The 57,226-nt window shown below is 67.3% G+C and carries 56 protein-coding genes and 2 pseudogenes (2 of these 58 cut by a window edge); 28 read left to right on the top strand and 30 right to left on the bottom strand.

Annotated features, from left to right (window positions below):
• Together B1790_RS13195 and B1790_RS13190 are read left to right on the top strand one after the other, a co-directional pair.
• On the top strand, nt 1–423 hold the 3' portion of the coding sequence (locus tag B1790_RS13195; protein ID WP_233165090.1) for an NAD-dependent succinate-semialdehyde dehydrogenase. It extends 1,065 nt beyond the left edge of the window; 423 of the gene's 1,488 nt are visible here — the last part of the coding sequence; the start codon falls outside the window, past its left edge; the stop codon is at nt 421–423.
• 60 nt (nt 424–483) lie between these two features.
• A complete protein-coding gene (locus B1790_RS13190) occupies nt 484–2,400 on the top strand; it encodes a primary-amine oxidase (RefSeq protein WP_079923639.1) in 1,917 nt (638 codons plus the stop codon).
• Nucleotides 2,401–2,459: 59 nt separating this feature from the next.
• Here the strand turns inward: B1790_RS13190 and B1790_RS13185 are convergent, their stop codons facing one another.
• Nucleotides 2,460–3,269: a MoaF C-terminal domain-containing protein gene (locus tag B1790_RS13185; RefSeq protein ID WP_079923638.1), complete on the bottom strand. Its 810-nt coding sequence runs from the start codon at nt 3,267–3,269 to the stop codon at nt 2,460–2,462.
• On the opposite strand from B1790_RS13185, the pseudogene B1790_RS13180 reads away from it, so the two are divergent.
• Nucleotides 3,268–4,202, top strand: a pseudogene (locus B1790_RS13180) (LLM class flavin-dependent oxidoreductase); the annotation flags it as partial. The gene B1790_RS13185 and the pseudogene B1790_RS13180 overlap by 2 nt on opposite strands.
• Nucleotides 4,179–4,298: pseudogene (locus B1790_RS35865) on the top strand (hypothetical protein); the annotation flags it as partial. The pseudogenes B1790_RS13180 and B1790_RS35865, both read left to right, overlap by 24 nt.
• A gap of 74 nt (nt 4,299–4,372) precedes the next feature.
• Here B1790_RS35865 and B1790_RS13170 read toward each other — a convergent pair.
• The 5 genes from B1790_RS13170 to B1790_RS13150 all read right to left on the bottom strand — a co-directional run bounded on the left by B1790_RS13170 (nt 4,373) and on the right by B1790_RS13150 (nt 9,880).
• Complete coding sequence (locus tag B1790_RS13170; protein WP_233165089.1) at nt 4,373–5,362, bottom strand: D-glycerate dehydrogenase; 990 nt, start codon at nt 5,360–5,362, stop codon at nt 4,373–4,375.
• Nucleotides 5,359–6,912: an FGGY-family carbohydrate kinase gene (locus B1790_RS13165; RefSeq protein ID WP_079923636.1), complete on the bottom strand. Its 1,554-nt coding sequence runs from the start codon at nt 6,910–6,912 to the stop codon at nt 5,359–5,361. Before B1790_RS13165 ends, B1790_RS13170 begins: the two co-directional genes overlap by 4 nt.
• A 64-nt stretch (nt 6,913–6,976) precedes the next feature.
• Nucleotides 6,977–7,819: a class I fructose-bisphosphate aldolase gene (locus B1790_RS13160; protein ID WP_079923635.1), complete on the bottom strand. Its 843-nt coding sequence runs from the start codon at nt 7,817–7,819 to the stop codon at nt 6,977–6,979.
• A 52-nt stretch (nt 7,820–7,871) separates the two neighbouring features.
• Nucleotides 7,872–8,966: an alcohol dehydrogenase catalytic domain-containing protein gene (locus B1790_RS13155; protein ID WP_233165088.1), complete on the bottom strand. Its 1,095-nt coding sequence runs from the start codon at nt 8,964–8,966 to the stop codon at nt 7,872–7,874.
• Entirely contained in the window at nt 8,963–9,880 is a 918-nt protein-coding gene (locus B1790_RS13150; RefSeq protein WP_233165087.1) for a DeoR/GlpR family DNA-binding transcription regulator, read from the bottom strand. The genes B1790_RS13155 and B1790_RS13150 overlap by 4 nt, the downstream gene beginning before the upstream one ends.
• Nucleotides 9,881–10,143: 263 nt before the next feature.
• Between B1790_RS13150 and B1790_RS13145 the strand changes: the two genes are divergently transcribed.
• The gene (locus B1790_RS13145) at nt 10,144–11,490 is read left to right on the top strand and encodes an MFS transporter (RefSeq protein WP_079923634.1); all 1,347 of its coding nucleotides are present in this window, start codon (nt 10,144–10,146) and stop codon (nt 11,488–11,490) included.
• A gap of 132 nt (nt 11,491–11,622) precedes the next feature.
• Here B1790_RS13145 and B1790_RS13140 read toward each other — a convergent pair whose 3' ends face one another.
• Complete coding sequence (locus tag B1790_RS13140; protein WP_079923633.1) at nt 11,623–12,267, bottom strand: cysteine hydrolase family protein; 645 nt, start codon at nt 12,265–12,267, stop codon at nt 11,623–11,625.
• Between the two features lie 228 nt (nt 12,268–12,495).
• On the opposite strand from B1790_RS13140, the gene B1790_RS13135 reads away from it, so the two are divergent.
• Entirely contained in the window at nt 12,496–13,167 is a 672-nt protein-coding gene (locus B1790_RS13135; RefSeq protein WP_079923748.1) for a TetR/AcrR family transcriptional regulator, read from the top strand.
• Between the two features lie 23 nt (nt 13,168–13,190).
• Here the strand turns inward: B1790_RS13135 and B1790_RS13130 are convergent, their stop codons facing one another.
• Nucleotides 13,191–14,075 carry a LysR substrate-binding domain-containing protein gene (locus tag B1790_RS13130; protein WP_079923632.1) on the bottom strand — a complete coding sequence of 295 codons (885 nt, stop codon included), beginning with the start codon at nt 14,073–14,075 and terminating at the stop codon, nt 13,191–13,193.
• Nucleotides 14,076–14,168: 93 nt separating this feature from the next.
• Here B1790_RS13130 and B1790_RS13125 point away from each other — a divergent pair, with 93 nt between their 5' ends.
• Both B1790_RS13125 and B1790_RS13120 read left to right on the top strand, forming a co-directional pair.
• Nucleotides 14,169–14,864, top strand: a complete 696-nt coding sequence (locus tag B1790_RS13125) for a 3-oxoacid CoA-transferase subunit A (RefSeq protein ID WP_079923631.1) — start codon at nt 14,169–14,171, stop codon at nt 14,862–14,864.
• On the top strand, nt 14,861–15,541 hold the full coding sequence (locus B1790_RS13120; RefSeq protein ID WP_079923630.1) for a CoA-transferase: 681 nt from the start codon (nt 14,861–14,863) through the stop codon (nt 15,539–15,541). The genes B1790_RS13125 and B1790_RS13120 overlap by 4 nt, the downstream gene beginning before the upstream one ends.
• A 71-nt stretch (nt 15,542–15,612) precedes the next feature.
• Here the strand turns inward: B1790_RS13120 and B1790_RS13115 are convergent, their stop codons facing one another.
• The 4 genes from B1790_RS13115 to B1790_RS13100 form a co-directional block, all read right to left on the bottom strand.
• The gene (locus tag B1790_RS13115) at nt 15,613–16,419 is read right to left on the bottom strand and encodes an SDR family oxidoreductase (protein ID WP_079923629.1); all 807 of its coding nucleotides are present in this window, start codon (nt 16,417–16,419) and stop codon (nt 15,613–15,615) included.
• 6 nt (nt 16,420–16,425) lie between these two features.
• The gene (htpG, locus tag B1790_RS13110; RefSeq protein WP_079923628.1) at nt 16,426–18,357 is read right to left on the bottom strand and encodes a molecular chaperone HtpG; all 1,932 of its coding nucleotides are present in this window, start codon (nt 18,355–18,357) and stop codon (nt 16,426–16,428) included.
• Nucleotides 18,358–18,428: 71 nt separating this feature from the next.
• Nucleotides 18,429–19,976 carry an aldehyde dehydrogenase family protein gene (locus B1790_RS13105; RefSeq protein ID WP_079923627.1) on the bottom strand — a complete coding sequence of 516 codons (1,548 nt, stop codon included), beginning with the start codon at nt 19,974–19,976 and terminating at the stop codon, nt 18,429–18,431.
• The gene (locus B1790_RS13100; protein WP_079923626.1) at nt 19,973–21,202 is read right to left on the bottom strand and encodes a VOC family protein; all 1,230 of its coding nucleotides are present in this window, start codon (nt 21,200–21,202) and stop codon (nt 19,973–19,975) included. The genes B1790_RS13105 and B1790_RS13100 overlap by 4 nt, the downstream gene beginning before the upstream one ends.
• Before the next feature lie 66 nt (nt 21,203–21,268).
• On the opposite strand from B1790_RS13100, the gene B1790_RS13095 reads away from it, so the two are divergent.
• Entirely contained in the window at nt 21,269–21,730 is a 462-nt protein-coding gene (locus tag B1790_RS13095) for an Lrp/AsnC family transcriptional regulator (protein ID WP_079923625.1), read from the top strand.
• A 52-nt stretch (nt 21,731–21,782) separates the two neighbouring features.
• Nucleotides 21,783–23,123, top strand: coding sequence for an L-lysine 6-transaminase (lat, locus tag B1790_RS13090; protein ID WP_079923624.1), 1,341 nt, complete (start codon nt 21,783–21,785; stop codon nt 23,121–23,123).
• Nucleotides 23,124–23,135: 12 nt separating this feature from the next.
• Here lat and B1790_RS13085 read toward each other — a convergent pair whose 3' ends face one another.
• From B1790_RS13085 to B1790_RS13070, 4 genes are all read right to left on the bottom strand, one after another.
• Entirely contained in the window at nt 23,136–23,693 is a 558-nt protein-coding gene (locus B1790_RS13085; RefSeq protein ID WP_142271300.1) for a restriction endonuclease, read from the bottom strand.
• Nucleotides 23,694–23,794: 101 nt separating this feature from the next.
• Nucleotides 23,795–26,398: a molybdopterin cofactor-binding domain-containing protein gene (locus tag B1790_RS13080; protein ID WP_079923747.1), complete on the bottom strand. Its 2,604-nt coding sequence runs from the start codon at nt 26,396–26,398 to the stop codon at nt 23,795–23,797.
• The gene (locus B1790_RS13075; protein ID WP_079923622.1) at nt 26,392–27,219 is read right to left on the bottom strand and encodes an FAD binding domain-containing protein; all 828 of its coding nucleotides are present in this window, start codon (nt 27,217–27,219) and stop codon (nt 26,392–26,394) included. The genes B1790_RS13080 and B1790_RS13075 overlap by 7 nt, the downstream gene beginning before the upstream one ends.
• A 107-nt stretch (nt 27,220–27,326) precedes the next feature.
• Nucleotides 27,327–27,563, bottom strand: a complete 237-nt coding sequence (locus B1790_RS13070) for a CsbD family protein (protein ID WP_079923621.1) — start codon at nt 27,561–27,563, stop codon at nt 27,327–27,329.
• 414 nt (nt 27,564–27,977) lie between these two features.
• Here B1790_RS13070 and B1790_RS13065 point away from each other — a divergent pair, with 414 nt between their 5' ends.
• Both B1790_RS13065 and B1790_RS13060 read left to right on the top strand, forming a co-directional pair.
• Nucleotides 27,978–28,412 carry an ATP-binding protein gene (locus tag B1790_RS13065; RefSeq protein ID WP_056556249.1) on the top strand — a complete coding sequence of 145 codons (435 nt, stop codon included), beginning with the start codon at nt 27,978–27,980 and terminating at the stop codon, nt 28,410–28,412.
• The gene (locus B1790_RS13060) at nt 28,409–29,194 is read left to right on the top strand and encodes an RNA polymerase sigma factor SigF (protein ID WP_079923620.1); all 786 of its coding nucleotides are present in this window, start codon (nt 28,409–28,411) and stop codon (nt 29,192–29,194) included. The genes B1790_RS13065 and B1790_RS13060 overlap by 4 nt, the downstream gene beginning before the upstream one ends.
• Before the next feature lie 4 nt (nt 29,195–29,198).
• Here B1790_RS13060 and pucL read toward each other — a convergent pair whose 3' ends face one another.
• From pucL to B1790_RS13040, 4 genes are all read right to left on the bottom strand, one after another.
• Nucleotides 29,199–30,098: a factor-independent urate hydroxylase gene (gene pucL / locus B1790_RS13055; protein ID WP_079923619.1), complete on the bottom strand. Its 900-nt coding sequence runs from the start codon at nt 30,096–30,098 to the stop codon at nt 29,199–29,201.
• Nucleotides 30,099–30,101: 3 nt separating this feature from the next.
• The gene (gene uraH / locus B1790_RS13050) at nt 30,102–30,422 is read right to left on the bottom strand and encodes a hydroxyisourate hydrolase (protein ID WP_079923746.1); all 321 of its coding nucleotides are present in this window, start codon (nt 30,420–30,422) and stop codon (nt 30,102–30,104) included.
• A gap of 123 nt (nt 30,423–30,545) precedes the next feature.
• Entirely contained in the window at nt 30,546–31,049 is a 504-nt protein-coding gene (uraD, locus tag B1790_RS13045) for a 2-oxo-4-hydroxy-4-carboxy-5-ureidoimidazoline decarboxylase (RefSeq protein WP_255407274.1), read from the bottom strand.
• 15 nt (nt 31,050–31,064) lie between these two features.
• A complete protein-coding gene (locus B1790_RS13040; protein ID WP_142271282.1) occupies nt 31,065–32,957 on the bottom strand; it encodes a solute carrier family 23 protein in 1,893 nt (630 codons plus the stop codon).
• Nucleotides 32,958–33,011: 54 nt separating this feature from the next.
• On the opposite strand from B1790_RS13040, the gene B1790_RS13035 reads away from it, so the two are divergent.
• Nucleotides 33,012–33,557, top strand: coding sequence for an NTP transferase domain-containing protein (locus B1790_RS13035; protein ID WP_079923616.1), 546 nt, complete (start codon nt 33,012–33,014; stop codon nt 33,555–33,557).
• A gap of 70 nt (nt 33,558–33,627) precedes the next feature.
• Nucleotides 33,628–33,975, top strand: coding sequence for an Lsr2 family protein (locus tag B1790_RS13030; protein WP_079923615.1), 348 nt, complete (start codon nt 33,628–33,630; stop codon nt 33,973–33,975).
• On the opposite strand, the gene B1790_RS13025 is transcribed toward B1790_RS13030, so the two are convergent.
• The 9 genes from B1790_RS13025 to B1790_RS12985 all read right to left on the bottom strand — a co-directional run bounded on the left by B1790_RS13025 (nt 33,972) and on the right by B1790_RS12985 (nt 42,245).
• Nucleotides 33,972–34,958 carry a malate dehydrogenase gene (locus tag B1790_RS13025; RefSeq protein ID WP_079923614.1) on the bottom strand — a complete coding sequence of 329 codons (987 nt, stop codon included), beginning with the start codon at nt 34,956–34,958 and terminating at the stop codon, nt 33,972–33,974. The two genes, B1790_RS13030 and B1790_RS13025, sit on opposite strands and share 4 nt — an antisense overlap.
• Nucleotides 34,955–35,287 carry a hypothetical protein gene (locus B1790_RS13020; RefSeq protein WP_079923745.1) on the bottom strand — a complete coding sequence of 111 codons (333 nt, stop codon included), beginning with the start codon at nt 35,285–35,287 and terminating at the stop codon, nt 34,955–34,957. The genes B1790_RS13025 and B1790_RS13020 overlap by 4 nt, the downstream gene beginning before the upstream one ends.
• Before the next feature lie 79 nt (nt 35,288–35,366).
• A complete protein-coding gene (locus tag B1790_RS13015; RefSeq protein ID WP_079923613.1) occupies nt 35,367–37,166 on the bottom strand; it encodes an acetyl/propionyl/methylcrotonyl-CoA carboxylase subunit alpha in 1,800 nt (599 codons plus the stop codon).
• A 130-nt stretch (nt 37,167–37,296) separates the two neighbouring features.
• A complete protein-coding gene (locus B1790_RS13010; protein WP_079923612.1) occupies nt 37,297–38,076 on the bottom strand; it encodes a hypothetical protein in 780 nt (259 codons plus the stop codon).
• Nucleotides 38,077–38,275: 199 nt separating this feature from the next.
• Nucleotides 38,276–38,695 (bottom strand): SufE family protein, encoded by a 420-nt coding sequence (locus tag B1790_RS13005; RefSeq protein ID WP_079923611.1) that lies wholly within the window; start codon nt 38,693–38,695, stop codon nt 38,276–38,278.
• A complete protein-coding gene (locus tag B1790_RS13000) occupies nt 38,692–39,588 on the bottom strand; it encodes a sulfurtransferase (RefSeq protein ID WP_079923610.1) in 897 nt (298 codons plus the stop codon). Before B1790_RS13000 ends, B1790_RS13005 begins: the two co-directional genes overlap by 4 nt.
• A gap of 61 nt (nt 39,589–39,649) precedes the next feature.
• Nucleotides 39,650–40,294 carry a nucleoside triphosphate pyrophosphatase gene (locus tag B1790_RS12995; RefSeq protein ID WP_079923609.1) on the bottom strand — a complete coding sequence of 215 codons (645 nt, stop codon included), beginning with the start codon at nt 40,292–40,294 and terminating at the stop codon, nt 39,650–39,652.
• Entirely contained in the window at nt 40,294–40,575 is a 282-nt protein-coding gene (locus tag B1790_RS12990; RefSeq protein WP_079923608.1) for an acyl-CoA carboxylase subunit epsilon, read from the bottom strand. Before B1790_RS12990 ends, B1790_RS12995 begins: the two co-directional genes overlap by 1 nt.
• Before the next feature lie 32 nt (nt 40,576–40,607).
• Nucleotides 40,608–42,245 (bottom strand): acyl-CoA carboxylase subunit beta, encoded by a 1,638-nt coding sequence (locus B1790_RS12985; protein ID WP_079923607.1) that lies wholly within the window; start codon nt 42,243–42,245, stop codon nt 40,608–40,610.
• 192 nt (nt 42,246–42,437) lie between these two features.
• Here B1790_RS12985 and B1790_RS12980 point away from each other — a divergent pair, with 192 nt between their 5' ends.
• The 14 genes from B1790_RS12980 (at nt 42,438) to B1790_RS12920 (ending at nt 56,745) form a co-directional block, all read left to right on the top strand.
• Nucleotides 42,438–43,463, top strand: coding sequence for a GDP-mannose 4,6-dehydratase (locus B1790_RS12980; protein WP_079923744.1), 1,026 nt, complete (start codon nt 42,438–42,440; stop codon nt 43,461–43,463).
• 25 nt (nt 43,464–43,488) lie between these two features.
• Nucleotides 43,489–44,451 (top strand): GDP-mannose 4,6-dehydratase, encoded by a 963-nt coding sequence (locus B1790_RS12975; protein WP_079923743.1) that lies wholly within the window; start codon nt 43,489–43,491, stop codon nt 44,449–44,451.
• The gene (locus tag B1790_RS12970) at nt 44,448–45,563 is read left to right on the top strand and encodes a glycosyltransferase (RefSeq protein WP_079923606.1); all 1,116 of its coding nucleotides are present in this window, start codon (nt 44,448–44,450) and stop codon (nt 45,561–45,563) included. The genes B1790_RS12975 and B1790_RS12970 overlap by 4 nt, the downstream gene beginning before the upstream one ends.
• A gap of 63 nt (nt 45,564–45,626) precedes the next feature.
• Nucleotides 45,627–46,313, top strand: coding sequence for an acyltransferase (locus tag B1790_RS12965; protein WP_079923605.1), 687 nt, complete (start codon nt 45,627–45,629; stop codon nt 46,311–46,313).
• Nucleotides 46,314–46,619: 306 nt separating this feature from the next.
• Nucleotides 46,620–47,687, top strand: coding sequence for a glycosyltransferase (locus B1790_RS12960; RefSeq protein WP_079923742.1), 1,068 nt, complete (start codon nt 46,620–46,622; stop codon nt 47,685–47,687).
• 79 nt (nt 47,688–47,766) lie between these two features.
• Nucleotides 47,767–48,462: an acyltransferase gene (locus B1790_RS12955; protein ID WP_079923604.1), complete on the top strand. Its 696-nt coding sequence runs from the start codon at nt 47,767–47,769 to the stop codon at nt 48,460–48,462.
• A 114-nt stretch (nt 48,463–48,576) separates the two neighbouring features.
• Nucleotides 48,577–49,680, top strand: a complete 1,104-nt coding sequence (locus B1790_RS12950) for a lipopolysaccharide biosynthesis protein (RefSeq protein ID WP_079923603.1) — start codon at nt 48,577–48,579, stop codon at nt 49,678–49,680.
• Complete coding sequence (locus tag B1790_RS12945) at nt 49,677–50,828, top strand: glycosyltransferase (RefSeq protein ID WP_233165085.1); 1,152 nt, start codon at nt 49,677–49,679, stop codon at nt 50,826–50,828. The genes B1790_RS12950 and B1790_RS12945 overlap by 4 nt, the downstream gene beginning before the upstream one ends.
• A gap of 5 nt (nt 50,829–50,833) precedes the next feature.
• On the top strand, nt 50,834–50,980 hold the full coding sequence (locus tag B1790_RS34680; RefSeq protein WP_158083815.1) for a hypothetical protein: 147 nt from the start codon (nt 50,834–50,836) through the stop codon (nt 50,978–50,980).
• Between the two features lie 190 nt (nt 50,981–51,170).
• Nucleotides 51,171–52,439 (top strand): lipase family protein, encoded by a 1,269-nt coding sequence (locus B1790_RS12940; RefSeq protein WP_142271281.1) that lies wholly within the window; start codon nt 51,171–51,173, stop codon nt 52,437–52,439.
• A 31-nt stretch (nt 52,440–52,470) separates the two neighbouring features.
• The gene (locus B1790_RS12935) at nt 52,471–53,709 is read left to right on the top strand and encodes a lipase family protein (protein ID WP_079923601.1); all 1,239 of its coding nucleotides are present in this window, start codon (nt 52,471–52,473) and stop codon (nt 53,707–53,709) included.
• Nucleotides 53,696–54,580: a sialate O-acetylesterase gene (locus tag B1790_RS12930; protein ID WP_079923600.1), complete on the top strand. Its 885-nt coding sequence runs from the start codon at nt 53,696–53,698 to the stop codon at nt 54,578–54,580. The genes B1790_RS12935 and B1790_RS12930 overlap by 14 nt, the downstream gene beginning before the upstream one ends.
• Nucleotides 54,567–55,142, top strand: a complete 576-nt coding sequence (locus B1790_RS12925; RefSeq protein ID WP_079923599.1) for a YdcF family protein — start codon at nt 54,567–54,569, stop codon at nt 55,140–55,142. The genes B1790_RS12930 and B1790_RS12925 overlap by 14 nt, the downstream gene beginning before the upstream one ends.
• A 154-nt stretch (nt 55,143–55,296) precedes the next feature.
• Nucleotides 55,297–56,745 (top strand): sugar transferase, encoded by a 1,449-nt coding sequence (locus B1790_RS12920; RefSeq protein WP_233165084.1) that lies wholly within the window; start codon nt 55,297–55,299, stop codon nt 56,743–56,745.
• 133 nt (nt 56,746–56,878) lie between these two features.
• On the opposite strand, the gene B1790_RS12915 is transcribed toward B1790_RS12920, so the two are convergent.
• On the bottom strand, nt 56,879–57,226 hold the end of the coding sequence (locus B1790_RS12915; protein ID WP_079923598.1) for an O-antigen ligase. Its footprint extends 1,080 nt past the window's final position; the window shows 348 of its 1,428 coding nt (coding positions 1,081–1,428); its start codon lies beyond the right edge, outside the window; it ends in the stop codon at nt 56,879–56,881.

Genomic DNA, 57,226 nt, shown 5'->3' with positions numbered 1-57,226 from the left:
GACGCCGTTGGCCGCGGTGCCACCGTCACCACCGGCGGCACCCGGATCGATCGGCCCGGCACCTTCTTCGCACCGACCGTCCTCGCCGACGTCGCCGCCGACAGCGACCTCCTTCGGGAGGAGATATTCGGGCCGATCTTGGCCATCGCACCGTTCGACGACGAGGACGAGGCCGTCGCCCTGGCCAACGACACCGAGTACGGGCTGGTCTCCTACGTCTACACCGAGGATCTCCGCCGCGGCCAACGCATGATCGAACGAATCAACACCGGCATGATGGGTCTCAACGTCGGTGTCGTCTCCAACGCCGCGGCGCCCTTCGGAGGCTGGAAGATGTCCGGCCTCGGACGAGAAGGCGGAGCCGAGGGCATCCACGAGTATCTGCAGACCAAGTACACCCTGACGCCGGTGCCCTTCGCCTGATCGATTGCCCGTCAACACAATCAGCCACCGAATCCCCTCCAAAGTGAAGGACCACCGACCATGACGAGCCTGTCATCGCACACGACCCATCCGCTGGCCATGACGACCACCGACGACGTGCTGGCCGTGCGTCGGATACTGAGCGAGGCGGGCCTGCTCGGCGACGCTTCTCGGATCGCGTACCTCGGCCAGGATGAGCCCACCCCGGCCGACTTGGAGTCGGGGACCGTCGACCGCCGGTTCCGCGTGATGATCCAGGACATCGGCAGCGGGGTCGGTACCGACGTCGTCGTGTCGACCGGGTCCGGCACAGTGGCGTCGTCGAAGACGTTGAATGCTGCCACCGACGGTCAACTTCCGGTGTTGACTCACGAGTTCGAATCCGTCGAGAGAATCCTCGCCACTGACCCTCGATGGCTGGCGTCGCTGTCCGCCCGCGGCCTCGAGGTCAGTCAGGTCAGGGTGGCACCGCTGTCTGCGGGATTCTTCGACCACCCGAACGAGGCCGGCCGACGAATATTGCGCGGGTTGGCCTTTCGGCAGGACCATCCGGCCGACCATCCCTGGGCCCACCCCATCGACGGCCTCGTCGCCTTCGTCGACGTCACCGAGGAAGTCGTCGTCGACCTCATCGACATGGGGCCGGTGCCCATCCCGGAGGCGTTGGGAAACTTCAACGATCCCGAGGTGACCGGACCACCGCGAACTACGCAGAAGCCCATCGAGATCACCCAACCGGAGGGGCCTAGTTTCACGTTGGACGGCAACCTCCTGTCCTGGGAGAAGTGGCAGGTCCGCGTCACCTTCGACGCACGCGAGGGCGTGGTCCTGCATCAGCTCGGTTTCGCCGACGGTGAGGAACAGCGCCCGATCGTCTTCCGTGGGTCGGTGGCCGAAATGGTGGTGCCCTACGCGGACCCCTCACCAATCCGTGACTGGCAGAACTACTTCGACACCGGTGAATACCTCATCGGCCAGATGGCCAACAGCCTGCGCCTGGGCTGCGACTGTCTCGGTGACATCACCTATCTCGACGCCGTCGTCGCCGACCAGTTTGGCAACCCCCGCACCATCGGCAACGCGATCTGCATCCACGAAGAGGACTACGGAATCCTGTGGAAGCACCGCGACGACTGGGCGGGGTCCGACAGCACGAGACGCCAACGCCGACTGGTCATCTCGTTCTTCGCCACCGTGGGCAACTACGACTACGGGTTCTACTGGTACCTGTACCTCGACGGCACCATCGAACTGGAGGCCAAGGCCACCGGCGTCGTCTTCACCTCGGCCTACCCGGGGCCCGGACGCACGGAGAACCCGTACGCCAGCGAGATCGCGCCGGGCTTGGGTGCGCCGTTCCATCAGCACCTGTTCTGCGCACGACTGCACATGCAAGTGGACGGTGCCGCCAACACCGTCGTCGAAAAGAACGTCGTCCGCGTGCCGATAGGGGAGGGCAACCCGCACGGCAACGCGTGGACGACGTCGGAGACCCCGCTGCGCACCGAAGAGGAAGCGCAACGCGTCGCGGATCGCTCGACCGGACGGGTGTGGAACATCGTCAACCCCAACAAGCGCAACGCCGTTGGGAAGCCCGTTGCCTACAGCCTTCATCCCGAGGGCAACCCACTGCTGCTCGCGGCGGACGAATCGTCGATCGCGCGGCGAGCGGCCTTCGCGACCAAGCACCTGTGGGTGACGCCCTTCGACGAGTCGCAGCGCTACCCCACCGGGGACTACGTCAACCAGCATCCCGGCGGAGCCGGGCTCCCTGCCTTCACCGCAGCCAACCGTTCCGTGGAGAACACCGACCTCGTCGTCTGGCATACCTTCGGCCTGACGCACACGCCTAGGCTCGAGGATTGGCCGGTCATGCCCGTCGACTACACCGGGTTCAAGATGAAGCCGGACGGATTCTTCGACCGCAACCCCACCCTGGACGTGCCGGCATCCAAGGGGCACTGCAGCGGGACGTAAAACGCAGCGCGCCGACTGCGAGTGCCCAAGGGCACTCGCAGTCGGCGCGGCGAGCAGGACTAGCGGAAGTCGTAGCGGTCGGGGTACACCGTGTTGGACAGCAGGCGTCCATGGGCACCGAAGGTGAAGTGCTCGGTGGTGGAGTTGTCGCCGTTCAGGCCGAAAAGTGCTCCGTGAGCGCGAAATTCGCGATGGTCGGCAACCGTCACCGCGGCACATGGGATGACCTTCTCGCGCCAGGCGAACAGGTAGATGCCCTTGCGCACCTTGTAGTAGGTGGCGGCGTCGGTGTCGGCAAGGCGAGCTTCCGGTCCGGCCAGGCACTGGAATGTGTACCACTGCGACGACACGTAGACGTGCTCATAGGCGTGCACCTTGCTGTACTCCCACAGCATCCGTCGGCCGATGAGGTCGTTGGACGGAGCTGGCGGATCGCCGACGGGCTGCATACCGGTGAGCGTGCCGACGCGGAAGTCCTGGGTGATGACCGTCGGTCGCTGGTCGAGCGGACCAACTACGGAGGCCACGTGCAACACGTGTCCACGCTCGACGTCGAAGATGACCGCGGTTGCCACGGCAGGATCGTGCTGGTGGTGGATGTTGACAAGGTAGAGACCGTCGTCGACGAGCAGCGCCTCGTAGGTGTCGGTGTGCTGCTCATCGCCGGAGGTCCACTGCACGGTGTCCGCGCCGGTGAAGTCGTACCGTAGGACTTGACCGTCGCTGAATGCGACTTCCAGAGCGGTGCTCGCCAGGGCGTCGGTGGGTGTCTGCTTGTATTCGTCGAATCCGGGCTCCAAGCCGTCCAGCGGCAGCCAGGTGCTGGTGTCCTCCTGGTTGGCCGACGGTGCGGTCGTGGCGTCGTTCATGTCGTGGTCCTCTCATGACGGCGGCGTGCGGATCCACGCGCCCTTGATCGCAGCCATTCCTGGCAGTGGTGTGGAGTTCAGCGTTACGCCCCGATTCTCCGCGCTGAGCCACCGAAAGCTGTTGTGTGCGCGTGCAGAGAAGTTGTCGTTGCGCGCACGAGCCGTCGTATACCACCCGCACTCAGCGCGCCTCCCCGACCTCCCCGACTACGTCTCCGACGGCCGCTACATCCTCGGATTGGGAGCATTGGGACCGCAGGCGATCGAGGGTTTTCACGGAGTCTCCTACGACGCTCCGATCGGGCGCACCAGGGAGGTCGTCGACATATGCCAGGCGGTGTGGTCCCGGGAGCGGCTGCAGTACGACGGCAAGCACTATCAGATTCCGTTGCCCGCCGATCGGGGAATGGGGTTGGGCAAGTCAATCAAGCTCATCAATCATCCTGTCCGCGAACGAATTCCGTTCTTCTCGCAGCCCTGGGGCCCAAGAACGTCGAACTGGCCGCTGAGATCGCCGAAGGGTGGCAGCCCATCTTCTTCCTGCCGGAGAAGGCGGAGCAGGTGTGGGGTCAGCCGCTGGTCATCGGAGACGACGTCGACGGCCGGCGCGAGTGGGTCAAGCCCCACCTTTCGCTCTACATCGGCGGGATGGGCGCCAAGGAGAAGGACTTCGATCACACGCTGGCCGTCAAAAACGGTTATGGCGCCGAGGCCGACCGCATCCAGGAGTTGTACCTGGCCGGCGAGAAGGAGCTGGCCACCAAGGCCGCGCCCGATGCGCTGGTGCGCGCCGTGTCACTGATCGGTTCGGCAGGCTTCGTGAAGGAGCGTGTCGCGGCGTCTCGCGAGGCCGGCGTCACCGTCTTGAACGTCGTTCCTTCGGCCGTCACGGCTGCCGAACGTGTGAAGCTGGTCGAGGAACTGCGCGCACTCTGCAGATTACGTGCGTCGCCTCGGCCGGAGGACTGGCCGAGCATGCCGTGCGAATACGTGGGGTTCACGCTGAAGCCGGTCGGGTTCTTCGACCGAAACCCGTCGCTGGACGTGCCGCCACATCATCCGGAATGCCCTGTCATTGACGACCGACTGGTGCCGGCTCCTCGTCAGCGCACCGGAGTCAGGGGAGCGTTCCCCGACAACACGGCCGCGACGTTGTCGACGGCGAGGATGCCCATGGTGTCGCGGGTCGCCTCGCCTGCGCTGGCGGTGTGGGGAGTCAGCACGAGGCCCGGGGTGTCCAACAGCGCCGGGTTGACCGCAGGTTCGCCCTCGAAGACGTCCAGTGCGGCGCCACGTATTTGGCGCCCGTGAAGGGCGGCCATCAACGCGGCCTCGTCGACCACGCCGCCGCGGGCGGTGTTGATCAGATACGCGGTGGGCTTCATCGCCTCGAGCGCTGACGCGTCGATCAAGTGTCGCGTCTGGGGCGTCAGCGGCGTGTGGACCGTGACCACGTCGCTGTCGCGCAGCAGGGTGGCCTGGTCGACGAACGTGACGCTGTCCTCGACGGTGCCGGGGGTGCGACTGCGCGACGACGCGACGACCGTCATGTCGAAGGCGTGTGCGCGGCGAGCCACGGCCGCGCCGATGCGCCCGTAGCCGAGGATTCCGAGGGTGGCACCGGCACTGACGTCGAGGCCCACCAGCATCCTCGGCCCCCACACCCACGGCTCCTGGCTGCGAATCAGCCTGTCACCCTCGGTGATTCGACGGGTGGCGGCAAGGATCAGGGCGAAGGTGTGGTCGGCGGAGGCCCGGTCGAGCACGCCGGGGGTGTTGGTGACGGTCACGCCGGCGGCCTCGGTCGCCGCCAGGTCGACGTTGTCGTACCCGACCGCGACGTTGGCGATCACCTTCAACTGCGGGCCTGCCGCGGCGAGCAGTGCGGCGTCGACGCGCTCGGTCAGGGTGATGACGGCGGCGCCCGCACCCGCGATGCCCGCCTCGAGCTCGGAGCGCGTGGGTGGCGCCTCCGACCCGACCCGCAGCGGCGCGCCCAGCGAATGAAGGTGACTCATCGCGCGGTCGGTGAGAAGTCGTGACAGGTAGATCATCCCGGTGACGGGACGGGCGGTTACGGGCGACGCGGTCACGTGAGGACCCTTCCGGTCTGGGTGCGGTATGGCAGTTGGGAGGCGGACGGAGGTGGTTGCACGGACTCGTCCAGGGTGCTGGGCGGCGGTGTCCCCGTGACGCTCGACCAGACCTGTCGGTAGCGCTGCCAGCGGTCGGCCACGGTGTCGCGCCATTCGGGTCGCGGCGTCACCAGCCGAGCACGTGGGGGAGCCACGACGGTGCCCTCCAGCACCTCGACGCACATCGCCGCGGCCCCGATGGCGGGAAGGTGGCTTTCGTCGACCACCAGGATGTCGCGGTCCAGCGCGTCGGCGAGCAGTTGCGGGAGCTCGGGCTCGAAGCCGAATGCGCCACTGGCGTAGAGGGTCCGCTGTTGGTCGCCGATGCAGGACTCGACGATGAGCCGGTCGGCGAACAGCACTCCTTCGACGACACCGCGGGCGGCAGCCGCAGACGCGGGATCGGGGATGTCACCGAGGAGCGCGGTTCGCGGTTCGGCGAACCACAGCGGACCTCGTTCTGGTCGCGTGTGCGGAACGAACACCGGGGCATCCGGCACCTCCGCGGGTCGGGCCTGAAAGGCCGTTCCCACCAACGCTTCGACGGCAATGTCACCACGCCCGTAGCCGAGCAGTTCCGCCCCTTCCGCCAACGCGTCGCCGCCGTTGATGACCCCGTTGATGAGCCAGCGGCCGGCATGGACGTCCACCCGTTGCAGAGCCTTCGCGCGAAAGTCCGGCGCGTCAAGCGCATTGGACACCACGTGCGTGGTCCCCATGATGAGCAGCGGACGACCACCCGGCTCGGTGCCAAGTGCGTAGGAGGCGGCGGGGGTGTCACCCGATCCGACCATGACGGGAACGCCGGATGGCAGCCCCAGCGTCGCCGCGGCTGTGGCACGCAGCGGGCCGAGCACGCTCAGCGACGGCCGCACCGGAGGGAGATGTCGTTCGGGAATCCCGAGTTCGTGCAGGACTTCGGTCAGCCAGCGGCACGACCCGTCCGTGCTTGCCATCAAGCCGGTGTAGGACGCCTGGGTGGGGTCGATGGCTCGCTCTCCGGTGAGCCACTGTCCCAGCCACGTGCCGGCGAGCCCGAAAGTGGTTGCCGCCGAAACGGCCTCAGGTTCGATGAGCTGCAACAATCGGTGAGCAGCACCCATCGCCGTGGCGGGCATCAGGTGGTTGCCGACCAGACGACGACCTTCGGGGTCGAGCGCCGCGATCAGCTGCGCGGTGGGCTCGACCAGTCCCGGATGATCCCAGGTGACGCCCGCGGCCAACGGGTGGCCGTCGTCGTCGAGCAGCAGAGCGGTCGGACAGTGGGTGTCCATTCCGACGCCTCGGACGGTCGCGGTGTGCGGGGCCAAGGCGAGCACCGCAGCGGTGATGCTGGTCCGCCATGCCGACGGGTCGGCCCGCCCGGCCCCCGCACCGCGTGCTGCGGGATGCGGAACCCGAGACCGGGCGACGACCGTTCCGTCGGAGGCCAAGACCACCGCCTTCGTGGCGGACGTACCGACGTCGATTCCGAGGTAGGCCGCCTCGGCGGCGTGCTGATCAGGCATATCGGAACCCACTCCTTCGGGGGTCGCGCACGTGTCGATTCGGCGGTGGAACAGGGGGTTTCGGTCAATCGAGCAGCTTGGCCGCAACCTCGGGGCTGTCGCCACCGTGGATGACGGCCTTGAGCGCGGCGACCATCTTGCCGGGCTCCGGTGCCTGCCAGATGTTGCGGCCGGCGGTCATTCCGTGAGCGCCGGCCTCGACGACGGAGGCCGCCTGCTTGAGCACGTCCAGCGGGCTCTCGGCGGGTGCACCACCGGCTGCGACGACGATGGCCGGGGTGCCCTCGACGACCTTGGCGAACTCGGAGGTGGATCCGGTGTACCAGGTCTTGACGATGTCGGTGCCCAGTTCGGCCGCGGCGCGGGAGGCGTAGAGGACCGATTCGGTGGAACCCTTGCGGTCGCCCCACATCTCGCCGGACGGGTAGGCGTGGCACACGACGGGGAGTCCCCAGGTGTGGGCCTCTTCCACGACGCGGGTGAGCATTTCGAACATCGCGACCTGGTTGGATGACCCGGCCGAGATGCCGACGGCGACGGCGTCCGCGCCCAACCGCACGGCGTCCTGCACGGTCGCGATCGTCGCGTCGTAGGTGGGGTGGAACTCCACGGAGAACATGGACGCCTTGAGGATCCACGGCATCGGCGAGCGGTTGCCGCCGAGCAGCGGGCCTGCGAGGCCCTTGGTGATGGTGACGGCGTCCGGCTCGCCCTCGGCGATGCTGGCGAACGTGGAGCCGATCGTGGCGAGCCTCGGTGCGACGCCCCGGGGCACGGCCTGGTCGAGCGCGACGGTGACGGTGCGGCCGTCGGCGGCGAAGAGCCTGCGCAGCCGCAGGTTTCGGCCAAGCGCGGCAGTGGTTCCGGTCGGGTTGACGTCGAACGCGGGTGTGAAGGTGGCGGTCATCGTGGGTACTGCTCCTTTGGGTGGTGGGACGGGGCCGGGGAAGAGCCTGTGATCAGGCCCAGGGGTTGACGCCGACGCGCATGTCAGCGCCGGAGCCGGCGAGGTTGAGGGCCTCGACGGCACGGTCGAGCGGCAACTGGGTGCCGATCAGATCGGCAACCGGCAGTGCGCCGGAGGCGACCATGGGGGCGACGGCATGGAAGCCGTCGAGTCGGCATGACGAGGCGCCGACGATGTTCCACTCGTTGTAGTGCACGTCGTTGGCCGACACGGCCAGATCGGCGTCCGCGCCGAAGCCGGCGAATACCGACACGCTCGCACCGGGGGCAAGGCAGCCCAAATACGGTGTCAGCGCGTCGATTCGGCCGATGGCCATGACGAGCACGTCGATCCCGCCGTCGCTGAAGTCGTTCAGTTGATCGGCGGTGTCGCCGCCAGGCTCGAGAACCAAATCCGCTCCGAATCGGGTGGCCATGGCTCGCCGCTGGGCAATGGGGTCGACGGCGGCGACCCGTTCCACGCCGAAGCTCTTCGCGAGCCCGGCGTGGATCAGGCCGAGCGGCCCGCACCCGACGATGAGTGCCGTCTCGGCACGTGCCATGTTGGCGAGCTTCTGCCCGTTGTAGGCACACGCGACGGGCTCGATGATCGCGGCCTCGGCGGCCGATACTCCAGGCACCGGAACGAGGTTCTGCCGGGCGACGGCCGGGACGTGGACGTACTGCGACAGTCCACCGGTCAGCTGGTAGCCGAACGCCTTTCGGTTCTTGCAGATGTTCTCGTGTCCCTTGCGGCAGGCCGCGCACTCGCCACAGGTGACCAGTGGGTAGACAGCGACCTGGTCGCCCATGGACACGCCATCGGGCAGTGGGCCGTTGGCGTCGACCACGGTGCCCGCGAATTCGTGTCCCAGGACCGTCGGGAAGGTGACGTTCTTCTGCTTGCGTCCCTCGAAGATGCGAACGTCGGTGCCGCACAACAGCGCGGCGTCCACGCGGAGAAGGACGTCACCGGGTTCGAGTCGCGGCATCGCCACCTTCTCGATCCGCAAGTCGTTGGGCCGGTGCAGGATTGCCTGGCGAAGTGTCGTCCGTTCGGAGGCCGGAGCCGACTGCGCTGCCGCAACGGAGTCCGAGGTGGTCGTCACGATGGGGAACCTTTCAGGGTGGTTGGCTCGGTGAGAGCCCGGAGGGGTGAGACGAGCTCGACGTCGGCTCCGACGGCGCGCAGTTCGCTCAGCGCCGTCGCGTCCGCGTCGTCGTCGGTGATCAGCCGCCACCGGGTCGGAGTCGGAGACCAGTAGTTGAATTGGTCGGTGTTGACCTTGCGTCGATCGGCGACGACGACGATCTGACGTGCGCGTTGCATCATCAACGTCTTGAGCCGGCTCTGCTCCAAGGTTCTCGACGCGACGCCGTACTGCGGATGGACGGCGTCGGCGCCGATGAACGCGTAGTCGGCGACGACGGAATGGAGCATGTGCTCGGCCTCGGCCCCGCTGATGGTCTGGTTGACCGCGCGCAGTCGACCACCAAGGACGACCACCGAGACGTCGTCGTTGCCGAGGAGGACGTTGATCGCGCCGATGCCGTTGGTGAAGACGGTGGCGTCGTCCGCGTCCAGATGCCGCGCCACGAATTCGGTGGTGGTGCCCGCGTCGAGTATCACGACGGCGCCGTCGGCGACCATCTCCGCAGCGCGGCGGCCGATCGCGTCCTTCTCCGCGGTGAACTCGAGGTGTCGTTGACGGATCGACAACTCCGCCGGGCCGGTCAGGGCAACGCCGCCGTAGGTGCGGGTGATGTGGCGGTCTTGATGCAGACGGCTGAGGTCGCGCCGCACCGTCGCAAACGAGACGCCGAACCGCTCGGCGATCTCTTCGACGCTCAACGCGCCGGATTCGACGGTCTGCAGGAGCTGCAGGATCTGCTCGCGCCGCTTGCCGCCACGAACGTCGCGTCGGCGTGCCACTAGGTCGTCGTCAGCCTGGTCGGCCGTGGTCTGGGGTTCGAACGGTTCAGCGCCGTCCTGCTCGCCCACGTTCGGGTCGTCGATGCTCACAGTGACCAACGCTACATGCGCGGTGTGAGCACGTCAACCTTATATGCGCATATCGATCACTGAAGGCCTCCCGGTGATCATTTAGGTACCGGCTATGCGCACAGAAGCGTGTTGGGTATCACTTCTTGACAATCTTGATGATTGGTTCAATCATGTGGAACGAGGATTCTGATTGTGTCGCGCACCACAGCGGCGCCCCACGCAGCGTCCGCCTCTCACCTTCGGTGAGCGAAACGATCACAAGTCCACCCTTGGAGATACAGATGACTAGCAGTTCGGCTACGAAATCGGATACGCCGCCAGATCCCTCGGGCACGAGCCGCGCCACCAAGGTGCGCTGGGCCGTCGCGGTGTTCTGCGCGCTCGGCCTCGCCATCAACTACATCGACCGCTCGGCGATCTCGGTCAGCCTTCCGTTCATGACCGAGGACTTCCACCTCACGCCCACCGAGAAGGGCCTGATCCTCAGTGCCTTCTCGTGGAGCTACGCGCTGATGCAGATCCCCGCAGGCCGGCTCATCGACCGGTTCGGCGAGCGCGTGATGTTCGGTGCGTCGGTGCTGGTGTGGTCGCTGTTCACCGCTGCCACCGCCGGTGTCTCCAGCTTTGCGGCCCTGATGGGCCTGCGCCTGGGCCTCGGCGTCGGTGAGGCCGGCGCCTACCCGGCCGCCGCCAAGACGGTGTCCCAGTGGTTCCCCCTGCGGCTGCGTGGCCGCGCCACCTCGGTCTACGACAGCGGCGCCCGCATCGGCAGCGCCGCCGCGACGCCGATCATCGCGCTCATCATCGGGTTGTTCGGATGGCGGGCAGCCTTCGTGTTCGCCGGCGCGATCGGTGTGCTCTGGGCGATCGGCTGGTGGGCGTGGTACCGGCGGCCCGAGAACAAGGCCGGCGTCAACGAACTGGAACTGGAGATCATTCACGAGAGTCACCGTGAGCAGAGCTCCGGCAACCTGCACCCCGACGCCAAGCCCATGGCCATCCTCGACCTGTTCAAACAGCGCACGGTGTGGGGCATGATGCTGGGCTTCTTCTGCCTGAACTTCATGATCACGTTCTTCCTCACCTGGTTCCCGTCGTACCTGGTCGAAGAACGCGGGTTCAACCTGCTCAAGCTCGGCGTCTTCGGCATGATCCCGCCGTTGGCCGCCATCCTCGGCAGCTGGGCGGGCGGCATCGTCGGCGACCATCTGCTGGCGCGCGGCTGGTCGCTGAACAAGGTCCGCAAGACGTGCCTCGTCGGCGGCATGATGGTGTGTTCGGTCATCGCCTTGGCCGCCGTCGCACCAGAGGCGTGGCAGGCGTTGGTGCTGATGTCGATTTCCTATGCCGCAGCGGCCTTTACGATCGTCTCGATCTGGTGCCTGCCTGCCGACGTCGTCGACTCGAGCACCGTCGCCACCCTGGGGTCCACCCAGAACTTCTTCTCCAACATCGGCAGCGCGCTCAGCCCGATCGTGATCGGCGCGCTCTACGGCGCGACGGGCTCGTTCCAGATCCCGCTCCTGCTCACCGCGGCCATCATCGTCGCCGGTGCGCTGTGCTTCGGACTCGTGATCAAGAAGGTCGAACCGATCCGGCGTCCGGAACTGTCGGGGACGACGGCCTGACCGCGTCTCGTTGGACGGCCACGGCCCCCGCTTCGGCGGGGGCCGTTTCCGTTCGGGGAAGGCGTGCCGCCGTACCACGGCGGACCGGGAGGCCCGGCGGCAACGGATGCGCAGACGCGCGGACGTGAGCGACTACTTTGCGGCAACCTCGAGCGCGGGAGCGTCGACCCGGGACAGCTGCTCGAAGGCGCCGAGAATCTCCTCGGAGGTGCGCATCGCGCCCGTCTGTAGGTACTCCATGGCGTCGAGCGCCGCGTCGTGGCGGTACGTCGACGATCCCCCCACGCAGTCGGTCACCACCCGCACGTAGTAGTCGCGTTGGTGGGCGTCGGCGAAGGTGTAGTGCACGCACACGTCGGTCAGTCCGCCGAGCAAGATCAGGGTCGACGCCTTGAGGCCGCGCAACACGATATCGAAGTCGGTCCCGATGAATCCCGAGTAGCGCCGCTTCACGATGTGGAACTCGTCGTAACCGGGTTCGGGCTGCAGGCTCGGTTCCAGATCGGTGCCGGGTCGGCCCTCGACGCAGTGCACGCCCTCGGTGCCGTCGAGCTCACGGCCGAAGTCGACGCCGTTGGGCCGGTGCACCTCTTGAAAGAAGACCACGGGCACCCCTGCGACTCGCGCGGCCGCGACCAGTCGTTCGGCGGTCGCGACGCGGTCGGCGTGACCCGGCATGTGGACGATGCCGACTTCGTCGGCCGGCATGGCCCCACTTCGTTGGATGTCGACCACGACGAGGACCGGATTGCCCACTATGAGCGGTTGCTTCGGCATGTTGCCTTTCGTGATGTTCGTCCTGGTGTTCGTCGCAGCATCGACCAGTGACCAGAACTCGGCTGTAAATTTCCTATCGAGCAATAGTTTATGGATGTTCGCGCGCTGCGGGTGTCGGTCGTGTTACGACTGTTGAGCGCCGTATCAACGGAGGGTTTCCGAGGTTCCAATCAAATGACCGGATATGTCGTCTTGGTCAGAGGCTCGAACATCGGGCACGATGAGGCAATGGGTGCGAATGCCGGTGAGCCGCGAGCAGCGGTTCAGCGCCGACTGGGTGCGGGGGCGCGCGATCTCATCCTGGACGCCGCCGCGGAACTATTCACCGTCCTTGGCTATGCGGGAACGTCGACCAGAGCGATCGCCGACGCCGTCGGAATCCGTCAGCCGTCGCTGTACAACTACTTCAAGACCAAGGAAGACATCGCCTGCGCCTTACTGAACCAAACGGTCACACCAACCCTGAGCCTCATCCCACATCTGTTTGGCATGGCTCCGCCGAATCATCTGCACGCGTTGGCGGTCTTCGACGGCGGACGCCTCCTCAACCGGCGATGGAACCTCGGCACCCTGTACCTCCAGCCGGAACTCCGCAGCCCCGGTTTGAGCCCGTTCTGGGAGGGTCACGACCGGTTGCGATGGCACTACCTGAATCTGAGCCGGAGCGTGGTGGCCGACACCGGCATCGGCGGGGCTGCGGCGGAACTACCGTTCCGGATGGTGGAGTCCCTGGTTTTCATGTGGGATGCCGAGCCGGGACCAGTTCGGGACGACTTGTCACCTCAGGTCGCTGACGCATGCTTGCGAGTCCTCGGCGTCGAGGAATCCCACATCGCACGAATCCGTGAGACGAGCCACGAAGTGCTCGACCGCTATGCCGCCTCACAGCCGGCCCCATAGAGCGAGCCGGTGGGCGGCGCGCGCTACGGCGTCAGGCCGCGCAGCACGACGAGAGCCCGTTCGACCGCCGGCGGCGCCGCGTCCCCCAGATGGGCCGCCACCAGGTCGACGCCCAGCGTCGCCGGCTCCAGTGGCCGGTAGGTGACCCCGGCGACGTCGAGGTCGGCGGTGGGGGCCGGGACCACCGCGACGCCGAGGCCGGCGGCGACCAGGGTGACCAGCGTCGACGTCTCCGAGACCTCCTGCCGAATCCGCGGGGCGTATCCGGCGTCTGCGCAGATTGCCGACAGGAGCCGTCCCATCACCGAGCGGCCCTGCCCGGCATGGGCGATGAAGTCCTCGTCGCGCAGATCCGCCATGTCGAGGGTGTCCCGTCCGGCGAGCGGATGCGTCGTCGGCAGGGCGACGATCAGGCGGTCCCGGCGGACGAACTCGGTCTGCACCTCGGGATCGTCGACCGGCGGCCGCAGCAGGGCGATGTCGACGTCACGGTTGCGCAGTGCGTCGAGTTGGGCGGGGGCGAGCATTTCCCCGCGAATGCTGATCTCGACGCGTGGCATCTGCTCGCGCAGGGCTCGCACCAGGCGGGGGAGTACCGAGTACGTCGCCGAACCGACGCAACCAATCGACAGATGCCCCTCGAGGCCCTGTGCAACGCGGCGCGCCTGGTGGCCGGCATCGTCGACGGCGTCGAGCACGGCGATCGCCCGCCGGAGGTATGCCTCGCCCGCCCTTGTCAGCTCCACCCGGCGAGTGCTCCTGGTCAACAGGCTCACCCCGAGTTCGCGCTCCAGCTGCCGGATCTGCTGAGACAGCGGCGGCTGGGCGATGTGCAACCGCTCGGCTGCCCGCCCGAAGTGCAGTTCTTCGGCGACCGCCCGGAAATAGCGCAGGTGCCGCAGCTCCACTATTGAAACTCCTGACCTATCAATGACGCCAATATAAGTATTTCAGAATACCTATTCGCCGTCCTATGGTCGAGGTATGCGCAAGGTGACGCCATGAGCCGCACGACGATCCACACCGATGCCGCCGACGCCGTAGCGGGAATCGCCGACGGGGCGACCGTTCTGGTCGGGGGGTTCGGCATGGCCGGAATGCCCACCCACCTCGTCGACGCCCTGATCGAGCAGGGGGCCACCGACCTGACCATCGTCAGCAACAACGCCGGGAACGGGGACACCGGGCTGGCCGCGCTGCTGGCCGCCGGGCGGGTCGCCAAGGTCGTCTGCTCGTTTCCGCGACAGTCCGACTCCTACGTCTTCGACGAGCTGTACCGCGCAGGAAGGGTCGACCTCGAAGTGGTGCCGCAGGGCAACCTCGCCGAGCGCCTTCGCGCCGCGGGGGCGGGCATCGGGGCGTTCTTCTGCCCGACCGCCGTGGGTACGCCGCTGGCCGAGGGCAAGGAAACCCGCACCATCGACGGCCGCGACTACGTCCTGGAGTATCCGATCCGCGGCGACGTCGCTCTAGTCGGCGCCTGGAAGGCCGACACCGTGGGAAACCTGGTGTACCGCAAGACCGCCCGAAACTTCGGCCCCGTAATGGCCACCGCCGCCGAGCTGGTGATCGTCGAGGTCGCCAGTGTCGTCGACGCCGGCCAGATCGATCCGGAGACGGTGGTGACCCCCGGAATCTACGTCGACCGGGTGTTGAATCTGTCCGCGCTGTCCAACGCCACGGAGGTCGCATCATGACCCACACCCTCGAATCGACCGTCGAACACCTCGACAGGGGGCCGCTGGACCGCGATGAGCTTGCCGCGATCGTCGCCCGCGGCATCCCGGCCGGCTCGTACGTCAACTTGGGGATTGGGCAGCCGACCACGGTCGCCGAGCACCTCGACCCCGCGGCCGGCATCGTGCTGCACACCGAGAACGGCATGCTCGGAATGGGCGGACGGGCCTTCGGCGACGACGTCGACGGTGATCTGACCAACGCGGGCAAGATCCCCGTCACCGAAACCCTTGGCGCGTCGTACTTTCACCACGCGGACTCCTTCGCGATGATGCGCGGCGGCCACCTCGACGTCTGCGTGCTCGGGGCCTTTCAGGTCAGCAAGCACGGCGATCTCGCGAACTGGCACACCGGAGCCCCCGACGCCATCCCCGCCGTCGGAGGTGCCATGGATCTGGCCATCGGCGCCAAGCGCGTCTACGTGATGATGAACCTGTTCGCCAAGGACGGCACCGCCAAGCTCGTTCCGCAGTGCACGTATCCGCTGACCGGTCTGCGCTGCGTCAGCCGGGTGTACACCGAGGTCGCCACCTTCGACATCGACTCCACCGCAGGCGAAGTCGTCGTGCTGGAGACCTTCGGCATCGCCGTCTCGACGCTGTCCGAAAGGGTCGAGTTCGAGCTGGTCACCCGATGACCGCGGTCGAGGTGCACGCCGTCGTCACCCCGGTATTGCTGGAGCACCTGCAGTCCTGAGTGGCGACCCGATCAGCCGAGGGTGCTCTGGTACCGCCGCATGCCCGCGAGCCAGCGCTCGTAGTCGTCACCCTTGCGCCGGTACATGTCCAGCACCGCCGGGTGCGGCAGCACCAGGAATCGGCCGTCACGGACCGCGTCGACCGTCATGGCCGCGACCTGAGCGGGGCCGATGACGTCTCCTGCGGTGGCCACCGCGGCGCCCGCCATTCTGGCCACCGGGTCGGGGGAGTCCAGGATGCCGCTCAACAACGGCGTGTCGACGCCCATCGGGCACACGCATGACACGCCAATCCCGCTGTCGCCGTACGTGATCGAGAGCCACTCGGCGAAACCCACCGCCGCGTGCTTGGTGACCGAGTACCCCGCCGCCCCGAGCTGGGTCAGCAGGCCCGCCGCCGAGGCAACGCTGATGAAGTAACCCTCGCCGCGCGCGACCCAGTCGGGCACCAACGCCTTCGCCGCCCGCACATGGGCGCGCAGGTTCACGTCGACCACGGTGTCCCAGTCGCGTTCGTCGTCGCCGAGCCCGGGCGGACCCATGATGCCCGCGTTGGCGACGAAGACGTCGACCGGACCGAATTCACCACGCGCACGGTCGATCAGGGCGTCGACGCCGTCGACGGAGGCGACGTCACCGACCACCGCCACCGCGGCGCCGCCGGCCGCCCTGACCCGCGCGACCGTCTCCTCGGCACCGTCGGCGGCGAGGTCACCCACCACCACGGAGGCGCCCGCCGCAGCGAAGGCGACGGCGAGTTCCCGCCCGATCCCCGAACCGGCACCCGTGACGACGGCGACCCTGTCCTCGATCTGCACGACCTTCTAAACCGTCCGCGCCAGCCGGTCGGACAGTAGCGCCGCGAAACGGGCCGGATCGTCCAGCACACCACCTTCGGCGAGAAGTGCCGTGCCATAGAGCAATTCGGCGGTCTCGGCCAGGCTGTCGGAGGGTTCGGTCGCCGCGCGGGCATCCCGCAGACCGGTGACCAACGGGTGGTCCGGGTTGAGCTCGAGGATCCGCTTGCCGACCGGGACCTCCTGGCCCGACGCGCGATACATGCGCGCCAGTTGCGGGGTGATGCCGAACGTGTCGGTGATGAGGCACGCCGGTGACGACGTCAGCCGGGTGGAGAGCCGCACCTCCTTGACGTGCTCGGCCAGCGTCTCCTGCAACCAGGCCAACAGTTCGGCGAAGTCGCCGTGCTTTGCCTCGTCGGCGTCGTCGCCGGAGGCACCGAGGTCCACCTCGCCCTTGGCGACCGATTGCAGCGCCTTGCCGTCGAATTCCGGAACCGACCCCACCCACACCTCGTCGACGGGATCGGTCAGCAGCAGCACTTCGTAGCCCTTGGCCTTGAACGCCTCAAGGTGTGGCGAACGCTCGAGGAGTTGGCGTGACTCGCCGGTCGCGAAGTAGATCTGCTCCTGGCCCTCCTTCATCCGCCCCACGTAGTCGGCGAGCGTGGTGGGGGCGGTCTCACTGAAGGTGGTCGCGAACGACGACAGCCGCAGCAGCGCGTCGCGGTTGTCGGCGTCGGAGACCAACCCCTCCTTGACGACCCGGCCGAATTGCGTCCAGAACGTCTGGTAGTCCTCCGGGCGGTTGGCCTGCATGTCCTTGATCGTGGACAACACCTTCTTGGTGAGGCTGCGACGGATCACCTTGATCTGGCGGTCCTGCTGCAAGATCTCGCGAGACACGTTGAGCGACATGTCCTGTGCGTCTACGACGCCCTTGACGAACCGCAGATACTCCGGCACCAGGTCGTCACAGTCACCCATGATGAACACGCGCTTGACGTAGAGCTGAATCCCGGTGTGCCCGTCGGCGTTCAAGATGTCGAACGGCGCCATCGAGGGGATGAACAGCAGCGCCTGGTATTCGAACGTGCCCTCGGCCTTCATCGCGATGACCTCGAGCGGCTCGTCCCAGGCGTGGGCGACGTGCTTGTAGAACTGGGCGTACTCCTCGTCGGAGACCTCGCTCTTGGGCTTGGCCCACAGCGCCGTCCGCGAGTTGATCGTCTCCGTTTCTACCGTGACGGTCGGCGCCGTGCCTTCTTCAGCGCCCTCCGGGGCTGGGACTGTCTTCTCGACCTCCATCCGGATCGCCCAGGAGATGAAGTCGGAGTACTTCTTGACCAGCTCGCGGATCTTCCACGGGGACGTGTAGTCGTGCAGCTCGTCGTCGGCGTCCTCGGGCTTGAGGTGCAGCGTCACCGAGGTGCCCTGTGGGGCGTCGTCCACTTCGGCGATGGTGTAGGTGCCGTCACCGCTGGATTCCCAACGCGTGGCCGAACTCTCGCCCGCCTTGCGGGTCAGCAGCACGACCGAGTCGGCCACCATGAACGTGGAGTAGAACCCGATGCCGAACTGTCCGATGAGCTCCTCGGCGTCGGCGGCCTTGTTTGCCTCGCCGAGCTTCTTGCGCAGCTCGCCGGTCCCGGACTTGGCGAGGGTGCCGATCAGGTCGACTACCTCATCGCGCGTCATGCCGATGCCGTTGTCGCGAATGGTCAGCGTGCGTTCCGCAGCCCCGGCGTTGGCTTCGATCTCGACGTGCAGATCGGAGACGTCGACGTCGAGGTCCTTGTTGCGGAACGCTTCGAGCCGGAGCTTGTCCAGCGCGTCGGACGCATTCGAGATCAACTCCCGCAGGAACGAATCCTTGTTGGAGTAGATGGAGTGCACCATCAGCTGCAACAGCTGACGGGCCTCTGCCTGAAATTCCCTCTGTTCGACTTGCTCGCTCACGCCGCGATGATAATCCCCGGCGATTTCGGCGCGTTCACCCGCGGTCAGCGCGGAAGAACGCGCCGAAATCGCTAGCCGAAGTGCACTCCCTGGGCCAGCGGCAGCTCGGAGCTGTAGTTGACGGTGTTGGTGGCCCGCCGCATGTACGCCTTCCACGAGTCAGACCCCGACTCACGGCCACCGCCGGTCTGCTTCTCACCGCCGAATGCACCGCCGATCTCGGCGCCCGAGGTGCCGATGTTGACGTTGGCGATGCCGCAGTCGGACCCGTCGGCGGCCATGAAGCGCTCAGCCTCGCGCATGTCGGTAGTGAAGATGGCCGACGAAAGGCCCTGTGGCACCGCGTTGTTGAGCGCGATGGCCTCGTCGAGGGTGTCGTAGGTCAGTACGTAGAGGATCGGTGCGAACGTCTCGTCGTGCACGACGGCCGTCTGCTCCGGCATCCGCACGACGGCAGGCTCGACGTAGAACGACCCCTCACCGAGATCGCGTCGGCCACCGCCGGTGACCACGCCGCCGTCGGCCGCCGCAGTCTCCAGCGCGCCGACCATGTCGCGGTAGGAGCGCTCGTGGATCAGCGGCCCGACGAGGGTCCCGTCGGAGGAGGGGTCACCGATGGGGAGGCTGAGGTACGCCGCGGTGATGCGCTCGACCAGGGCGTCGACGACCGACGTGTGGGCGATCACCCGCCGCAGGGTCGTGCACCGCTGTCCCGCGGTGCCCGCCGCGGAGAACACGATGCCGCGCACGGCCAGGTCCAGATCCGCCGACGGGGTGACGACGGCCGCGTTGTTGCCGCCGAGTTCCAGCAGTGACTTGCCGAACCGCTGGGCGACCCGGGGGCCGACCTGCTGACCCATCCGCACCGAACCCGTTGCACTGACCAACGCGACCCGGGGATCGTCGACCAGCTGCTGGCCGATCTCCCTGCCGCCCTGGATGAGTCGTGCCACGTCTGCCGGCGCACCGACGTCGGCCGCGGCCCGCTCGATCAGCGCCTGGCAGGCGATGGCCGTCAGCGGAGTGAGCTCAGACGGCTTCCACACCACGGTGTCGCCACACACCAGGGCGACCGCGGTGTTCCACGCCCAGACCGCGACCGGGAAGTTGAAGGCGGTGATGACGCCGACGACGCCGAGCGGGTGCCACGTCTCCATCAACCGGTGGCCGGGGCGCTCCGAGGCGATGGTGCGGCCGTACAGCTGCCGCGAAAGGCCGACGGCGAACTGGCAGATGTCGATCATCTCCTGAACCTCGCCGAGGGCTTCCGAGGTGATCTTGCCCGCTTCGATGGTCACCAGCGTGCCCACGTCCGCCTTGTGTTCGACGAGCAGCTCACCGAGCCGTGCGACCAGGGCACCGCGCACGGGGGCCGGCGTGACCCGCCACGCCGCGAACGCCGCCGCCGCGTCGGCGATGGCCGCATCGGTCTCGACGGAGGTGGTCTCGGTGACCGTGAAGAGCACGTCACCCGTGACCGGGGTGCTGGCCTGCAGCCCGGCGCCGCCCGGCTCGCCAAGTTCGACGGCGGAGCCGACGGCCTTCAGTGCGGCGCGAGCGCGGTCGCGGAGCTCGTCGGCGGTGGGGAGTGCGGTGGTGGTGGTCGAGCTGGTAGTCACTGTGCTGCTGCTTTCTCGTAGAGGTCGTACGGGTCGTGGACGTGCTGGCCGATGGCACCGGCCAGCCACGCTGCGTCATAGGTGAATTCGTTCTCGGCATCCGACGGGCCGGACCGGGGGGTGGTCGGCTCGGCGTCGAGGTTGGACCGGAAGATGCCCGCCGCGGAGATGGGCAGGAAGTCCTCGTAGACAACGGGTTTGGTCGGGTCGCCGCCACGGTAGTAGGCCAAACCCTGGGCGGCCAGCTCGGCGTGGCTGGACGGGAAGTGCTCGGCCCACGTCGTCGACGGGTTCGGGGCGTGCATCGCGGCGTCGTAGCGGTCGCGGCCCGCGCGGGTCAGCGCCACGCCCCTGGCCTCGACCTCGCCGAAGCGCACCCGCAGGCTGCCCTCGGTCATGACGCCATCCGCGTCGCGGAACCGGCGTGGTTCGGCCAGCGCGCGAAACGACGTCTGCCGCAACAGCACGTCGGGCCCGTCGGTCCGAGGTGGACCCTGGATGGTGCGCGTCATCGCGACGCCTCTGGCGACCATGCGGTGGTACAGCTCGTCGATGTCGAGCACCCGCGGCGTCAGATGGTTGACGTGGGTGGTCCGCACGCCGGCGATGTCGGCGGCCACGGCCGACACCCGCGACAGTTCGTCGTACCAGCCGGCGTCGATCGGGTCGCGAGACAGGGCGAATGCCGACACGGCGCGGGTGACGAACTCGTCGGCCCGGTCGGGGCCGCACCCTCCGTCGGCTGCGATCGTCCTGGCCATGGCGATCAGCTCGGGGTCGAATAGTTCACGCGCGCCGAGGAATCGGTCGACGCGGGCCCGTAGCTCGGGATCGAAGAACCTGGTGTCGGCGGTGGCGAGCATCGAGGTGAACACGCGAAACGGGTTGTGCGCCAGTTCGTCGGCGTCGATCGGCCGAAACGCCGTGGAGACGACGGGGACGGGGGAGGCCGCCTCACGCAGATCGTAGAAGCCCACCGGATACATCCCGAAGGCGGCGAACAGGTCGGCGACGTCGGCGAGTTCGCGGGAGCTGCCGACCCGGATCGCGCCGTGGCGTTCGGCGGTGACGCGCTCGAGCGAACCGAGACCGTCGTCGCGTCGGTGGTCACGGTTGACCTCGGTGCTGACGTCGACCAACGTCGTGTAGGCGGGCACCTCGGCGCCGTACATCCGTGAGAGCGCCGCCGCGAAGCGACTTCTGAGTTCGGCAGTCATGACGCTCATTCCGTCGCACCTCGTCCCCGGGTCGCTCCGCTCCTGCCCGTCGGGACCCTGCGATAGTCTCCCGCCATGGCCGACCTTTCCGACGAGCTCGACGACATCGACAGGACGCTGGTTCGTGAGTTGGTGGCCGACGGCCGGGCCACGCTGGCGCACCTGGCAGTGAGTGCGGGTCTGTCGGTGTCCGCCGTGCAGTCTCGCGTCCGGCGGCTGGAGACGCGCGGAGTCGTGACGGGGTACCACGCCCGGATCGACCCGGAGGCCGTCGGCAACATGCTCTCGGCGTTCGTGTCCATCACCCCAATCGACCCCTCTCAACCCGATGACGCGCCCGCGCGGCTCGAACACATCGACGCCATCGAGTCGTGTCACTCGGTGGCGGGGGACGAAAGCTACGTCCTCCTGGTGCGTGTCCGGTCGGCGCGGGCGCTCGAAGACTTGTTGCAACAGATCCGGACGGCAGCGAACGTCCGCACCCGAAGCACCATCATCTTACAGACATTTTACGAGGACCGCGACGTACTGCCGTAGAAAATCCTGCGAAGGGTCGTGCAGACCGTAAAAGTTCCGTTAAGATGTCGGTATGACCGCTGTCCTGCCTTCCCGCGTCCGCGCCCCCGGCCACTCCGTGGCACCCGACGACGTCCGCGAGGTGCTGAGTCGCAGCATCCTGGCCGACGGGCTCGACTTCGTGCTCGACGTCGACCGATCTGCCGGCTCTCATCTCGTCGACGCCCGCACCGGTGAGAGCTATCTGGACATGTTCACCTTCTTCGCGTCCTCGGCCCTCGGCATGAACCACCCGTCGCTGGCCGACGACCAGGCGTTCCGCGCCGAGCTTGCCGCGGCGGCGGTGAACAAGCCGAGCAACTCCGACGTCTACACCGTGCCGATGGCCCGATTCGTCGAGACGTTCGCCCGCGTACTCGGCGACCCCGCCCTGCCGCACCTGTTCTTCGTCGACGGTGGCGCGCTCGCCGTCGAAAACGCGCTCAAGGTCGCATTCGACTGGAAGAGCCGGCTGAACGAGAGCAAGGGCGTCGACCCGGCGCTCGGCACCAAGGTGCTCCACCTGCAAGGCGCGTTCCACGGTCGCAGCGGCTACACGCTGTCGTTGACCAACACCGACCCCAACAAGGTCGCGCGGTTCCCGAAGTTCGACTGGCCCCGGATCGACGCGCCATACCTGCGGCCCGGCGCGAACGTCGACGAGCTCGAGGCCGAGTCGCTTCGTCAGGCCCGCGCGGCATTCGAGGCCAACCCCCACGACGTCGCGTGCTTCATCGCCGAGCCGATCCAGGGGGAGGGCGGCGACCGTCACATCCGCGCCGAGTTCTTCGCCGCGATGCGTGAACTGTGCGACGAGTTCGACGCGCTGTTGATCTTCGACGAGGTACAGACGGGTTGCGGCATGACCGGAACCGCTTGGGCCTACCAGCAATTGGGCGTCATGCCCGACGTCGTCGCGTTTGGCAAGAAGACGCAGGTGTGCGGCGTCATGGCCGGTCGGCGCGTCGACGACGTCGCCGACAACGTGTTCGCCGTCAGCTCGCGGATCAACTCCACCTGGGGCGGCAACCTGACCGACATGGTCAGGTCGCGGCGCATCCTCGAGACCATCGAGGGCGAAGGCCTGATGCCACGCGCCGCGGAGCTCGGCCGGTACCTGCTCGGTCGGCTCGAGGATCTGGCCGTCGAATTCCCAGAGCTCGTCGTCGACCCGCGCGGTCGCGGCCTGATGTGCGCCTTCAGCATGGCAACGGCAGAACAACGGGACACGCTGATCGCCAAGCTGTGGGACCGCCGGGTGATCATGCTGGCCAGTGGACCCGACAGTGTCCGCTTCCGGCCCGCGCTGACCGTCTCGAAGGTCGAGCTCGACGCCGCGGTCGACGCGGTGCGCGCGGTGCTGGCCGAGTTCTAACCGCCGCGTCGGCTATCGGGCCGGTTCCGCGTTCACCAGCCGGCGGATCGTCGACCCCAGCCGGGTCAGCTCTGCGCCCCCCACCAGGACACAGCCATGCCGCTCGGCGAGACGCCGAGCGGCGGGGGTGAAGTCGTGATTGGTGACCACCATGGTGTGCGCGCAGTCGTGCATGACGGCACCGGCGACGACTTCCTGCACGGCGCCGGAGCCGACCGGCCGGGACTGCCGTTTGCATTGAATGGCAAGGCGATTGGGGCGGCGGCCGACGACGAGGTCGACGCCGTAGTCGCCCGTCACCGCCGTCATGATGACCGACGCACCACTGGACCGGGCGATGCGGGCGACGTGATCCTCGAATTCGGTGCCGGTCATGGACTGCTTGGCGACGGCGGGGTCCTCGCGCGCCGCCGGGGTCCGCGCGCCGCGCAGCACGCCAACCAGAAACGCCGGCAGCGCGGGCGCCAGCACGGCGGCGGCGACGGTCCACCGGAGATCCAGCCCCGCCACGTGCGCGGCGATCCCCGCTGCGACCGCCACCACGGCGTAGACCTTCCACACGGTGGGAATGCTATGTCGCACTGCCGACAAACGGCGTGCGCGAGCGTGCGCCAACTCCGGAAAGTGACCGGTGTGTCGCCCTCGGACACGCACGCTCGCGGGGAAGGGGGTCAGGTGTTGAGGGCACGCCACACCCGTGCGGGTGTCATCGGCAGCCGACGCAGGCGCGCGCCACATGCCCGCGCGATCGCGTTGGCAAGTGCCGGAGCCACCGGGTTGTATGGCGACTCGCTCATCGACTTCGCCCCGAACGGCCCGAGCACGTCGTAGGTGTCGGCGAAGTACACCTCCGTCACCGGAAGGTCGGCGAGCTGCGGAATGTGGTAGTTGCGCAGGGCGTCGGTCGTGACGGCGCCGTCGGGCCCGGTGCGCATCTCCTCGTACAACGCGCTGCCGATGCCCTGGGCGACGCCGCCTTCGACTTGGCCGCGGCATTGCTCGGGATTCATCACCACGCCCGCGTCTGCGGCGTGCACGGACTTCAGGATGCGCACCTCGCCGGTGGTGACGTCGACCGCGACGCGGAACCCCTGCACGTTGAACGCCACCGACCGCGGTGTGCCGTCGTGTCGACCGAATCCGGTCAGCGGCCGGACGTCCGGGCTGGCCTCGAGGGCGGCCCGCAAGTCTCGGCACGCCGCTTGGACCGCGAGCCCGGCGACGACGGTGCCCGCCGAGCCGAACGCTCCGGTGTCGTATCCCGTTGCATCGGTGTCGGATTGGCGCAGTCGAACCCGGCCGACGTCGACGCCGAGCTCGACGGCCACGATCTGACCGTGCACCGTCGAGGTCCCGTTGCCGAACTCGGCAGTGCCGACCGACAGGGTGAAGTCGCCGTCAGCGTCCAGTGAGATCGACGCGTCGGCGTAGTGCCCCCGCGGCGGGATGGTCGCGATCATCGCCAGGGCCACGCCCTCGCCGACGCACCACTGCTCGCCGTCCGGAGCCGGTGATCCCTCGCCGGAGGCCAACGCGTGCTGCACCAGATCGAGGCACTGGTCGAGGCCGTAGCTGCCATAGGTCAGGTCGTCGTCGGCGACGTGGGCGTCGGTGAACGGGTCGCCGGGAATCACGACGTTGCGCCGCCGGAGGTCGACCGGGTCGACGCCGAGCTTCTCGGCCAGCTGGTCCAGCGCCGACTCGACGGCGAAGATGACCTGACCGAGCCCGTAGCCGCGGAATGCGCCCGACGGAATGTTGTTGGTGTACACCGCTCGTGCGTCGACCCGCTTGTTGGGACAACGGTAGACCGAGACCGACTCGCTGCATCCGTGGAACATCACGCCGACGCTGTGATTGCCGTACGCGCCCGCGTCGACCAGCACGTCGACCGACAGCGCCGTCAGCACCCCGTTCGGTCCCGCCGCTACGGTGGCGTCGACTCGGAAGGGGTGACGACACGGTGCGGCAGTGAACTCGTCGGTCCGGCTGAACTCGTAGCGCACCGGCTGCCCCAGTCGTAGCACCGCCAACGCGACCAAGTCCTCGGCCAACATCTCCTGCTTGCCGCCGAAGCCGCCGCCCAAGCGGCGGGTGAACACGTGCACTTGGTCGCGGTCCAAGCCGAAGACGTGGCATAGCTCTTCGCGGACCAGGAACGGCACCTGCGAACTGGTGCGAATCACCAAGCGGCCGTCGTCGTCTCGCCATCCGGTGCACCCGTGCGTCTCGAGATGGACGTGTTGGACGCGCTGAGTGTGCCACCGCCCGCGGACGACCGCGCCGCCGGATTCCACCGCCCGCGCCACCCCGGCCTCGACGTCGCCGACGCCGCCGTGCACCTCGGCGACGAGATTGCGCGTCGGGTCGGCGATGCGGGCCTCGGCGGACTTCCCGGCATGAAGCAGCGGAGCGCCCGCCGCCGCGGCCAGCTCGGGATCGAACACCGCGGGCAGTTCCTCGTACTCGACCACTATTGCGCGGCAAGCTGTTTCGGCGACGGCAAGGGTTTCGGCCACGACGGCGGCGACCCGCTGGCCGACGAATCGCACCGTGTCGTCGAGGACGTACGAGTCGTCGGGATCGTCGAGTCTGCTCTCGTGGCGCGCCGTCGAGAACGCGACGGCGGGGCTGTCCCGATGGGTGAGCACCAGCCGAACGCCGGGAATCCGTTGCGCCGCTGCCGTGTCGACCGACACGATCCTGGCGTGCGCGACGGGGCTACGGAGCACCGCCAGGTGGAGAAGGCCCTCGACGGCGTGGTCCATCGTGTACTGCTCGGTTCCGGTGACCACCCGCAGGCCCGCCGGAGCGCCGACGGAATCTCCTGCGCCACCGGCCTTCTTGGTGTTCACCGCGCCTGAAAGGGCGTCGGTGATCGCGCGGTAGCCGGTGCACCGGCACAGGTTGCCCTTCAGATTCTGCGGCAGGTCGGCCAATTGCGCTGGCGTCAGGGTCGACGTCGTGGTGATCATCCCCGCCGTGCAGAATCCGCACTGGAAACCGGCGGCGTCGACGAATTGCCGCTGCAGGGGATGCGGATGCTCGGGGGTGCCGAGGCCGGCGACCGTCGTCACCTCGCAGCCCGCGGCCCGAAACGCTGGGTAGACGCACGAGTGCACCGGCGTCCCGTCGACCAGTACCGAACACGCGCCGCAGTCGCCCCCGTCGCAGCCCTTCTTGACCTCGAAGTGGCCATGGTCGCGCAGATAGGTCCGCAAGCATTGGCCGGGCCACGGATCACCCTGCAGCGCTTGGCCGTTCACGGTTACCATGCGCGCAGCTCCGCGCACACTCGCTCCGCGAGCACCAGCGACACACCGCGACGCCAATCCGGGTCCCCGTGCGGATCGTCGGTCCACGCGTCGTCGGGGATGCCCGCGTGTGCACTCCGCACCGCGTCGACGTCGACCGACGCGAGGGTGAAGACGTAGGGCCGCACCGTTGCCGCGGTGATCGACAGGACGAACGCGCCGTCGTCGTCAACGCGGCCGATGACGACGATCCCGGAGCGGCCAAGCGGGGAGGGCGCCAACTTGCGATACGCGGTCCGACCACGTAACGCCCTGGCGGGCAGGTGGACCGAGCGCACGACGTCACCGACGCCCATCACGTTCGTCGCGCTGCCGGTCACGAATTGGGCGACCGGCATCCGGTAGTCGTCACCGTCGGCCCGCCACACCAGCACCTCACCGTCCAGGGCGCAGGCCAGCGAGATCATCGACCCAGCGGGAAAGGACAGACAGAGGTTGCCGCCGACGGTCGCCTCGTTCCACACCTTGAACGACGCGAGCAACGCGGTGCAGCACTGGTGAAGGAGGGGGGCCGCTACCCAGTCGGGTCGGATCGCGGGGAGTTCGGCCGACAACGCCGAGACGCGGGCGACGGTGCAGGTTGCGGCCAACTCGATCCCGTCGGCGTCGACGACGACCGGTGCCCAGCCCAGCTGCGTGATGTCCACCAGACGTCGGGTGCTCAGTTGCGCTTCGGAGAACAGCCACGTCCCGCCGGCCACGACGGCATCGGCCGCGCCGATCGGCCACAGCTCGTCGCGCTGGCGCGGCGTGCTGATCGTCTCGACGGTGGTCAGATCCACTCTTCGACGGTAGTCAAGCTCCCCGACCGCCGCACGTTCTGACGCTGCGACGACGAACGGGCCCGACCGGGGAAGCCCCGGCCGAGCCCGTCACGAGTGTCGTCGCGCTACTCTGCGGCCTTCTGGCGCGCCTCGGCTGCCGCTGCGCTGCCGCGAGCGGCCTCGGCCTCGGCTTCCTTCTTCGCGACGTCGCGCTGGGCGTCTGCCTTGTCCTGTTGGGCCTCGCCCTCGCGGGTGAGATCGTCGTTGCCGGTCACGGTGCCGGCGACTTCCTTTACCTTGCCCTTGACGTCCTCGACGACACCCTTGACGCCTGCTTCGGGTCCACTGTCCTTGTCGCTCACGGCTACCTTTCGTCGTTGTGCGCGATGGCTGTATTGGCCGCACGGCCGGGCCATCGTGGGAGGGACGCACGGTCGCCGTGCATCCCGTGCCCCAAGGCTGCCCGGCAACCGGTCGGGCTAAACGATCTCGGTGCAGCACGGCTCGGTGACGCCAATTGCGTTGTTTTCCGCCCGATTTGAGATCCGGTCCAAGTGGGGTGGCGAGTCGTCGAGGTTTAGTCACCCGCCCGTTGGGCACCCCCACCGGGAATGAGTCGGATCAATCGAGCGGGAGGCGGGACGTCATCGTGATCACACGCTCGATGACACCGCCCGCCCGCGGCTCCTGGTCACCCATCACCGGTGAGGGGAGTGCTGGTGGTTAGCTACGAGCCAGCTCGGGGTAATCTCGCGTGGAGATCACATGGAGGGCGCGTGTCAGACGGTGAGTACGGCCACGACAGCGGGCATCGAAGCCCGCGATCAGTCGAGGTCCGAGTCGCAGCGAAGCTAGAAAACCTGGCGGTGTTGCGCACCGTGGTGGGCGCCGTCGGAACCTACGAGGACCTCGACTTCGACAGCGTGGCAGACCTTCGGCTGGCGGTGGACGAGGCGTGCACGCGCTTGATTCGATCCGCGACGTCGGACGCCACCCTCGTCTTGGTCGTTCATCCGCTCGAAGAACAGTTGGTCGTCGACGTGTCGACGGCGTGTTCGTCGCCCGACATCGTCGTGCCGGGCAGCTTCAGCTGGCACGTACTCAGTTCCTTGACCGACGACGTCAGCACCTTCCACGACGGCCATGGTCCCGAAGACTCGCACATCTTCGGCATCTCCATGACGACGAGACGAGCGAGCTCGCTGAGGTGACGTCGTCCTCCCGGGGTTCGACGTCACGGTCGAACTCTGAATACGCGGACGTGGTCGACATGTTCCGCACGTTGCAGGGGCTCGAAGAGGGCTCGGCCAAGTTCGTGCGCCAGCGCGACTCGATCGTCGAACGGTGTCTGCCGCTTGCCGACCACATCGCCCGTCGGTTCGACGGCCGCGGCGAGCCACGCGACGACCTGGTTCAGGTGGCCCGTGTCGGCTTGGTGAACGCGGTCATCCGCTTCAACGTGGACGCCGGATCGGACTTCGTGTCCTTCGCGGTGCCCACCATCATGGGCGAGGTTCGGCGCCACTTCCGCGACAACAGTTGGTCGGTCAAGGTGCCGCGGCGACTCAAGGAGCTTCACCTGCGGCTCGGCGCTGCGACCGCCGAGTTGTCGCAGAAGCTCGGCCGTGCTCCCACCCCATCGGAGCTCGCGGCCGAACTCGAGATGGACCGCGACGAGATCGTCGAGGGCCTGGTGGCGGGCAGCTCCTACAACACGCTGTCCATCGACGGGGCGGGCGGCGGAACCGAAGAGGCCCCCGCCATCGCCGACACCCTCGGTGACGTCGACCTCAACCTCGATCAAATCGAGAACCGAGAATCGTTGCGGCCCTTGCTCGCCAGCCTTCCCGAGCGAGAGCGCCAGGTTCTGCTGCTTCGCTTCTTCGAATCGATGACGCAGACGCAGATCGCAGAGCGGGTCGGCATCTCGCAGATGCACGTGTCGCGGTTGCTCGCGAAATCACTGACGCGCCTGCGGGATCAGCTCGAGTAGAGCCTCAGGGCAGCCAGCCTCGATAGGGATCCCACGCCGCGCCGGCGGGGGGAGCGTCGTCCCGGATGACGGTGGCCTGGATGAGTCCGTACGGGCGGTCGTCGGCGTTGAACACCTCGTTGTCGTTCGTCAATCCGAACGGCGTCAGGTCGTAGACGAAGTGGTGCTTGTTCGGGGCGGACAACCGGACCTCCGCGATGAACGGGTAGGCCTCCAGCACGGCCTTGCCCATCTCGAACAGCGTCTGCTGCAGGGCGAGTGACTGCACCAAGGCGAACTGCTTGACCAGTTGAGCCTTGATGCCGACGTAGGTGGACTCCCAGTCGACGTCGGTGGAGGTGAACCGCCACTGGGCGACGAGCGACGTCGCCATCACCCGGTCGTGAGTCGGCTGAAGGACGGTGTACGAATCGGTGAGGAACCCGGAGAACTCGGAACCCGTCGACTTCAGGATGACCATGTTCTTGAGACCGCCGACGACCGTCTCACCGTGCGCGTCGACGGTGATCGCGGCAGTGCGAACCTCCTGACCCTTGCGGACCCACGTGTGGTCGTGCTCGGCACCGTCGACGATCGCGCGTTCCCAGGCGTACTCCTCGATCTCGATGCGGGCCCCCTCCACCGGCTCGACGTCGGCGACGAAGTGTCTGGCCAGGGTAAGGCCGTAGTCCTCGACGGACAGCAGTCCCTTCTCCTTGGCGTAGGCGTACGCCGTCTGCTTCTGCGTGTCGGTGGGCAGCACCTTCGATTGATCGCCTGCCAAGTGCGCCGCACTGAAATCGCCACGCAGACAGGTGGTTACGTTGACGTCATGGATCTCGTGGCGCGGGGTGTCGCGGTAGATCCTGACGACCCGGGTCTCGGCCTTGCCGTACTGGTTGCCGCCCAGAATGATCTTCGACACCGCTCAACTCCCTCGGTAGGTGGAATAGGCATAGGGCGAGAGCAGCACCGGGACGTGGTATTTGCCTCCCGCGTCGGTGATTTCGAACGCGACGATCACCTCGGGGTAGAACGTCGGGACGCCCAGCGCGGCGAAGTACGCGCCCGTGTCGAAGTGCAGTCGGTACACCCCGGCGGGCAGGTCGTCACCCAACTGGGCGATGCGCCCGTCGTCGTCGGTGGTCTCGACGTTCAGCGGCTCGCCGAGGCGGTCGGCGAGCGTCACGGTGACGCCGGCGGCGGGTCGGCCGGTGGTGGCATCGAGGACGTGAGTGGAGAGGCTCATGTGGTCACCCTCTCCCGCGAGCAGACGCAAACGGCCCTGTTTCGGCGTAATCGAGGGCCGTTTGCGTCTGCTCGCGACGAGAGTGGAGCCGCTTGCGGACTGCTCGCGGTGGGAGTGCGGCTATCACGACGGCTCGCTCAGCAGCCGCTCCAGCCGAAGCCGGTTGATCTTCGCCAGCTCGCTGCGCATCACCCGGCGCTCGGTCTCGGGATCGTTGTCGAGGCGGTCCACGAGGATCGCGAGCAGGTCCTCCGCCGAGCGGCCGCTGGCGCACACCAGGTAGACGTAGCCGAACTTCTCGTCGTATTCGGCGTTCCTGAGCGCCAATTCGGCCTTGACGGAATCCGCGGACGTCACCACCGCGGCCTGCTCGCGCGCCGAGGACGCGTTGTCGGCCTTGGCGCCGATCCGCGGGTGACCGTCGAGGGCCGCGTCGATCTCGGCGTCCGGAAGCTCCGCGAGCACCCGGTCGGCGCGATCCAACAGCGCGTCGACGTCGTGAAACGGTCCGCCAGCGAGGACACGCCTGGCCCAGATGGGCGACGAGCACACACCGAACAACACGTTCATCTGCTGGCGTGCCGTCAGCCGGGTGAACCCGGCCAAGCCCAGCCGTTCTCGGGGCAATCCCACACCAGGCATCTACTGCAATTCGTTGAGCCGGCTGAACCGGGCCGCCGCAATCGGATTCGCATCGGCCACCAGGTCGTCGAAGCGGTAGTTCGCGATCTTGGCGATCTCGATGAGGGCGAACGCGCGCTCCGCGGCCGGGGAGTTGTCGATCCTCGACCACCCGTTCCTCAGCACCCGGTCGAATCGCTCGGTCTCGCGGGCGCAGATGATCAACGGGAAGCCGAAGTGCTCGCGGTACGCGGCGGCCAGATCCACGACGTCATTGTGGTCGTCCTCGTCGAGATTCGACAGTGCGACGTGGTCGACGGCCAACGCGTGCCCCGTCTCGTCCTCGGCGCCGAGGTCGTGAAAGGCGCCGAGCAGCTCGGTCTGTTGCTCGGAGGTGCCCGTCAGCACGGCGTCCTGGAAGGCCTCCCGCAGTGCGGTCGTGTCCGCGAACGGCCGCTGTTCGAAGGCGCGTTCAACGGCCCACGGCACGTCCTGAACCACGTGGCCGAACACCTCCGTGAAACGCTCCTTCGTCATCGAGTTCACCTCGCCCAGCGTTATCGAACCGCCGCCTGCCACCCGCGGGCCGCGAGAACCGGTGTGGAAGAACACGACGTTGAGCACGATCGCGGCGACGGCCCCGATGCTGATGCCGCTGCCGAAGATGAGGTTCAGGCCGGTGGGCATCGCCTTGGCGATGTCGGGATAGGTCGTCACCCACAGGGCCAGAGCGAGACTGGTGGTGACGATGATGAGGTTGCGGTGATCGGTGAAGTCGACCTTGCCGAGTGTCTGGATGCCGACGACGGCGACGGTGGCGAACAGGGTCAGCGCGGCGCCGCCCAGCACCGGATTGGGGATCGACGCGACCACGGCGGCCACCTTCGGCAGGAAGCCCAGGACGATCATGATGACACCGGCCGCGGCGACCACCCACCGGCTCTTGACGCCGGTGAGGCGCACCAGGCCGACGTTCTCCGAGAACGCGGTGTAGGGGAACGAGTTGAAGATGCCGCCGATCGTGGTCGCCACCCCGTCGGCCCTCAGCACGTTGCCGATGTCGGAGGCCTTGACGCGCTTGCCGACGATCTCGCCGGTCGCGATCGTGCTGCCGGTCGACTCGACCGCGGTGATCAGCAGGACGATGATCATCGTGAGACACGCGACGAAGTCGAACTTGGGCAACCCGAACAGGAACGGCGGCGTGAAGCCAAACGCCGACGCCTCGGCGACCTTGTCGAAGGTCATGTCTCCGAGCGCGTAGGCCACCGCGCAGCCGATGACGAGACCGAGCAGCACCGCGATGGTCGCCAGGAAGCCACGGAACAGGCGCTGGATGCCGACGATGATCGCGATGGTGCCCAACGCGTAGAGGAACCACCGGATGTTGGTCGGATCGGGTTGGTGCGTGGCGGGATTGGTGACCGCGTCCAGCGCACCGACGGGCACCAGACACAACCCGATGATGGTGATGAGCGTGCCGGTCACCACGGGTGGGAAGAACCTCAGCAGCTTGATGAAGATCGGCGCGATCAGGAACGTGAAGACGCCCGCGACGATCACTGCGCCGTAGACGTACAGCAGGCTCGGAGCGCCGCCGCCGTTGGCCAGCCCGATCGCGATGATCGGCGAGACGCCGGCGAACGTCACGCCCTGAAGCAGCGGCAGTCGCACACCGATCTTCCAGAACCCGACGGCCTGGATGATCGACGCGATCCCGCAGGTGAACAGGTCGGCCGTGATGAGCTTGACGAGCTGATCCGCAGGCAGGTCGATGGCGCCCGCGATGATGATCGGCACCAGCACCGCGCCCGCGTAGAACGCGACGACGTGCTGGAACCCGTAGGTCGCTAGTTTGGGAAGCGGAAGCACCTCGTCGACCGGGTGCACGCGCTTCGTGGTGGTCAATGGCACAGCCGACCTTGGGGTGGACACAGCTCAAGAATCGACCAGGTTGAGAATGTTCGCATGTCGAGAGCTCACTCCGTGGTCGGCGTCCTACTGGCCGCCGGCGCCGGCACCCGCTACGGCATGCCGAAAGTTCTTGTGCAGCAGGGTGACTGGCTGCGAATCGCGGTCGAGGCGCTGGCGAACGGTGGGTGCGACGACGTCGTGGTGGTGCTGGGCGCCGCCGTGGTCGAGGTCCCGCCGCCGGCCCGTGCGGTGCTGGCCGAGGACTGGGCGACCGGAATGAGTGCGTCGCTGCGCGCCGGACTGGACGCTGCGGGCGAGGCCGACCTGGTTGTCCTGCATCTGGTCGACACCCCCGACGTCGGCGCCGACGTGGTCACCCGCGTCGTCGGCGCGGCGATGTCGTCGACCTCGGGGTTGGCCCGCGCGACCTACGGCGGGCGTCCTGGCCACCCCGTGGTGATCGCGCGGCGGCACTGGGCCGCGCTGGCGGCGACGCTGCACGGCGACGAAGGCGCACGCACCTTCCTGAAGGGGAGTCGGGGCGTGGTCTTCGTCGAGTGCGGAGACCTCGCGACTGGGCTGGACGTCGACGAACCTTAACGCGATGGTGGTATACACCTCAGTACGCAGGAATGGGGAGTTTCTGCCATGGGCAAGGGGGGCATCGGCCATGGGTAAGAAGAAGTGCATCGGGTTGGTGGACGCGGTCGACGGCACGCCAGCCGACGAATCGGTCGAATTCGGCATCGACGGTCAGGTGTACGCCATCGACCTGTCGGCGGTGAACGCCGCGGAGCTCCGCCGGACGCTGGGTGAGTGGGCTCGAGCGGGGCGACGGGTGCGGGCGCCGCAGCGACGCCATCTGGCCCGCGTCGACCCGTGGCGCAAACAGGTCAGCGGTCAAGAGCGCGTGCAGATCCGGGACTGGTGCAACGACAACGGCTTCCGCGTTGGCAGCCGGGGGCCGCTGCCGTTCGACGCGGTGGACGCCTTCCGGATGGCGAACTCCAGAGGCTAGAGCAGACCGAGCGCGGCCACGGCCGCACGCTCGGATTCCAGTTCGGCGACCGACGCGTCGATGCGGGCTCGGGAGAAGTCGTTGATCTCGAGGCCCTCGACGACGTGCCAGGCGCCGTCGACCGCGCGCACCGGCAGTGACGTCACGATTCCCTCGGGGATTCCGTACACACCCGGTGATGGCAAGGCGACCGACGTCCAGTCGTCGGGGTCCGTGCCGTCGACCCAGTCGCGGACGTGGTCGATGGCGGCGTTGGCCGCCGACGCGGCCGACGACGTCCCACGGGCCTCGATGATCGCGGTACCGCGGGTGGCGACGGTGGGGATGAAATCCTTCGTCAGCCAATCGGTGTCAGCAGCGAACTCGGCACCGGGCCGATCGCCGACGACGGCGTGGAAGATGTCGGGGTACATGCTCGGGGAGTGGTTGCCCCACACCGTCACCCGGGAGACGTCGGTGACGTGCACGCCCGCGTGGGCGGCAAGCGCGGCGACGGCGCGGTTGTGGTCCAGACGCGTCAGCGCGGTGAAGCGCTCCGCGGGCACGTCGGGTGCGTGGGCCGAGGCGACCAGGGCGTTGGTGTTGGCGGGATTGCCGACCACGACGACCCGGACGTCGGACGACGCGCCGGCGTTGATGGCCCGTCCCGCGTCGGCGAAGATTGCGGCGTTGGCGGCGAGCAGGTCGGCGCGTTCCATGCCCTTGCTGCGGGGCTTGGCTCCGACCAGCAACGCCACGTCGACTCCGTCGAAGGCGCGCACGGGATCGTCGTGGATCTCGACGTCGACCAGCAGGTCGAAGGCGCTGTCGACGAGCTCCATCACCACGCCCTCGGCCGCCCGGATCGCCGACGGCAGTTCCAGCAGGCGCAGCGTCACCGGGATGCCACGGCCGAGCAGCGCGCCCGCACCGATGCGAAAGAGGGCGGCGTAGCCGATTTGGCCGGCGGCGCCGGTGACGGTGACGACCTTCGGGGTGGTCACGTGTGCACCCGGATGTTGAGCACCTCCGAGGCGTAGCGCCGAACGGTGTCCTCGGACATCGCCGCCGCGTCCTCGTGGCCTGGGCGCGCCCTGCTCTGCATGAACCCGGTCTTCGGATTGAGGGTGATCTCGGCGAGCAGCTCACCGGTCGACGGTTCGCACACCGCCCAGGTGTACATGCTGTCGTCGGCCCAGCCGTCGGCGGCGTCGTGCACGTAGTCGAGGTCGGTCTCGCCAAGGTCGGCGAGCTCGGGGCGGTCGTCGACGCGGTCGTCGTAGCGCAGCCCGCGCAGGTACCACGTGCCGTTGTTGATTTCGACGGGTTCCATGATGGTCAACCGGTCGAGTGGCCACCTACTGCGCGCAGATCGCGAAGGAGCGTGCAGCAAGTGGCCACTCGGCGGGTTCTCAGTCCTTGATCTCGGCGAGCACGGTGCCCTGCGTGACGGCGGCACCGGCCTCGACGGCGAGGCCGGTGATCGTGCCGTCCTTGTGGGCGGTGACCGGGTTCTCCATCTTCATCGCCTCCAGCACCGCGACGAGGTCGCCGGCCGAAACCTGCTGTCCCTCTTCGACGGCAACCTTGACGACGGTGCCCTGCATCGGCGCGGTGACCGCGTCGCCCGACACCGCGGCACCGCCGCTTGCGCCACGCTTGCGCGGCTTCGGCTTCTTGCGGGTGACACCGGGCGTCGCGCCGCCGCCTCCGCCGCCGATGGCGAGGTCTCCAGGCAGCGACACCTCGACGCGACGACCGCCGACCTCGACGACGACCTTCTGCCGGGGCAGGGCGTCCTCTTCGTCGAGCGGCGCGCCGGAGGTGAACGGCTCGACCGTGTTGTCCCACTCGGTTTCGATCCACCGCGTGTGCACCGTGAACCCGTTCTCGTCGCCGATGAAGGCGGGATCGGACACGACGGCGCGGTGGAACGGGATGACCGTCGCCAAACCCTCGACGGTGAACTCGGCCAGTGCCCGACGCGACCGGTCGAGGGCCTCTTCGCGAGTGGCGCCGGTGACGATCAGCTTGGCGAGCATCGAGTCGAACTGGCCGCCGATGACCGAGCCGGTCTCCACACCGGAGTCAAGGCGGACGCCGGGGCCGGTCGGCGGGTCGAACAGGGTGACGGGTCCCGGCGCGGGCAGGAAGCCGCGGCCGGCGTCCTCGCCGTTGATGCGGAACTCGAAGGAGTGGCCGCGGGGAGTCGGATCCTCGGTGATGTCGAGGGCCTCGCCGTTGGCAATGCGGAACTGCTGGCGCACCAGGTCGATGCCCGAGGTCTCCTCGGTGACCGGGTGTTCCACCTGAAGGCGGGTGTTGACCTCGAGGAAGGAGATCAGCCCGTCCTGGCCGACGAGGTACTCGACGGTGCCTGCGCCGTAGTAGCCGGCTTCCTTGCAGATGCGCTTGGCGGACTCGTGGATCTCCTTGCGCTGCGCGTCGGTCAAGAACGGCGCAGGCGCTTCTTCCACCAGCTTCTGGAAGCGGCGCTGCAGCGAGCAGTCGCGGGTGCCGGCGACGACGACGTTGCCGTGCGTGTCGGCGATGACCTGGGCCTCGACGTGGCGGGGCTTGTCCAGATAGCGCTCGACGAAGCACTCGCCGCGGCCGAAGGCGGACACGGCCTCACGGGTGGCGGAGTCGAACAGTTCGGGGATCTCTTCGATGGTGCGCGCGACCTTCATGCCACGGCCGCCGCCGCCGAAGGCGGCCTTGATCGCGATCGGCACACCGAATTCCTTTGCGAACGCCACGATCTCGTCGGCGTCCTTGACCGGGTCCGACGTGCCGGGGACCAGCGGTGCGTTCGCCTTGGCGGCGATGTGGCGGGCGGTGACCTTGTCACCGAGGTCGCGAATGGACTGCGGGCTTGGCCCGATCCAGATCAGCCCGGCGTCGAGCACGGCCTGGGCGAAGTCGGCGTTCTCCGACAGGAACCCGTATCCGGGGTGGATCGCGTTTGCGCCGGACTTCTGGGCGGCGTCGAGGATCTTGGCGAAGTCGAGGTACGACTCGGCCGAGGTCTGGCCGCCGAGGGCGAAGGCCTCGTCGGCGAGCCGGACGTGCGGTGCGTCGGCATCGGGTTCGGCGTACACGGCCACGCTCGCGAGCCCCGCGTCCTTGGCGGCCCTGATCACCCGGACGGCGATTTCACCCCGGTTGGCGACGAGCACCTTGGAGATCTTCGAGCTGGCGTGACTTGGCACTGCGCCTCCTGATGGCATGTTCTCTAAGAAACCTCTTTAAGAATGTATCGGAGGCAGTTTAAGCGGCGCGCTAGGGTCGTCGGCGCGCCGGTCCCTTACTGGTCAGTAGGTACGTTCTTCCAGCTAGGTGTCAAAGCCGATAGCCGGTTCGCCGCTTGCGCATCGCGTTCCGGCGGTTTCGTACCGCCTGCAGCGCCGAGCTTTCCGCCCCGTAGGGGTGGCCGTACTGCAGGAGCAGGGTCACCCTCAGCGTGTCCGTTGGCCACGGCAGCGTGGCGTGCAGCGAGCGGTAGCCCCTGAAGACGTAGACGTCACCGGGAGTGAGGTGGACCGTGAACGCCGACGGGTCGGCGTCGAAGCGACGCCGCAGCCGGCGGCCGTAGAAGCCGTTGTGCACCAGCAAGCGCTCGGCCGCGCCGACCGTTGCCGAGCGCCGATGCGGGCGATGGTCGGGGAACAACGCCAGATCGCCCGTGCCGTCGGGAACGACGACCGGCACGAGCATCGTCACCGCGTTCGCGTCGTAGTGCCAGTCGAAGGGCGGCGAATCCACCGCCGAGCCGTCGAGGATGCGTAGGACGCGCTGCCGGTAGCCGGCGAACCCGGGCGCGGCGGAGACCGACGGTGGCGTCAGGGAGTGCAAGAACGATTCGACGCGTTCGTCGACGGCCAACTCCGCGATGGTGGGGCAGTCCCACTGGTCGGCGTCGACGAGGCTGTGTTCGCCGGAACCGTGCCGAGAGAGGAAACCGTCGACGTCGGCGCGGGCCGCTGCAAGCCACTCCGGCGGTACGACCCCGGAGAGACGAACCAGCCCCGTCCGCTCGAGGTCGGCACGGGTGTGCCCGTCGTGGCGTGCGAGATTGGCCGCTATCACGCTGCTTCTGCGCTGCTCACGCATCTCGGCCATCCGCCAAAGTTTAGTCACGCCGCCCGCACGCTCAAGGTCTTTGCCGACGGAAATCCGACACGCCTTCGAGGGGGTCACGGCCGGTGCCGTGGTGGCGCATCGGCGCCGCAGGACGGTCGTCCCGTCTTGGTGCGGGACTCGCGTCGTGGAGCCACCGCAGCAAACATCGTCGCCGTTTAGTCAGTGGGGGATTGACAATCTACGACGTGCCGAGCCGGCGCTTGATGCGGGTCAACATCGCCGACATTCCCCTGAGTCGCAGCGGGCTGATCAGCTTCGCCAGCCCCAGGTCGGCGTAGAAGTCGTCCGGCACGGCGAGGATCTCGTCGGCCGAGAGCTCGTCGAGGCCAGCCGACAGGATCGCCGCGAATCCACGCGTCGTCGGTGCCTCCGGCGGCGCACTGAAGTACAGGCGGACGCGTGCGCGGTCGGTGGCGTCGACGTGCAGGAACAGCGGCGACTGGCACTCCGGCACCGGTTCCATGGCGGCCTCTTCGAGGTCGGCAGGGATCGGCGGCAGTTCGTTCGCGAACTCCAGCAGGAGCTGAAGCTTGTCCTGGCCCTGCATGTCGGCGAAGTCCGACACCACCTCGGCCAGCGCGGCCGGCATCACGCTCATGCCTGGCCCGGCGCCTCACCCGGATCGGAGCCGACCGCGACGGGAACGCGCACCGCGTTGCCCCACTCGGTCCACGAGCCGTCGTAGTTGCGGACGCCCTCCTTGCCGAGCAGATGAGTCAGCACGAACCAGGTGTGGCTCGAACGTTCACCGATGCGGCAGTAGACGATCGTCTCGTCCTCGGGCTGCAGGAAGCCGTACAGCTCGTCGAGTTCGGCACGGCTGCGGAACTGTCCGTTGTCCCTTGCGGCCTTGGCCCACGGGATCGACATGGCCGTCGGAACGTGGCCGCCGCGCAGGGCGCCCTCTTCGGGGTAGTCGGGCATGTGGGTGCGCTCGCCGGTGTACTCCATGGGGGAGCGGACGTCGATCAAGGGCTGGCGTCCGAGGTTGTTCAGAACGTCGTCCTTGAAGGCGCGGATCGGGGCGTCGTCGCGCTCGACGACGGGGTAGCCGGTCGTCGTCTTGGACGGCACGTCGAGGTTGGTGTCACGACCATTGGACACCCAGAGGTCGCGGCCACCGTCGAGCAACCGGACGTCCGGATGGCCGAACAACGTGAACACCCACAGGGCGTATGCCGCCCACCAGTTGCTCTTGTCGCCGTAGATGACGACGGTGTCGTCCCGGCTGATGCCCTTGCGGTCCATCAGCGCGGCGAACTGCGCGCCGTCGATGTAGTCGCGGACGCGGTCGTCGTTGAGGTCGGTGTGCCAGTCGATCTTGACCGCGCCGGGGATGTGCCCGGTGTCGTAGAGGAGGACGTCCTCGTCGGACTCGACGATGGCGAGCCCAGGCCTGCCGATGTTGCCGGCCAACCAGTCGGCGGTCACCAGCCGTTCGGGATGGGCGTAGGAGGCGAGGGAGGGATGCGGGTCTGCAGGCAGCGACACCCCTGCAGCCTACTTGTTCGCCGGGGGCGGTTCAGACCTCCCAGTGCCGTCGGCCGGTCGCTCAGTCGGCGACGGGATTGGCGGCCCAGAGGTCGGCGAGAGACAGGCCGACGCGCTCGAACAAGCTCCTCGTGAGCGGGAGGCCGATGCCGATCACCGCGGACGGATCGCCGTCGACGCCGTCGACGAACCACCCGCCGAGGCCGTCGAGGGTGAAGCCGCCCGCGACGGCCGTGGGTTCACCGCTGCGCGCGTATGCCAGGACGTCGGAGGCCGACGGGTGACCGAAGCGGACGGTGGTGACGGCATGCGCTGCCGCCGTGTCCACGATCCGGTTGGCGCGCATGCGAAGCACGCAGTGTCCGGTGAACAGTTCACCCGACCGACCCGCCATCGCCCGCCACGCGTCGAGCACCGCATCCTCGGTGGCCGGCTTGCCCCACAGTCGCCCGTCGCGGAACAGCATCGAATCACAGCCGATGACAACGCAATCCGCGGCTACCTCGGCGTCCACCGCGTGCGCGACGGCCTCGGCCTTGGCGGTGGCCAGCGCGGTCGTCACCTCACCGGGACCCGCATCGGCGGGAAGGGCGGCGACCACCGCGTCCTCGTCGACCCCCGACACCACGATGAGCGGGTCGACACCCGCGCTGCGCAACACCTTGCGCCGGCCAGGCGATGCCGACCCGAGAACGACGCGTGTCACTAGCGACGCAGGTGGGCGCGTTCCACCTGCGTGATCCGCTGCCAGCTGATCAGCGAGTAGCGCAGCTGGTCCACCGGAAGGCCCCACCGGTTCAATTCCTGAGGGCCCGGCTCCGCGGAACCGCCGCCGCTGCCTGCCAACACCGTCACCAGTGCGGCCAGATCCGAGTCGGTGGGATTGCCCTTGAGAATCTTGATCTCGGGCACCGACGTCACGACGGGGGCGTCGATGGTCAGGTCGTCGGGATCGGAGACCTCGGTGATGTCGACGTCTTGTGACATGAGTGGTCCGTTCGTCGGGGAAGGAGCGCGGATCAGAGCGGGATGTTGCCGTGCTTCTTGGGCGGCAACTGCACGATCTTGCGTTCCAGCAGACGCAACGCGGCCGAGATGTAGCCGCGGGTGTGCGACGGTGGGATGACCGCGTCGACGTAGCCCCGCTCGGCGGCCACGTAGGGATTGACGAGGGTGTCCTCGTAATCCTGCTGCAGCTCCAGGCGTAGGGAGTCGACGTCCTTGCCTTCCTTGGCGGCTTCCTTGAGCTGAGACCGGTAGACGAACCCGACGGCGCCCGAGGCGCCCATCACGGCGATCTGTGCGGTCGGCCATGCGACGTTGACGTCGCAGCCCATGTCCTTGGAACCCATCACGCAGTACGCGCCGCCGTAGGCCTTGCGGGTGATGACCGTGATCTTCGCGACGGTCGCCTCGCCGTAGGCGTACAGCAGCTTCGCGCCGCGCCGGATGATGCCGTTGAACTCCTGGTCGGTGCCGGGCAGGAAGCCCGGGACGTCGACCAACATGATGATCGGAATGTTGAAGCAGTCGCAGGTGCGAACGAAGCGGGCGGCCTTCTCGGAGGCGTTGATGTCCAGGCAGCCGGCGAACACGGTGGGCTGATTGGCCACGATGCCCACGGTGCGACCGTCGACCCGACCGAAGCCCACGACGATGTTGCCCGCGTAGCCGGCCTGCACCTCGAGGAACTCGTCGTCGTCGAGAATGCGCGTGATGACCTCGTGCATGTCGTACGGCTGGTTGGGCGAGTCGGGGATGAGCGTGTCGAGTTCGAGGTCCTCGTCGGTGAGGTTGTCCTCGATGGCGCCGGGATGCGGCGGCGCCGGGTAGCGCGGCGGCTCGGAGGCACTGTTGGGGGGCAGGTAGCTGAGCAGGTCGCGGACGTAGTCGAAGGCGTCCTGCTCCCCGGAGGCGACGTAGTGCGCCGTGCCGGACTTGGCCATGTGGGTGTGGGCGCCGCCCAGCTCCTCCATGGTCACTTCCTCGCCGGTGACGGTCTTGATGACGTCGGGGCCGGTGATGAACATCTGGCTGGTCTGGTCGACCATGATCACGAAGTCGGTCAGCGCGGGGGAGTAGACGTGTCCGCCGGCCGCGGCGCCCATGATCAGCGAGATCTGCGGGATGACGCCCGAGGCCAGGATGTTGTTGCGAAAGATCTTGCTGTACAAGCCAAGTGAGACGACGCCCTCTTGGATGCGGGCGCCGGCGCCGTCGTTGATGCCGATCAGGGGACGACCCGTCTTGAGGGCCAACTCCTGAACCTTCACGATCTTCTCGCCGTAGACCTCGCCGAGGCTGCCGCCGAACACGGTGGCGTCCTGGCTGAAGATGCAGACGTCGCGGCCGTCGATGGTGCCGTAGCCCGTCACCACGCCGTCGCCGACGGGCCGGTTCTCCGCGAGCCCGAAGTTGGTGCTGCGGTGCTTGGCGAGCGCGTCGAGCTCGACGAAGGTGCCCTCGTCCATCAGCGCGTGGATGCGTTCGCGAGCGGTCAGCTTGCCCTTGGCGTGGACCTTGTCGACGGCTGCCTCTCCCACCGGATGCAGCGTCTCCTCGGTGCGCTTGCGGAGATCGGCCAGCTTGCCTGCGGAGGTGTGAATGTCGATCTCGGGTGAAGCGGCCGGGGCAGAGGGATCCGTAACGCTCGTCATGGTGGTCGATCGTAGCGATAGAAGCGCCGCAACTCTTAAGCAGCCCTTAAACACGCCGCACCGGGCGCGGAGTGCGCCCCGCCACTCGCCCGCCACGGACAGATCCCGTCGAGCATGCAACCATTCATCGCAGCTAATCTCGACCAGGCGTTTCTGACGCGGTTGTTCGAAGTCACGACGGAGGTAGCACGAATGGCATCGGTCTCGGGTGAATCCGGCGCCCCGAAGAGGGCGCTGATCACCGGCATCACCGGACAGGACGGCATCTACCTGTCGGAGTTGCTGCTGTCCAAGGGGTACGAGGTCTACGGGTTGCTGCGGGGACAGAACAACCCCAAGGCGGCAATGCTGGAGGAAGTCCTCCCGAGCGTCCACGTCATCGCCGGTGACCTGCTGGACATGTCCAGCCTGATGCGGGCGATGACCATCGCGCAGCCCGACGAGGTCTACAACCTTGGTGCGGTGTCGTTCGTCGCCTACTCGTGGCAAAACGCGCGCCTGACTACCGACGTCACGGCAGGCGGCGTGCTGAGCATGCTGGAATCGGTGCGGCTGTATCAGGAAGTGTCAGGCAAGCGCGTCCGGTTCTATCAGGCGTCGAGTTCAGAGATGTTCGGCAAGGTGCAGCACGTTCCGCAGACCGAGTCGACGCTGTTGTGGCCGCGGTCGCCGTACGGCGTGGCCAAGGTGTACGGGCACTACCTGACGATCAACTACCGCGAGTCCTACGACATGCACGCCAGCTCCGGGATTCTCTTCAACCACGAATCACCGCGCCGCGGCGTCGAATTCGTCACTCGCAAGGTGTCCCGGGCGGTGGCCAGGATATCGCTGGGCCTGCAGGACACTCTCACCCTCGGCAATATCGACGCCGAGCGTGACTGGGGTTTCGCAGGCGACTACGTCGAAGCCATGTACCTGATGCTCCAGCAGGACGTCGCCGACGACTACGTGATCGCCACCGGTGAGACGCATTCGATCTCCGAGCTTCTCGACGTCGCCTTCGCGACGGTCGGGATCGACGATTGGAAGCCGTACGTGCAGACCGACACAGCGCTGTTGCGGCCGGCCGAGGTCGACCAGTTGATTGGCGACGCGACGAAGGCGCGCAACGCCTTTGGGTGGGAACCCAAGGTGTCGTTCAAAGACCTCGTCGAGATGATGGTGCACAACGACCTCGCCCTGCAGTCGCGTGACGCAGGCCACGCCGCGCCGTGATGCGTTGCAGTCGGACCGCCAGCCCATGAAGGTCGCACTGGTCACCGGTGTCACCGGCCAAGATGGTTACTACCTGTCGCGGCTGCTGAGCGACGCCGGGGTGGCCGTTCACGGTGTCGTCGGGCCCAACGAGGGGCCGCAGTCGGTTGCGATACCCGAGGTCACGGCGCACGCCGCCAACCTCACCGACGGTGACGCCGTGCTCGACCTGGTCACCAAAGTCTCGCCCGACTACGTCTTCCACCTCGCCGGAGTCTCGTCGGTGGCGCTGTCGTGGGAGCGGCCGGTGTACACGGCCGACGTGAACGCCGTCTCCACGACTGCACTGCTGGACGCCTGCCTCAAGGTGCAGGACGCCACGGGCCGCAGCATCGCCGTGGTGAACGCCTCGAGTGCGGAGATCTTTGCCGGTTCGGCGGGCTCGCGTCAGACCGAGGACACGGCCGTGCGGCCGACGTCCCCGTACGGGGTGTCCAAGGCGATGGGCCACATGATGTGCCACGTGTACCGCGACAGGGGATTGCAAGCGTCCAACGCCATCCTCTTCAATCACGAATCACCCCGACGGCCAACGTCTTTCGTGACACGAAAGATAACCGCCGCCGTGGCGGCGATTTCCAGGGGTGAGCAGAGCTCGGTCCGTTTGGGCAACATCGCGGTGCGGCGGGACTGGGGCTGGGCGCCGGACTACGTCGACGCGATGTTCCGCATGGCCACGCACGAAACGGGTGACGACTTCGTCGTCGCGACCGGTGTCGACCATTCCATCGCCGACTTCGCAGCCGCCGCGTTCGCCTCCGTGGGCATCACGGATTGGGAGGCGAAGGTGGACGTGGACGCCGATCTGATCCGGCCGGCGGACATCGACGTCATGGTCGGAGATGCGACCAAGGCCGCCACCGTGCTGGGCTGGCGCACGACGAAGTCATTCGACCAAATAGTGGCAGCCATGGTCGAGTCCGACTTGGGACGGGAGCAGCCTTCGTGAGCACGGACCTTTCTCAGACTCGGCTGATCTACATCGCGCCGAGGGTTGGCATCGGCGGCGTCGGAGACTTCGCGGAGGCGTTCGTCGACGCCGTTCGGTCGCACTTCGCCGAGGTCGTCGAGTACCGCCACGGCGGCCCCGGCGACGACAGCGTGTCGGATCTGCGGAGGCATGGCGCCGCGATCCGCAAGTTGGTGGCTGAGGCGCCGGGTGGGCGAGTGCTGGTGCATGCCGAACTGAGTGGGGGGGCCGTCGTCCCGTTCTGGGCGACGGCGAAACTGCCCGATCACGTTCCGGTGACGGCCACCATTCACGACCCGCCGCATCCGATCTGGTGGCCGGCTCGGACGCGGTTCATGGCCCAGCACTGGCTGGTCAACCATGCCGTTCACTTCCCGTTCCGCAGGGTGTCCTACGCCGTGCAGCGAAAGTGGCTTCGGGCGACCACGCTGTTCGTGCTCACCGAAAGCGGCGCGAAGTCCATCAGGCCGGCCTATCCGCAGGCTCGAGTGGTTCGGGTCCCGCATCAGGTCGCCGACCGGCCCGACATCCGCCCCCCGGAGCAGCGACCACTCGCGATTGGGCTCTTCGGTTTGGTCTACCGCGGCAAGGGATTCGAGCAGATTGGCGCCCTCAGGAAGCTGCTACCACCGGAGATCGCCATCCGTGTCGCCGGCCGCGGGACCGAGGACCTGCCGCGAATCGAGGGGATCGACGTCGTCGGAGGCATCGAAGGTGAGGCCGAGGACGCGTTCTTCGAGTCGGTCCGCGCCATCGTCATGCCGTATGGCAAGCGCTCGCCGTACGGGATGGGGTACCCCTCCTCGGCGGTGATGGCCCATGCCGTCGCGTACGGGACACCGGTGATCTGTACCGACCATGGAGCGCTCGGCGATTTGGGGGAGGACGAAGGCGTCGTGGTGTTGCGCGGGCTGTCTCACGCGCCGGACGAGGTTGCTTCGGCGTTCGCGGACGCGGTGACGGCCCTCGTCGACGACGATGCCAAGCTGGCGATCCTGGGTGAACAGGTGCTCATCCAGCGGAAGGCGCGGTCGGCCCCGGAGATCGCCAAGGCGTTCACCACCGTGTGGTCGGAGTTGCTCGAGAGTTAAGAATGACCGGCTGACTGCTCCCGGACGTTACCGGGGCAGCGAACGAAGACGGGAGCAAGCACAGTGTTCGTCGAACCCCAGCGGTCCGATCCGGAGTCCATCGCCAAGAAGCGCGAGGTGAACCCCAAGGTTCGGACGCCCGGCCTGATGGAGTGGATCACCGACGACGACGGGCGCATCGTCAACTTCCGCATCGCCGGTGAAACGGTGTGGTCGAGGTTCGTCGACCTCTACTCGGCCTGGTTCTTCAACAACTTCGTCACCTACATTCCCCTGCACTTCGTCCGGCAGGCCTATCTCCGCGCGTTCGGAGCATCGATCGGCAAGGACACGGCGATCAACAGGGGAACCAACGTTTGGTCCATCCGATTGATCGTCATCGGTGACCGGGTTTCGATCGGGTTCCGATGCTTGCTGGACGCCAGGGCGGGGATTGCCATCGGTGACGACGTCATCATCGCCAGTGACACCCACATGATCGCGGGCGGCCACGACATCAACCATCCCGACTTTCCTCCGGCACCCAATCCACCCGACCCCATCGTCATCGACCACCACGTCTGGATCGCGAGCCGGGCGATGATCCTGCCTTGCCTCATCGGCAGTGGTGCGGTGGTTGCCGCGCATGCGGTGGTCGTCAACGACATACCCCCGCTCGGGATCGCCGGCGGCGTCCCCGCCAAGGTCATCGGCAAACGAAATCCGGACGCTCTTCGGTACAGCGGGAAGTTCAAGGTGCCGCTGTTCTGACACCTAAAGTGACAGCAGGGGACACATTTCGAACATTTTGCTGACGATCAGGTCACGAGTTGCCAGTCATTTTCTGGCAACCGGTGAGATTTGGGTAGCCGGTGTACAGTTGTCGGCGGCGCCTCCCGTATGGCGGGTTGGCGCAACCCCCTGTCCCGCCCAGCACGCATGTTCAAGTGCCAAACATCGTGAGGATTACTGACGGTGCCCCGAGACCTCTTAGCGCGTACGTCAACGCGCCCTCGAGTGGCGATAGCGCACGACTACCTCACTCAGCTCGGGGGGGCTGAGAAGACCGTACTGGCGATGAGCAGGGCGTTTCCGGACGCTCCGATCTACACCATGCTCTACGACCCCGACGCGACGTTCCCCGAATTCAGGGATCTCGACGTTCGGGTGGCGTCCGTCAACCGGGTGAAGGCGATCCGCAAGCACCACCGCGCCGCGCTTCCCCTCTTCCCGTTCGTCGCCAACTCCGTTCAGATCGACGCCGACGTCGTGCTCGCCAGCAGCAGCGGATGGGCGCACGGATTCCAGACCACGGGCCGCAAGCTCATCTACTGCCATTCGCCGGCACGTTGGCTGTACCAGGGCGACAGTTACCTGGGCGAGCACGGCAACACCGTCGCGAAGCTCGGTCTTCGTGCCATGGCCAAGTACCTCACCACGTGGGATCGCCGTGCCGCGCTGTCCAGCGACCGCTACCTGGCGAACTCCGCGGTGATCCGCGAGCGCATCCGCATCGCCTACGACGTCGAGGCCGAGGTCGTCTTCCCCCCGGTCACCATGGCGCAAGCCGACAGCGTCAAACCGATCCCCGAGGTCGTGGACTGGCTGGGTGCCGACGCGGCCAACATCGACTCAGTCGACGGCGCCTTCTACCTCGTCGTCTCCCGGCTGCTGCCGTACAAGAACGTCGACGCGATCGTCCGTGCGTTCGCCGGCACCGACCGCCGGCTCGTCGTCGTCGGCCGCGGACCGCAGGCCGAGCGCCTTCGCGCCATGAAGACGCCGAACGTCACCATGGTCTCCGACATCTCCGACGGCGAGTTGGCGTGGCTGTACGGAAACTGCCGCGCCATCCTCGCGGCGAGCTACGAGGACTACGGCCTGACACCGCTCGAAGCGGGAATCTGGGGCCGCCCGGCGATCGCGCTGCGGTACGGCGGATTCCTCGACACCATCCACGAGGGCATCAGCGGCATGTACTTCGACGAGCCGACCCCCGGCGACATCGCCGAGGCCGTCGACCGATTCGAGATGACCAAGTTCGACTCGGACAAGATCCGGGACCACGTCAAGCAGTTCAGCGAGGCGTCGTTCTCGGAGAAGCTTCACGACGCGGTCAACGGCCTCGTCGCGCTGCCCCGGTGAGCTGCTGTCTCCGCTGTCACCGCTGTACCCTGACACCCCGAGTTGCCGAGACGACGCTGCGGCGTCGTACGCCTAGAACATGGCAGGAGCCACGCCGGTGAACACCGAACCCGCAAAGGCGGACCCGGAAGACGTAGCCAGAAAGGTCGCCGCCGCACCCGGATTGAAGTTGCCGCCACCGCCGTCCTACGACCTGCAACCCGACGGCAGGGTGGCCAACTACCGGATGCAGAACATGGGCTTGCAACGCAAGCTCCGCAACCGCATCGGGCAGGTGCTCTACAACCTGATCGTCACCCACATTCCGTTCCACTTCATCCGGCAGGGATTCCTCCGGCTTTTCGGCGCCACCATCGGCGGAAACTCCTGCATCATGCTCGGCACCACGATCCTCGACATCGAATTCCTGACCGTGGGTGACAACACGTCGATCGGTTCGCGCTGCCTGCTCGACGCCCGCGCCGGTCTCTACATCGGCAACGACGTGACGATCGCCAGCGACGTTCAGATCATTGGCGGCGGACACGACGTCAACCACCCGGACTTCCTCCCGGTGCCCATCCCCACCGTGGTGTCCGACTACGCGTGGATCGCCAGCCGAGCCATGGTGCTGCCGTCGCTGATCGGTCGCGGCGGAGTCGTCGCCGCCCAAGCGGTGGTCACCAAGGACATCGGGGTGTGCGAGATCGTCGGTGGAGTGCCAGCCAAGGTGATCGGCAAGCGCGATCCAGAGGCGCTCAAGTACACGGGTGGCTACCGGCCCCTGTTCTGCTGATGACGACGCTCGAGACGAAGGGCTCGTGACCTGACGCTCCCCGAATCGGCGCCCGAATCAGCCCCCGAAGGCGCGTCGCGCAATCTCTTCAAGACGCTCGTCGGCGTCTTCTTCATGTACGGCAGCCGAGGCCTCGGCCTGCTGCTGACCTTCGCGATCATCGCCCGCCTCGGCATCGCCGACTACGGTCTGTATGCGCTGGCGTTCTCATTCGCCACGATTCTCGGCCCGCCCCTTGACAATCCGTGGGCAGTTCGGGCGATCCGGGAGTCCGATGACGACTTCAACCGGGAGCGCTCGAGTCGCTATCTGGTGGGCGTCGCGCTCGTCGTCGTCGGGCTTGCCCTCCTGCCGTTCGACAAGCTGTACCTGCTGTGGTTCGGCTTCGCCATGGCCGGCGGTGAGATGGCATTCAACAGCCTCAAGAGCCGCGCCGTACGCGAAGGACATCCCGACTTGGTGTGGCGTTACGACGCCATCAGGCAAACCAGCAGCGTCGTGCTGGTGTGTGCCTACCTCTTCGCAGTGGACGACCCCACGCTGAAGCTGACCAGCCTGCTCTATTGCGCGCCCTACGCCGTGATCCTGGTCCTGGCCGGTGCTGGCGTGCGGGGCCACCGACCCGGACTGCCAGGCTCGCCGCGGCAGATGGTCTACCTCACTGCCGAGATGGGTTTGGGCACAGCCGCTTACCTGCAGGGCGACGTGCTGCTCCTGGGCTTCCTCACCAACAGCACCGTGGTCGGTTACTACAACGTCACGCTGATGCTGGCCACCGCGTTGGCCGGTATCGGGCAGTCGTTCGCGATGACGTATCACGAACCCCTGCGCAAGAGCGGTGGTGACCTGAAGACCGGTCCCAAGTTGCGTCTGACGCTCACCATTTCGGCCGCCGTCGGCACGATCGTCCTCGTCACCGGAGTGGTGATGCTGTTCACGCCCGCGCCGGCGCCGATGGCCGAGGCCATGGTGATCATGGCCGGATTCTGTTTCCTGCGAACCGTGATCTGCGTCTTCCAGGTCATCCTCTACGCCCAACGGCGGGACCGCTTTCGGCTCGCTGCGTCGATCGCTCTCCTGCCGGTCAAGCTCGCGCTGCTGACCATCCTGGTCAAGCTCGGCCTCGGAGCGGTGGCCGCGGCGATCGCGACGACGGCGGCGGACGCCATGCTGCTGGCGGTGTTCGCGACCGCACTCTACGGACGGCGGCGCCCGTGACCTCCGTCGTCTTCCTGATGTCCAAGGACCCGGTGGTCGAACACGGCGGTGACGTCGCGCTGTCGCGACTCTTCGTCGAGCTGGCCGCGGAGAGTCACGACGTCTCGGTCATCTGCTTGGCTGCGGAGAGTGGCTCCGTCACAGCCGATTTCGTTCCCGGCGGGGTCGAGGTGACGAGGGTGCGCAAACCCGCCGTACGGCCGCTGGGCTTGCTCGCGGCCGCGGCCAGGTCGCGCCGCAGTCTGGTCCACGTCCGATTCGACGGCGACGAGCTGGTCGCGGCGATCGAACGAGCGGACGCCGACGTCTTCGTCGCCGAACACAGTTACATGGCCGAGTCGTTCCTGCGGAGTTCGCTCGTCGGCAAACGCAGGCTGGTGGTCAACACCCACGTCAGCGAGGCTCTGGTCTGGGGCGCCAGCCGTGGACTCCTCGGACGAGTGGAGTCCAAGCGGCTGGTCCGTGACGAGTTGCGGGTGGCCATGGCCGCCGACGCCGTCGGCACCTTCGATGCAGACGAGGCAGAGCAGTACCGCCGCAACGGCGTTCGTGGCGCCAGGTGGTTCGAGCTCACGTTGCCCCCCGCCGATCAGGTCGACGTCTCGACGACGCCTGCGCGTCTGGTGCTGATGGGCACCAGGGACTGGCCGCCGAATCAGGAGGCGTTTCTGCGGGCCCTCGCCCTGTGGCCACGTATCTCGGCGGGCGTGCCGGACGCGGAGTTGTGCGTCATCGGCGCGAAGAAGCCGAACGCGCCGGAACCGGCCTACCCGGCGGGGGTTCGAGATCTCGGCTTCGTCGACGACCTGCACGCGTTCCTCGGCACGTGTCGGGCGATGGTGGCACCGATCACGACCGGTGGCGGCGTGCGCGTCAAGATCCTCGACGCCGCCCGCATCGGACTTCCGGTCGTCGGGACCGAGGCTGCAGTGGGGTCGCTGGGGAGCATCTTCGCCCTCGACGTCGCCGGCGATGACGACGCCTTCGTCCAGGCGTGCCGACGCATGCTGACCGACCGTCCGGCGGCCGTGTCTGCGGGGCAGGCGATCTACCAGGCCAACGAACGGCATTGGCGGGACGGGACGGTACGGGCGGCGGTGAACGCGCTGATCAAGGGCGGCCCCGATCACTCCGCTACGCGACCGTGACCTCGATGACAGCGACTGTGGTCATGATCGCGGTGACCGGAATCGTGGGTGGTTACGACGGGAGGGCGGACCAGCGTCGTGACCTCGGCTTCCGCGGGTCATGGCGTTTGCTGGATGTCGGACGGCTCGAGGTGGGCGGCGTCACAATTTGACGCCAATGTCGGGCCTTGTCGAGGCTCGGCCCTCGCGGGCGATCCACGGTGCGATGGTCGGCATTAGCCAGGGGCGGACGTCGTCCGCGGTCTCGATCGCCTACGATCGACGGGCGGGAGCTCGACCAGGGGGCGTTGCGCGCAATCCGCTAGCAACGACACTCGACGGGGGTGGATGGAGGAGGCACGGATGAGCCTGCGCCGCGCCGTCATCTCCGCGATCGTCGTGGTGACCGTGACGACGTCCGCGTGCGGTGGACGAACGACCGAGCCGGTTGCACCGCCGCCGGACGCCGGAATCTCACTGCCCGCCGATCTCAGCGGTTCGGGGCCGGGCACTGTCGCCGCCGCCCACAGCATGCCCACCCTCGACCGAAGGCTCAGCGGCGTCACGTCGGTGGCGGCCAAGGTGACCTATGCCTCGACGTCGGGGGTCACCGGGCAACCCACGAAGGTGACGGGCACCGTCTTCGCACCGAAGGGCAAGCCGCCCGAGGGCGGGTGGCCGATCATCGCCTACGGCCACCCCACCACCGGCGTCGTCGCGGGGTGTGCTCCGTCCTCGTCGCCGACCTTGGCCAACCTGTCGTCCGCCATTCTCGAGCTCGTCAACGCCGGCTACGTCGTCACCATGGCGGATTATCAAGGGCTGGGCGACGATTCGACCTACCATCCGTATCTCGACGCCACCACGGCCGGCTACAACCTCGTCGACTCGGTGCGTGCCGCGCGCAAGGTGGTCGCCGACACCTCCAACCGGTGGGCCGCATTCGGCGTGTCGCAGGGTGGCCAGGCTGCGTGGGCGGCCAACGAGCTGAGCCCGTCCTACGGGGCCGGGCTGGAGCTGGTTGGCACCGTCAGTGTGTCTCCGCCGCTGAATGTTTCGGGCTTCGTCGACGACGCCGTGAATCGGGAGCTGTCGAAGGAACAGGAGCCGGTCTACCAGGCGCTGCTGGCCTCGCAGAAGAACGAAGATCCAGGCCTGAACCTCGACGACTATCGACGCGGAGTCGTCGCGGACAAGTGGGACGTCCTGTTGCAGTGCGACTTCGGGAAGGCCGACGAGCGGTCGGCGGCCGCCGAACAGATCACCCCCGACGACTTGACGCCGTCGACCGCCGCGGCCGCTGCCGCGCTGCGGGCCCGCCTTCTGACGTCGGATCTCCCGCGGAGCCCCCTGGCGGCTCCGGCATACGTCGTCTACGGCGGACAGGACGTCCTCGTCCCACCCGCCTGGACCGATGCGGCGCTGGAAACCGCGTGTGAGATGGATGACGTCGTCCGCATCGACATGCAACCCGACCGTGGGCACTCCGACGTCGACGTCAGCCCGGTTCTTGGTTGGATAGCCGACCGGTTCGCCACCGTCCCTGCGCCCAACAGCTGCCCGTCCTTCGTCACGCCCCCGCCTCCGCCAGGCCAAGAGGGGACGCCGGCTCGAACAGGTGACGGCGGATGAGCGTGGCCAGAAACCTCCGGTGTCGATGGGCATGAGGCGGGGAGCGCGGGCGGCCGCGGTCACCGTGGTGACGCTTGTCGCCCTGGTGCTCGTCGCGCTCACCCTCCCGATTGGATTCCGCGTCGCTGGCAAGGTCGTCGACGCGATCCGCGGCGACTTGCCGACCGCGCAACCGGTTCCCATCCAAACCGCCGACCTCGGCGGGGCGGGCCCGGGCTCCCTGGTCAGTGCGATGACCATGCCCGCTCTCCAGCGGACGATCACCGGACGTCAGCTGCAGGCGGCGCGCGTGGTGTACCGCTCGACCAACGGCGACACCGGCGCGCAGGCGACGGTCTCCGGATCCGTCTTCACCCCACTCGGCGAGCCGCCGAAGGGAGGCTGGCCGATTCTGTCCTTCGGCCACGGCACCACCGGCATCGACGAGGGCTGTGCTCCGTCGGTCTCCGACTCGCTGCTCGGACTCGCCGACCTGGTCGTCGGCTTCGTCAAGACCGGACATGCGGTCGCGCTCGCCGACTACGAGGGCCTCGGGGAGAGTGGAATTCATCCCTACACCGATGCCAAGACCGCGGGGCTCAACATGATCGACGCGGTCCGTGCGCTGCGCCATACCTTCGCCAACACTTCGACGCGTTGGCTGGCGCTGGGGGGATCACAGGGCGGGGGAGCGGCGTGGGCCGCCGACGAACAGGCCTCGGCGTACGCGCCGGAGCTCGATCTCGTTGGCGCCGTGGCTGATTCGCCTGCTGCAGAGGTGACCCAGGTGGTCGACAAGGCGTGGGCGGGCACCTTGACCGACGATCAGCGACCGGCGTTCCTCGCCATCGTGGAATCGCTGGCCCGCCGTCATCCCGAGGTGAACCGGGACGACTTCCGGCGTGGCGCAGCGGCGACCCATTGGGACGTGCTCCTGTCGTGTGCCGGCGACACCGCCCACTCCAGGGCCGACGCGCTCAAACAGGTGACCGCCGCCGACGTCCGCCCGGCGTCGCAGGCGTCAGCCGACCAATTGCGGAAGCTGTTGTCCGCCTGGGCAATTCCGCAACGACCCCTGTCTGCTCCGTTGTCGGTCGTCTACGGCGGCGCGGACACCCTGATCGACCCGGCGTGGACCACCGACGCCATCGCCAAGGCGTGCGCTCTCGGTGGCAACGTGGAGTGGGATTTGCAGCCGGCCAAGGGGCACGGTGACGTCGACGTCACCAACCAACTCGCCTGGATCGCCGACCGATTCGAAGGGAAGCCGGCCGTCAATGAATGCCGCTAGGAACCCGGACGGAGACGTCGCCCACTGGCGTCGGCTGGCCTTCGAGGCCAAGTCGGCCGTCAAGCGCAAGCTGGCGTCGGCGGGGACGCCCGTCGACCCCCCGCCGAAGCCCTATCTAGTGGTGCCGATTCTCGGGCAGTCCAATGCCTTCGGGATGGGACGGGGCCTCGACCGCGACGGATTGGACCGCTCGCACCCACGGGTGCACCAATACGCCATGAGCGGGCCGGCGAAGGGGCGGATCATCCTCGCCGAGGAACCGCTGATGCACGAAATCCCCGGTAAGGGCGTCGGGTTCGGGATGACCTTCGCGAAGCTGCTCGCCGAGGAGACGGGACGCCACGTCCTCCTGGTCCCCGGCGCCCGCGGCGACACGTCGTTCGCACCGAAGAACGGGTACACGTGGGATCCGGTCGACACCCGCACCAGGGTCAACCTCTACGTCGCCGGCGTACGCGCGGTCGACGCGGTGCTTGGCCACCACCCGGGAAGTACAGTGGCCGCGGTGCTGTGGCACCAAGGGGAAAGTGACGTGCCGTTGACGTCCGGCCCGACCTACCGCGACAAGCTCGACTCGGTGATCGACGATCTACGCAGGCGCTACGGAACCGACCTTCCATTCATCCTGGGCCAAATGGTGCCCGAGGAGATGGAACTGAGCCGCAAGGACTATTCGGTGATCGACGCCATCCACGCCGACACCCCGCGGCGCAGGCATCGGACCGCATTCGCCACTGGCGAGCGGGGCTGTGTCAACGGAACCGAAGACCGGCACTACAACGCCGACGGGCAGCGCGCGATGGGACGAGCCATGTGGGCCCGTTATCGCGCGCTGTGTCCCGACGATCTGGCGGAGTATGAGCGCGAGTAGACGGCTCCTGGCAGCGGTCGAAGCCATCGTGCTCGTGATGGCGATCATCCTGGTCGACATGGGCCTCAGCGGCTACTTCGTGTTCGCCAACGCCAAGGTCGACCAGCTCGAGCACGCCGACGCGATCATCGTGCTTGGTGGCGAACACGACGGTCGGGAGGACTACGGGTTGCAATTGGCGCGGGAGGGGTGGGCACCGATCGTCGTGCTGTCAGACCCCTACTGGGACGGGGACCCCGTGATGAAGCGGGTGTGCCGCAGCCCCGAAGACGTGGAGGTCATCTGCTTCACGCCCGATCCGAGCACCACCCGCGGTGAGGCCGAGGAAATGCGGCGCCTGGCCGACGAACGGTCGTGGCGCAAGATCATCGTCATAAGCTGGCGCTACCACCTGCCGCGCGCGCGACTGGTATTTCAGCAATGTTTCTCAAACCGGCCGGATGCAGCGGTGATGGTCGACGTACCGCGTCGATATCGCTACTCAGTTCTCGGCTGGGAGTTCATCTTCGCTTATCAGTGGGCCGGCCTGGCCAAAGCGTCGATCCAAGGCGGATGTCGGTGAACTGGACATATGCTGTATGCCTGGCGCTGGCTGGCTAACAGTGACATAGTAAACGCGGGTGGGGAAGTCGTTAACGCGTTTAACTGCTAGCAAACAGAAGGGGTGGAGGACGTTGTCTCTGACTGAAGAAACCCTGTCTCTCACTGACGCGCCGGTGACGGCCTCCCGCCGAAGTGGCGGCCCCCGGTGGCAGCGACGGTACGTCAAGGTTCTGGTCGTCTCCGACATCGTCGTCGTCGCTCTTGCGCTGGTAGGAGCCCAAACAGTCAGGCTCGGACGGCCCATCACGGCCACCGATCCAGCGTCGATCTACTTCTCGATCCTGTCGGTTCTCATCGCCTGCATCTGGCTCAGTCTCCTGGCCGCCTACCGCACCCGGTCTCCCCGGATCGTCGGAGCCGGTGTCGAGGAGTATCGACGTGTGGTTTCGGCCACACTGGCAACGATTGGCGTCGTAGCCGTCGCGCTCATGATCTTTCGGCCGGAATTCGCCAGGGGATACCTCGCGGTGGCATTTCCGCTCGGCCTCGCCGGACTCGTAGTCGGCCGCAATGTGTGCCGGCTGTTCTTGTCCCGTCAGCGTAAGCGCGGCCGGTGCGTCGTCACGGTTTTGGCCGTCGGTGACGCCAGGGCCGTTCGCAGCCTCGTCCAATCCCTCAACAGGGGCTGGGGATACGGATACTCCGTCGTCGGAGTGTGTCTCACCGGCCGGAGCTCCGGTGGCACCATCGACATCCCCGGTGTCGGCGCGCTGCCCGTCTACGGCGACGAGAGCAGCGTCCACGACGCGATCCTCAAGACCAATACCGACACCGTCGCACTGACCACCACCGACCACCTCGGCCCTGAAGGCGTTCGCGAGCTGTCGTGGGACCTGCACAAGCTGGGCGTCGACCTGGTGGTCACCCCCGGCGTCGTCGACGTCGCAGGTCCACGGTTGACGATGCGACCCGTCGCCGGCCTGCCCCTCATCCACGTCGAGAAGCCGCAATACAGCGGCACCAAGAAGATCCAGAAGCTTGCATTCGACTACTTCATGGCGATCTTCGCGCTCGTCATGGCACTCCCGGTGATGATCGCGGCGTCCATCGCGATCAAGCTGACCAGCAAGGGACCCGTCTTCTACAAGTCCGAGCGCATCGGCTTGGACGGCGAACCGTTCCAGATGATCAAGTTCCGCACCATGGTCGACGGCGCGGATCGGCAAGTGGTCAACCTGATGGACGTCAACGACAGCGTCGGCGGGGTGCTGTTCAAGATGAAGGAAGATCCACGGATCACCCACATCGGACGCCTCCTGCGGAAGTACAGCATCGACGAGCTGCCCCAGTTCTTCAACGTTCTCCGACGCGACATGAGCGTCGTCGGCCCCCGTCCGCCGCTGCGCCGCGAAGTCGACACCTACAACGACCAGGTCCGGCGCCGGTTGCTCGTTCTGCCGGGCATCACGGGCCTGTGGCAGGTCAGCGGCCGCTCCGACCTGTCGTGGGAGGACTCGGTACGCCTCGACCTGTCCTACGTCGAGAACTGGTCCATCACCAACGACGTGTTGATCGCCGTCAAGACCGTTCGTACCATCGCGACCGGTTCCGGCGCGTACTGACCCTGAGCCCGGTCACCGACGGTCTGGACGTAGCCGTCAGCAAACAAGCGTGAACGAGCCTCGGGCTTTCTTGGTGCCGAGCCTGAATGACCGCGGGGAGCGACGTGCCGTCGTAACTGGCGCTAGCTCACCGTCAACGGGGAAGTAATTCCGGCGTAGCGGGCGACTTCCCCAAGGGATTTTCGGTAGCCGCCGCGTCCTTTCGGGCGTCGTCGACGTATAGGGCGAACGCCAGGAGCATCGACCACAAGAGCACGTTCTGAGGAACGTCGGCGACATTGTGGTCCAAGTTGAATTGCACGACGGTGACGCCGATCAGAATTCCGCCGTACATGGCCAGCGGAAGCGAATTGGAGCGAAGCGCGCGATAGGACATCGCAATGCTGATGACCATGACCGCTAAAAAGGCGAGGAAAGGCAGGAATCCGCCCCGGTAAAGCGTAGTCAGCGGGGCGTTGGACGCCAGGTTGAAGAGGTATGA

This window comes from Mycobacterium sp. AT1, from assembly GCF_002043095.1.
Classification (GTDB): Bacteria; Actinomycetota; Actinomycetes; order Mycobacteriales; family Mycobacteriaceae; genus Mycobacterium.
Note: the sequence above shows the minus strand (reverse complement) of the source record. Positions and strands in the feature narration are given on the sequence as shown.

Bases quoted from the DNA above. Each gene is read 5' to 3' on its own strand.
- B1790_RS13005 (WP_079923611.1), bottom strand. From the start codon at position 38,695: ATGAGCGTGATGCCGGCCGCGCTGGCCGAGGTGGTGTCGGACTTCGCC.
- B1790_RS13125 (WP_079923631.1), top strand. From the start codon at position 14,169: ATGAGCCGCACGACGATCCACACCGATGCCGCCGACGCCGTAGCGGGA.
- B1790_RS12960 (WP_079923742.1), top strand. From the start codon at position 46,620: ATGAGCAGGGCGTTTCCGGACGCTCCGATCTACACCATGCTCTACGAC.
- B1790_RS13020 (WP_079923745.1), bottom strand. From the start codon at position 35,287: ATGGAACCCGTCGAAATCAACAACGGCACGTGGTACCTGCGCGGGCTG.
- B1790_RS13145 (WP_079923634.1), top strand. From the start codon at position 10,144: ATGACTAGCAGTTCGGCTACGAAATCGGATACGCCGCCAGATCCCTCG.
- B1790_RS13165 (WP_079923636.1), bottom strand. From the start codon at position 6,912: ATGCCTGATCAGCACGCCGCCGAGGCGGCCTACCTCGGAATCGACGTC.
- B1790_RS12955 (WP_079923604.1), top strand. From the start codon at position 47,767: ATGGCAGGAGCCACGCCGGTGAACACCGAACCCGCAAAGGCGGACCCG.
- B1790_RS34680 (WP_158083815.1), top strand. From the start codon at position 50,834: ATGACAGCGACTGTGGTCATGATCGCGGTGACCGGAATCGTGGGTGGT.
- B1790_RS13080 (WP_079923747.1), bottom strand. From the start codon at position 26,398: ATGGTAACCGTGAACGGCCAAGCGCTGCAGGGTGATCCGTGGCCCGGC.
- B1790_RS12975 (WP_079923743.1), top strand. From the start codon at position 43,489: ATGAAGGTCGCACTGGTCACCGGTGTCACCGGCCAAGATGGTTACTAC.
- B1790_RS13010 (WP_079923612.1), bottom strand. From the start codon at position 38,076: ATGGCCGAGATGCGTGAGCAGCGCAGAAGCAGCGTGATAGCGGCCAAT.
- B1790_RS13185 (WP_079923638.1), bottom strand. From the start codon at position 3,269: ATGAACGACGCCACGACCGCACCGTCGGCCAACCAGGAGGACACCAGC.
- B1790_RS13035 (WP_079923616.1), top strand. From the start codon at position 33,012: ATGTCGAGAGCTCACTCCGTGGTCGGCGTCCTACTGGCCGCCGGCGCC.
- B1790_RS13190 (WP_079923639.1), top strand. From the start codon at position 484: ATGACGAGCCTGTCATCGCACACGACCCATCCGCTGGCCATGACGACC.
- B1790_RS13160 (WP_079923635.1), bottom strand. From the start codon at position 7,819: ATGACCGCCACCTTCACACCCGCGTTCGACGTCAACCCGACCGGAACC.
- B1790_RS12950 (WP_079923603.1), top strand. From the start codon at position 48,577: ATGTACGGCAGCCGAGGCCTCGGCCTGCTGCTGACCTTCGCGATCATC.
- B1790_RS12980 (WP_079923744.1), top strand. From the start codon at position 42,438: ATGGCATCGGTCTCGGGTGAATCCGGCGCCCCGAAGAGGGCGCTGATC.
- B1790_RS13030 (WP_079923615.1), top strand. From the start codon at position 33,628: ATGGGTAAGAAGAAGTGCATCGGGTTGGTGGACGCGGTCGACGGCACG.
- uraH (WP_079923746.1), bottom strand. From the start codon at position 30,422: ATGAGCCTCTCCACTCACGTCCTCGATGCCACCACCGGCCGACCCGCC.
- B1790_RS12930 (WP_079923600.1), top strand. From the start codon at position 53,696: ATGAATGCCGCTAGGAACCCGGACGGAGACGTCGCCCACTGGCGTCGG.
- B1790_RS13120 (WP_079923630.1), top strand. From the start codon at position 14,861: ATGACCCACACCCTCGAATCGACCGTCGAACACCTCGACAGGGGGCCG.
- B1790_RS13135 (WP_079923748.1), top strand. From the start codon at position 12,496: ATGGGTGCGAATGCCGGTGAGCCGCGAGCAGCGGTTCAGCGCCGACTG.
- B1790_RS12925 (WP_079923599.1), top strand. From the start codon at position 54,567: ATGAGCGCGAGTAGACGGCTCCTGGCAGCGGTCGAAGCCATCGTGCTC.
- B1790_RS13100 (WP_079923626.1), bottom strand. From the start codon at position 21,202: ATGAGCGTCATGACTGCCGAACTCAGAAGTCGCTTCGCGGCGGCGCTC.
- B1790_RS13095 (WP_079923625.1), top strand. From the start codon at position 21,269: ATGGCCGACCTTTCCGACGAGCTCGACGACATCGACAGGACGCTGGTT.
- B1790_RS12935 (WP_079923601.1), top strand. From the start codon at position 52,471: ATGAGGCGGGGAGCGCGGGCGGCCGCGGTCACCGTGGTGACGCTTGTC.
- B1790_RS12940 (WP_142271281.1), top strand. From the start codon at position 51,171: ATGAGCCTGCGCCGCGCCGTCATCTCCGCGATCGTCGTGGTGACCGTG.
- lat (WP_079923624.1), top strand. From the start codon at position 21,783: ATGACCGCTGTCCTGCCTTCCCGCGTCCGCGCCCCCGGCCACTCCGTG.
- B1790_RS12990 (WP_079923608.1), bottom strand. From the start codon at position 40,575: ATGTCACAAGACGTCGACATCACCGAGGTCTCCGATCCCGACGACCTG.
- B1790_RS12985 (WP_079923607.1), bottom strand. From the start codon at position 42,245: ATGACGAGCGTTACGGATCCCTCTGCCCCGGCCGCTTCACCCGAGATC.
- B1790_RS13140 (WP_079923633.1), bottom strand. From the start codon at position 12,267: ATGCCGAAGCAACCGCTCATAGTGGGCAATCCGGTCCTCGTCGTGGTC.